Origin of the sequence: Pseudomonas sp. SWRI81, assembly GCF_014268545.1 — a bacterium.
In the GTDB taxonomy this organism is placed as follows: domain Bacteria; phylum Pseudomonadota; class Gammaproteobacteria; order Pseudomonadales; family Pseudomonadaceae; genus Aquipseudomonas; species Aquipseudomonas hamedanensis.
Genome location: NZ_JABWQS010000036.1, coordinates 1 through 57671 on the forward strand (window position 1 = coordinate 1; position 57671 = coordinate 57671).

The following is a 57671-nucleotide window of genomic DNA, read 5'->3' on the forward strand; positions in this document are numbered from 1 at the left end:
CGCGAAAGCGGTGTGTCAGTCAATGCAAGTGTGAATGGCACACCGCTTTCGCGAGCAAGCCCGCTCCCACAAGGAAATTGGGGGGATTTCGGGGATTACAGAAAGCACAAAGGGGAGCCGAAGCTCCCCTTTAATTTTGTCGTCGCGTGCTCTTTTTTTATTATTGAGGGTCGGTCTGTTGTTGTTTTTGGCAACCGTGGCCCTTTACCGCTGTTTTGGCGACCCCCATCCGGGGTCAAGAGCAAACGTATTTTTTTGAGCGCTGATCTGCTTCCTCGCCAAGCGATCCAACCGATTCGGGAGCTACCTGAAGGTAGTTTTATTGTTCTCTGCCCGGTTGCGGGTCACTCCTGAGAGCACCCTGAAAAGCACACCTTCTCCAAAAAAATCTGTTAGCTGCGTCTCTGCCGTGTTGTTTTTGTTATGTCAGAGTCGTTTCGTCTTGTTTTTATTGGTTTGCGGCTTTTTATTCTTGTTATGCGATAGAGATAGCAGGTGTCGTGCCAACTTTTTAAAGCCCTTATAAATCAAGCGCTTAGGGTTTTCAGAGTTTTTCGGGTCGGAGCAATCCAGACAATTTGTTTCCGTGTTACTCGTTTTTGCCCCACATCGTCGACGCAGCGGTAACACCTCACTGTGCGCTGCGCGCCTTGGCCACGCGCGAGCCGCTGGGCCGACCGAGCACGGCGCTGATTTGCTGGCCCGCGACAATCAAGGCGTCCAGGTCGATGCCGGTCTCGATCCCCAGGCCGTTGAGCAGGTACACCACGTCCTCGGTGGCAACGTTACCGCTCGCGCCCTTGGCGTAAGGACAGCCGCCGAGGCCGGCGATCGAACTGTCGAACACGGCGATGCCTTCGAGCAGGCTGGCGTAAATGTTGGCCATGGCCTGGCCGTAAGTGTCGTGGAAATGCCCGGCGAGCTTGTCTCGCGGCACGTGCGCCGACACCACTTCGAACAGGCGTCGAGTCGCCCCGGCGGTCCCTGTGCCGATGGTGTCGCCCAGCGACACCTCGTAGCAGCCCATCGCGTACAGCTCGCGGGCGACCAGCGCCACTTGCTCCGGCGCGACCGTGCCTTCATACGGGCAGCCCAACACACAGGAAACGTAACCACGCACGGTAACGCCGTGTTGTCTGGCCGCCTCCATGATCGGTGCGAACCGCGCCAGGCTTTCGCTGATCGAGCAATTGATGTTGCGTTGCGAAAAGGCTTCGGAGGCGGCGGCAAACACCGCGACTTCCTTGACCCCGGCGGCAACGGCATCTTCGAAGCCGCGCAGGTTCGGCGCCAGTGCGCCGTAGGTCACCCCCGGTTTACGCTGGATCTGCGCGAACACCTCGGCCGACCCGGCCATCTGCGGCACCCACTTGGGCGAGACGAAACTGCCCACTTCGATATAGCCCAGGCCAGCAGCGCTGAGGGCATCGACCAGTTGCACCTTGTCGGCCACGCTGATGGGTTGGGCTTCGTTCTGCAGGCCATCGCGTGGGCCGACTTCGATCAGGCGTACTTGAGAGGGGAGGGACATGGCTGACCTGCTCTGTTGAATTCGTGGAGATCCCTTTGTAGGAGTGAGCCTGCTCGCGATAGCGGAGTGTCAGTCATCATATTTTTTTCTGATACACCGCTATCGCGAGCAGGCTCACTCCTACAGGGGGATGTGGTGTTTGCTAGACCACCTGCTGGCTCTTGAGCGTCTGCTCCAGCGCCTGCACACAGCGCTCTTCGGCGGTATCGAGTTCCAGTTTCATCTGTTCGATATCGAGCAACTGTTGCTCAAGCTGTTCACGGCGCTCGCTGATTTTCGCCAGCATGCTGTTGAGCTGTCTGGTGTTACCGCTCGACGGATCGTAGAGCTCGATCAGCTCGCGGCATTCGGCCAGCGAGAAGCCGATGCGTTTGCCACGCAGGATCAGTTTCAGCGTGACCTTGTCGCGCGGTGAGTAAATGCGTTCCTGGCCACGACGCTCAGGACTGAGCAGGCCTTGCTCTTCATAAAAGCGGATCGCCCGGGTGGTGATGTCCAGCTCGCGGGCGAGGTCGGAAATGCTGTAAGTCTGACTGCTCATGAAAGCGCTCGGAAAGGGGGCGTGGCGCTAAGCTAATCGGTGGTTTACGTTTACGTCAAGGCTCAAGATCTTCGCTGCATTTGTTGGCCTCTTCGCGAGCAAGCCCGCTCCCACATTGAATTGCATTCCAACTGAAGGAATGCGGTCGAATGTGGGAGCGGGCTTGCTCGCGAAGAACGATAACCCGGTAAAACGCCCTACACCTTATCCAGCTTCTTCTCCTGCGCCGTCACCTGCTGGCACAACTCGATCATCTGTTCGCGCATCCAGCGGTTGGCCGGGTCCTGGTCGGTGCTTTCATGCCAATACAGATGCGTCTCCACCGACGGCACATCGTTGACCGGCAAATTGAACGCCTGCAGTTCATGCCGGCGGGCAAACCGCTCCGGTACGGTCATGACCATGTCGGTCTGCTGCATCACTTGCGAGGCCATCAGATAATGCTGCGAGCGCAGTGCGATCTTGCGCTGGATGCCCATTTTGCCCAGTGCCAGATCGACATAACCCAGACCGCTGCGGCGGCTGGAAATATGGATGTGAGTCAGCGACAGGTAGTCATCGAGGCTGAGTTTGTCCTTGCCCGCCATCGGATGGCCCTTGCGCATCGCACAGACGTAACGGTCGTCCATCAGCTTGACGTGGCGCACCTGTGGGTCAGTGTTGAGCGGCGCATCCACGGCGAAATCCAGACGCCCGGCCGCCAGTTCCTTGGTGGTTTCCCGACGTTTGGACAGAAAGCTTTCGATAATCACCGTCGGCGCCAGGCGGCGCAAGCGCTGGAACAGTGGCGGCAGGATTATCGCTTCAGTGAGGTCGGTCATGCTGATGCGGTAGGTCTTGACCGCCTGCGCCGGGTTGAAAATGCGACTTTCCTGCACCGACACGCGCAATAGCGACAGGGCGTTGCGCACCGGGCCGATGATGTTCTGCGCCATCGGCGTCGGCACCATGCCTTGAGCCGTGCGCACAAACAGCGGGTCGTTGAAGGTTTCGCGCAACCGTGCCAGCGCGTTCGACACCGCCGGCTGCGTGATGCCGACAATCTGCCCGGCGCGGGTCAGGTTGGCTTCGGTGTAGATCGCGTCGAAGACGATGAAAAGGTTGAGGTCGACCTTACTCAGATTCATAACGCGGCTTCTCTTGTTATTAAGTGCAAGTGTTTTGGGGCTGACGATCAGCGGATCATATATTGGTGATGAATGTTTATACACGCCGAGAATAGGCTAGGTAAATGATCAGCGCTGTTCTAGCATCGATTGCATGACTTGAACAACCTCTGCAAGAACTGCCTTAACCATCGGGAGCTGCTCATGGATTTCGCTTATTCGCCCAAGGTGCAAGAACTGCGTGAGCGCGTGACTGCGTTCATGGACACTTACGTTTACCCGGCCGAAGCGGTGTTCGAACGCCAGGTCGCCGAAGGTGATCGCTGGCAGCCGACGGCGATCATGGAAGAGCTCAAAGCCAAGGCCAAGGCTGAAGGTCTGTGGAATCTGTTTCTGCCTGAGTCCGAACTCGGTGCCGGCCTGAGCAACCTCGAATACGCGCCGCTGGCGGAAATCATGGGCCGTTCCCTGCTGGGGCCGGAGCCGTTCAACTGCTCGGCGCCGGACACCGGCAACATGGAAGTGCTGGTGCGCTATGCCAACGAAGAGCAGAAACAGCGCTGGCTGGAACCGCTGCTGCGCGGCGAGATCCGTTCGGCGTTCGCCATGACCGAGCCGGACGTGGCGTCTTCGGACGCGACCAACATGGCCGCCAGCGCGGTGCGCGATGGCGATCAGTGGGTGATCAACGGCAAAAAATGGTGGACTTCCGGCGCCTGCGATCCGCGCTGCAAGATTCTGATCTTCATGGGCCTGAGCAATCCCGACGCCCCGCGTCACGCCCAGCACTCGATGATCCTCGTCCCGGTCGATACCCCCGGGGTAAAAATTGTCCGTCCGCTGCCGGTGTTCGGTTACGACGATGCACCGCACGGTCATGCCGAAGTGCTGTTCGACAACGTGCGCGTGCCTTACGAAAACGTCCTGCTTGGCGAAGGGCGCGGCTTCGAAATCGCTCAGGGTCGCCTCGGGCCGGGCCGGATTCATCACTGCATGCGTTCGATCGGCATGGCTGAACGTGCCTTGGAACTGATGTGCAAGCGTTCGGTGAGCCGCACCGCGTTCGGCAAACCGCTCGCACGCCTGGGCGGCAATGTCGACAAGATCGCCGACTCGCGGATGGAGATCGACATGGCGCGTCTGCTGACATTGAAAGCGGCGTACATGATGGACACGGTCGGCAACAAAGTGGCGAAAAGCGAAATCGCCCAGATCAAAGTGGTGGCGCCAAACGTTGCGCTGCGAGTGATCGACCGCGCCATTCAGATGCATGGCGGGGCGGGGGTGTCGAACGATTTCCCGCTGGCCTATATGTATGCCATGCAGCGCACCCTGCGCCTGGCCGATGGCCCGGACGAAGTGCACCGCGCGGCGATCGGCAAGTTCGAGATCGGCAAATATGTGCCGAAGGAGATGCTGCGTAGCGAGCGCTGATCCGAGACCGCGTCATCGTTCTTCGCGAGCAAGCCCGCTCCCACATTCGACCGCATTCGTCCAGTTGAAATGCGATCAAAATGTGGGAGCGGGCTTGCTCGCGAAGGGGCCTTCGAATTCACCACCACAGGATCCGGATCAATACACCCAAACCTCAACCCGCCGATTCTTGATCCGTCCCTCATCGGCGCTATTAGCCGCCACCGGCATCAACGCGCCGAACCCGCGCACCTCGCGCAACACCACGCCATTCTTGACCAGCTCGCGGCGCACCGTCATCGCCCGCAGTCTGGACAGCAGATCGGCGCGCGCCGGATCATCCTTGAGATCGCCAAAACCCACCAGCGTCACCGCCCGATCCATCTTGCCGTGACGCTTTATATAGTCGAACACCCGCGCCAGATCCTGCCGGGCCTTGTTGTCCAGGCTCGCGCTGCCTTCTTCAAAACGAAAATTCACCGTCAGACGCTGGGCGTGACGGCTGAGCGATTGATAGCCCTCGGGCATCAGCGCATTCGGCGCGACGGTCATGGCGTGTACGTTCTGACTGATAAACCCGCTGGCGGCGACAATCGCCTGGCCCTCGGGGCTTTGCGCAAACGCCGCCAAGGCCTGCGCCCACGGATTCTGGCTGTCGGGCGGCAGGTAGAAAAACAGCCGCCGGGATAACGGATAATCTTCGGTGGCGATCAGGCTGTTGAGCGGCAACATCGCTTGCGATGCGCCATCGGCAATCGCCAGCGCTTTGGCCTGACGCACATAAGGCAGGCCGATGAAACCGATGGCTTGCGGATCGCTGCTGACCGCATCGGACAATTGCTCGCTGGCTTCAAACCTTTTCGCTGCGCTGCTCAGACTTTTCCCATGACGACTGAGGACCAGTTCCTTGAACGTGTCGTACGTGCCGGACTGATCATCCCGCGCATATAAATGGATGGCCCCGCCACGACCGCCGAGGGCTTCCCAGGTTTTCACTTCACCGGCGAAGATTCGCGCCAGTTGGGCGGTGTCCAGTTGCTGAAGGGGATTGTCGGGATGAAGGATGATCGCCAGGCCATCGATGGCGATGACTTGTTCGGCGGCAGGACTCTTCAGATCGCCGAGTGATTGCAGGCTGAGCAGTTCGCTGTCCTTGATCTCACGGGAGGCGGCGGCCAGATCGGCGCTGGCGTTTTTCAACGCGGTGAAGCCGGTGCTGGAACCGTGGGCGGCAACGTCGACGACCACGCGTTGACCTTGGGCGGTCTGGCCGACGATGCGTTGTTCGTTGGCGGTGTCCGGGGTTTCGCGGTGGACTTTCAGCAAGCCCTGTTCCTGCAGCAGGCCTTCAACCAGCGCCGGGCCGAGTTCGGCGCCGATGGTGTTGGAACCTTGAATGCGCAACGCCGGGCCGTTTTCCGGAATGGGCAGGGCGGCGGCAGCCACCGTCAGCCAGGCACTCGAGAGAAAGACGAACAGAACACGCAGGGTCATGCCGGCACCGAATCAAGCCAAGGGGATTGCCGGGGAGATTAAGTCAGAAAGATGACTTGGAGATGACAACGGTCCTTTGTAGGAGTGAGCCTGCTCGCGATAGCCATATATCAGTCAACATTTGCGTCGACTGACACTACGCTATCGCGAGCAGGCTCACTCCTACAGGGGGATCGTGGTGATGCTGGAAATCAGGCCAGTTCAAGCCAGATCGGCGCATGGTCCGACGGCTTTTCCATCCCGCGCAGTTCGTAGTCCACACCGGCATCCTTGACCCGCGGCAGCAAGCCGTTGGACGCGAGAATCACGTCAATTCGCAGCCCGCGCTTGGGCTCATCCTCAAACCCACGGCTGCGGTAGTCGAACCAGCTGAACATGTCCGTCACGTCCGGGTTGAGATGACGATAGCTGTCGGTCAGGCCCCAGTTCTTCAGGCGCGCCATCCATTCGCGCTCTTCGGGCAGGAAGCTGCATTTGCCGGTTTTAAGCCAGCGCTTCATGTTGTCCGGGCCGATGCCAATGTCGCAGTCTTCCGGGGAAATGTTCACATCGCCCATCACCACCAGCGGCTGTTCGTTATGGAACTGGCTTTCCAGCAGCGCTTGCAGGTCGCTGTAGAAACGCTGCTTGGCGGGGAATTTGGTCGGGTGGTCGCGGCTTTCACCCTGGGGGAAATAGCCGTTCATGATCGTCACCGGCACGCCATTGGCATCAGCAAAAGTGCCCCAGATGAAACGGCGCTGGGCGTCTTCGTCGTCAGTGGCGAAGCCTTTGTGGATGGCAATCGGCTCGCGGCGTGACAGCAGGGCCACACCGTAGTGGCCTTTCTGGCCATGGAAATACACGTGGTAGCCGAGCGCGCGGATGTCGTCGAGGGGGAACTGGTCGTCGTGAACCTTGGTTTCCTGCAGGCCGATCACATCCGGCTGGTGTTTTTCGATCAGCGCTGCCAGCTGATGCGGACGGGCACGCAGTCCGTTGATGTTGAAGGAAACGATCTTCATGGTCGGCAGTCCTGGCAAAAGGGCGATGCTAGCTGACATGGGGGAGATGGGCCAGTGTGGGAGAAATCAATTTCACCTGTGGGATTCATGTTGTTAGTGATGACGCTATCGCGAGCAGGCTCACTCCTACAGGGGAACGCATTCCAAAATGTAGGCCTTCGCCTGCTCGCGATAGCGTCCCCACATTCGATGAAGATCCAGGGCTGGTCTAACCTGTGAGGGAACCACGCCACCGCGAAAAGGTTCGTACCAACAAGCGCGCCATCCTCCGAGCGCGCCCCGGGGAGATCCACCGTCATGCCTGAAACCCAGACCGCCATCGCCGACATTCATATGCTCGACCGCGGCTATTCCCGCGAAGCCCGCTCGTTGCTGTATCAGGCCTATCGCCACGAACCGACCTTCGGGTATCTGTTCGAAGCCGAGCGCCCCGGTTATGAACAGCGCGTGCGCGCGACGGTGCGCGAACTGGTCAAACAGCATTTTTTGCAGGACCTGCCCGCCATCGGCCTGCTGGTCAACGACCGACTGATCGGCATTGCCTTGATTGCACCGCCACAACGTCGCCTCGGTATCACCGAAAGTTGGGCATGGCGCCTGCGCATGGTGCTCAGCACCGGGTTTCGCTGCACCCGCCGCTATCTGGAATATCACGATGCCGTCGCGGCGTGCGTGCCCGGTGACTCGGTGCACATGCTGCCGTTGCTCGGCGTACACCCGCAGTTTCAGGGCAAGCACTACGGCGAACAATTGCTGACGGCGGTGCACAACTGGTGCGCGGTGGATGAAACCTCGCAAGGCGTGGTGCTCGACACCGGCAACCCGCGCTACCTGGAATTCTATAAAAGGCAGGGTTATCAGGAGATCGGCGAGGTTGCCGTCGGGCCGGTGCGCGAACACGTCTTTTTCCACGCCAATCCGCAGGTGTTACAAACAGCAACGGGTTAATCATCGAACTTCTTCAGAAATTTCCTGTTCTATCAGGCTCCCAAGCCCGTGATAGCATCCGCGCCTATGAAGTTTCCAGGAAGATTTACCAGTGGCGTGCTGATGCTGTTATCCAGCTGCGCGGCGCTGGCGCAAAGTGAATTGGATGTGCGGATCAAACCGTCCAACGATGAACTCAAGGCCAATATAGAAGGCTATATCGGCAGCCTCGGCGACCGCGACGAAGAAGCCTTGCAGCGCTTCAGTCGCGGTGCCGAGGAGCAGGCGCGCAAGGCTGCCCAGGCGTTGGGCTATTACCAGGCGCAGATTGAAAGTGACGTCAGGGGCGGCGATAAACCGCGCCTGGTGCTGAACATCGACCCCGGCGAGCCGATTCGCCTGCGCAACGTCATCATCCGCGTCGACGGCCCGGCGGCCTCGCTCAAATCCTTTCGCGTACCGAAGAGCGATCAGCTCAAATCCGGTGCGCCACTCAACCATGGCCGCTACGAAGACGCCAAGCGAGTGATCCAGAACCAGGCCTCGCGTTTCGGTTTCTTCAGCGGTCGCTTCACCAGCCAAAAGCTTTTGGTCGACCCGCGCGCGGGTGTGGCCGACATTGAATTGATCTACGACAGCGGCCCGCGTTATGCGCTGGGCAAAGTCAGTTTCGAAGGCGACACGCCGTTCGACGAAGACCTGCTGCAACGCATGGTGCCATTCAAGGCAGGCGAACCCTACGACTCCGAACTGATCGCCGAACTCAACCGCGACCTGCAATCGAGCGGCTATTTTGAAGGCGTGCGTGTCGACGCCGCGCCGACCGCGGCGAAGAACGATGTGATCCCGGTGGACGTCAAGCTCGACACGCGCAAACCACGGACCATGGGCCTGGGTCTCGGTTACTCGACCGACGTCGGCCCGCGAGTCAGGGCTAACTGGACGCGGCACTGGGTCAATCCGCAGGGCGACAGCTATGGTTGGGAAGCCGAGCTGTCGGCGCCACGGCAAAACGTCGGGCTGTTCTACGACATTCCCCTCGACCCGCCGCTGACCGACAAACTGCGCTGGGCCGGCGGTTATCAATTCGAGGACATTGAAGGCTCCGACACGTTGAGCAAACTGCTCACCTTCGGCCCGGAATGGCACAGCAAGTTGCCCAGCGGCTGGCAACGGGTGATCTCGTTGAAATGGCAGCGCGAGGAATACGAACTCGGCGACGACTCCGGTTTGAGTACCTTGCTGATGCCCGGCATCAGTTATTCGTACCTGAAAAGTGACAACCGCATCGACCCGCGCAACGGCTATCGCCTGAGTTTCGAAAGCAAAGTGGCGAAGGAAGGCCTCGGTTCGGACAACAACCTTCTTTATGGCACGGCGTTGGTCAAAGGCCTGACCACCGTCTTCGACAAGCACCGTCTGCTCGGTCGCGTACAAGTCGGCGGCAGCGCCACCAACGGCTACAACTCGATTCCGCCGTCGCTGCGCTTTTTTGCCGGTGGCGACCAGAGCGTGCGCGGTTACGACTATCAGAGCCTGTCGCCGAAAAACTCCAAGGGCGACCGCATCGGCGGCCGTTATATGGTCGCCGGCAGCGTCGAATATCAGTATTCGGTCGCCGAGAAATGGCGGGTCGCGACCTTTGTCGACCAGGGCAACTCTTTCAACAAACTCGAACTGCCGAACCTCAAGACCGGGGTCGGTGTGGGTGTGCGCTGGGTCTCGCCGGTCGGGCCGATCCGCCTCGACCTGGCCCACGCGCTGGACGACGACGGCGGCATCCGGCTGCACTTTTCCATGGGGCCTGAGCTGTGAAGCGTGGTTTGAAAATAACGGCGCTGACGGTTTTGGCGCTGGTCTTGTTGGCGGTCTTGAGCCTTGCGGCATTGCTTGGCACGCAGGCGGGCAGCCGCTGGGCGTTGGGCTTGGTGCCGGGCTTGAACGTGGAGAATTTCAACGGTCGCCTCGGTGGTCAATGGAGCGCCGATCATCTGCTCTGGGAGCAGGACACCAGCCGCGTCGAGCTGAACAAGGCCATCTTCGCCTGGTCGCCGCTGTGCCTGACACGCATGACCTTGTGCATCGATCAGCTCAAGGCCGATCAGGTGAGTCTGCAGTTTCCACCGAGCGAAGAAACCACCGAGAACGGCCCGATCAAACTGCCTGATCTGCAATTGCCGCTGGCTATTGAACTGGGCGATGTCGAGGTGGGCAGCCTGTTGTTCAACGGCAGCGAACAGCTCAAGGGCTTGCAACTGGCGGCGCACTGGACTGCTCAGGGCTTGCAGATCGACAGCGTGAAATTGCAGCGCGACGAACTCAGCCTGAACCTGTCCGGCCTGCTGCAACCGACCGGTAACTGGCCGCTAAACATCCAAGGCGATCTGACTTTGCCGGCGCCGGGCACTGAACCGTGGACACTGGCGCTGAAGGTCGACGGCGATTTGCTCAAAACCCTCAACCTGCAAGCCGACAGCCGTGGCTACCTCGACGGCCAGTTGAGCGGTGAACTGCAAGCGCTGGCGGAAAATCTCCCGGCCAAGGTGCGCATCACCAGCGACGCGTTCAAACCCAGCGCCGATCTGCCTGACACCCTGCAATTCAATCAACTTGTACTGACGGGCGAAGGCGACCTGAAAAACGGCTATCAACTGCTTGGCAACGCAACCTTGCCCGCCGAAAAATCGCCAGTGGCGCTGTTGCTCAAAGGCAAGGTCGACGCCAACGGCGCGCAAATCGCCGGGCTCGACCTCAACGCCAACGACACGCAAAGCCTCAAGCTCACCGGCAATGTCGACTGGAGCAAAGGCCTCAGCGCCCAGGCCAACATCAACTGGCAAGACTTCCCTTGGCATCGGCTCTATCCGGAGATCGACGAGCCGCAAGTCGCATTGCGCACATTCACCGGCGAAGTCTCCTACACCGACGGACAATATCTGGGCAACTTCGCCGCCGCGCTGGATGGCCCGGCCGGTGCGTTCACCCTGAGCAGTCCGTTCAGCGGCAGCCTCGAACAGATCGCCTTGCCGCAACTTGTCATGCAGGCCGGACAGGGCAAGGCAGAAGGGCACGTCAATGTGCGCTTCGCCGACGGTATCGCCTGGGATACCGCGCTGGATCTGTCGGCGCTCAACCCGGCGTATTGGGTCGCGGAACTGCCGGGCACCCTGGCCGGGCCGCTGAAGAGCAAAGGCGAGATGAAGAACGATCGGCTGAGCCTCAGCGCCGACCTCGACCTCAAAGGCAAACTGCGCGGTCAACCGGCGATTCTGCAAGCCAAGGCTGACGGTGCCGGCGAGCAGTGGAACCTCAACGCCCTGCAAATCCGCCTCGGCGATAACCACATCAGCGGCAAGGGCAGCCTGCACGAAAAACTCAGCGGACAGATCGACATCAAATTGCCGCGACTGGCCCAGCTGTGGCCGCAGTTGCGCGGGCAGATCAACGGCCAGCTCAACGCAGCCGGCACGCTGAAAACGCCGCAAGGCAAGTTGAATCTGCAAGGTTCGCAGCTGGTGTTTGAGGACAATCGCCTGCAAAGCCTTAACCTCGACGCCACCCTCGACAGTGCGCAACGGGCGAAGATCGATTTGAAAGGCAGCGGCATTCACGCGGGCGATACCTCGCTGGGCACCCTGACGGCCAATGCTCAGGGCGATATCAAAAGCCAGAAACTCAACCTCGACCTGATCGGACCGAAGCTGAAACTGGCGCTGGGTCTGGACGGCAATCTCGACAAGGGCAACTGGCGCGGGCGGCTGGCCAGCGGCGACATTCAGGTTGGCGGTCAGGACTGGAGGCTGCAAAGTCCGGCCAGACTGGAACGCCTGGCGGACGGCCAGATCAACTTCGGCGCGCATTGCTGGCTGTCCGGCAACGCCAGCCTGTGTGGTGAAGACCAGCGCCTGATGCCCGAGCCAAAACTGCGCTATCACCTCAAGCAATTCCCGATCGAAAGCCTCGCGCAATGGCTGCCGAAAGACTTCGCCTGGCAGGGCCGGCTCAACGCCGATCTGCAACTGGACCTGCCAGCGAGCGGCCCGAACGGCGTGGTCAGTGTCGATGCCAGTGGTGGCACCCTGCGTGTGCGTGACAAAGAGCAGTGGCTGGACTTTCCGTACCAGACGCTCAAGCTCACCAGCAAACTCACGCCCAAGCGCGTCGACACCGAACTCAACTTCGTCGGCGGCAAACTGGGCGAGTTGATGGTGCAGGCGCAGCTCAATCCACTGCCGAAAAACAAACCGCTGACGGGCTCGTTCCGCCTCACCGGTCTGGACGTGTCCGTGGCGCGGCCGTTTGTGCCGATGGTGGAGAAACTGACCGGGCACCTCAACGGCAGCGGCACGCTTTCCGGCGGCCTGCTCGCGCCATTGGTCAATGGCACCGTGCAGCTCAGCGACGGCGAAGTGTCTGGCGCCGAACTGCCGATGGAGTTGCAGGATTTGCAGCTCAAAGCGGTGATCGCTGGCGAAGCGGTGCGTCTGGACGGCGGCTGGAAAAGTGGCCCGCGCGGGCAGGGCAGCCTCAACGGTGATGTGGCCTGGGGGCCGGCGCTGGTGGTCGACCTGGCACTCAAGGGCACGCAATTGCCGGTCAGCGTCGAACCCTACGCCAAGCTTGAGATGGCCCCGGATCTGAAAATTTCCATGGCCGGCGATGAGCTGAAAATTGCCGGCAAGGTGCTGGTGCCAAAGGGCGAAATCACCGTGCGCGAGCTACCGCCGTCGACGGTGAAAGTCTCCGACGACACCATCATTGTCGGGGCGCAGACCGAAGAGGGCAAACCGCCCATCGCGATGAAAATGGACATCGATGTCATCGTCGGCCAGGACAAGTTGAGTTTTGCCGGTTTTGGCCTGACTGCCAATCTGCAAGGTCAGGTGCACATCGGCGACAACATGGACACCCGTGGCGAACTCTGGCTCAACGACGGCAAATACCGCGCCTACGGGCAGCGCCTGACGGTGCGGCGTGCGCGTCTGTTGTTTGCCGGCCCCATCGACCAGCCGTATCTGGACATCGAGGCGATTCGCCAGACCGACGACGTCATCGCCGGCATCCGGCTCAGTGGCAGCGCCGAACAGCCGACGACGCAAATCTTCTCCGAACCGGCCATGAGTCAGGAGCAAGCCTTGTCCTATCTGGTGCTGGGACGCCCGCTGAGCACCAATGGCGAAGACAACAACATGCTCGCGCAAGCCGCATTGGGCCTGGGCTTGATGGGCAGTGCCGGGGTGACCAGTGGCCTGGCCAAGGACTTGGGGATTCAGGATTTCCAGCTTGACACTCAGGGCAGCGGCAACGACACCAGCGTCGTCGCCAGCGGCAACATCTCCGAGAAACTCAGCCTGCGCTACGGCGTCGGCGTGTTCGAACCGGCCAGCACCATCGCCTTGCGCTACAAGCTGAGCAAGAAGGTCTATGTCGAAGCGGCCAGCGGCGTGGCCAGTTCGCTGGATATCTTCTACAAACGCGATTTCTAGCGCACACCTGCTCATTTGAACCGAGTCGCGCCCTTCGCGAGCAGGCTCGCTCCCACAGTTGGACTGCGTTCCCCTTGTAGGAGTGAGCCTGCTCGCGATAGCTATCTCAAAGATTCGAATGAATAGCGGGTCTACGCTAATCCCTGTGGGAGCTGGCTTGCCAGCGATGGCGGCCTTATAGCCGACCAGCCTCTGGCGGATATACCCGGTTCCAATTGTGGGAGCGAGCCTGCTCGCGTAAGCGCTGGGTCAGTCAACATGGAAATGGCTGTATGAATGCCTTCGCGAGCAGGTTCGCTCCTACAGGGGCGCCGGGCGGCATATCAGTGAGGCGCGTTCGTAGTTCAACGCCTTGTCACGCTCGGGCAGTGCATAGTGCGCTTCGCAGCGCTGGCCTTGCCATTTGATGGTCAAGGTGCCGGCGTCGTCCTCGACCAGGGCCAAGGCCTTGCCGCTCGGGTCGGAGATTGCCAGTTGCTTGCCGGCCGCGTCCTCCAGTGCGGCGCCGAACGGGATCGGCTGGTGCTGCGCGTCGAACAGCGAGAACTGCACCCGGCGTCCGGTCTTGCTCGCGTAGCGTGCCAGCACCACTGCACCTCGGCGCGGTACCACTTGCTGGGTGGCGTTTTCGATTTCGAAATCACCGCCCAGGTCGCGGGTGTCGAGGCTGATCCAGTTGACCCGATAGGGTTGCGCGTTGGACACCACGGCATAACCGTTGCCAGCGGTTTTCGCCCCGGAGAAGCTAGCGATCTTCACGCCTTCGACACCCTCGACCTGCGCCAATGCGAAGGTCTCGCCGACGGTCTGCCCAAGATTGATCCCGCCAGCGTGGCCGACTATCGAACCGGCAACGTTGAGATTCTGCGAGTTATAGCCACGTCCCTGGCTGTAACCGGCACTGATGTCCATCACCGAAGTTCGCGTGCTGAGGTTGGCCGAGCCCGTGCTGCCACCGGTACGGCTGCTGCCGCCCTGCACCGAGTAATAGGTGTCGCTGTCTTCGGACAGGAAGCCGTTGATGCCGACCTGGGTGCTGCTGTCATCTTTCTGCGTGCTGGCCGAAACGAACGCTCGCGGCGCGCGGGGCTTGGAGCCCAGCGGAAACGACACTGAGAGGTTGAACAAAGAGTCGTTGTTCGCCGGGCCATAGTTGCCGACATCCTTGGTGTAGGTCGCGCTGAGGTTGTAACTGACCTCGCCCCAATAATTGCTGTAGCCGGCCGACAGGCTTTGCGAACCGCCGCGTCCCCAGTAGCGCTGATCGCTAGCGTTGAGGTAGATGCTGCCGAACTGCTGGTTGCGCCCAAGGCTCTGGTTGACGGTCAGGTCGGTGCGGGTTTTCGAGTTGCCGCTGCGTTGCTCGCCCTCGCGGCTCAGCTCTTCGACGTGTTCGCTCAAGGTGCGATAGCCCTCGGTCGAATAGCGATAAGCGGCGAGGGTGAAGTTGGTGTCGGTGCCGGTGAACGTCTTGGCGTACAGCGCGCGCAGGCTGTTGCCCTTGACGGTCCTGCCGAAGGTGCGACTGCTGGAGTGGGTCAGGTCGAGGGAAACTGCACCGATCGCCGTATTGCGCCCGGCTCCTACCGACAGGGCCTGAAAATTTTCCGTGGCCTGGGTGCCGACAATCGCCGACAGGTTACTGCTGACGCCATAAGCCACGGTGCTGCTGATAAATTCCGGCGTTTGCTGGTCATCGCTGTTGCTGTTGTAGCGGCCCGCCGAGACGCTGTATTTCAGTTGCCCTTCGCGCACCATGATCGGCAGGCTGGAAAACGCCTGCACCGTCACCCGGCGCCGGCCATCGGCTTCGATAACAGTGATTTCCAGATCGCCATTGGAGCCGCTGGGGTAGATATCGCTGATCTCGAACGGGCCGGGGGGCACGTTGGCGGTGTAGAGAATGTAATCGTTCTGGCGAATTTCCACGGTAGCGCTGGATTGCGCGATGCCACGAATCACCGGCGCATAACCGCGCTCGCTGTCGGCGCGCATGCCGTTGTCCGACGCCAGTTTCAGGCCGCGATAGCGCACGCTGTCGAACAGGTCGGCGTCGGAAAAAATGTCGCCGGCGCTGAACTGGCCTTTCAGCGCGGTGACGTCATGTTGCAGATAGCTGCGGTTGCTCTTGAATGTGCTCGGTCGGCCGGTACTGCTATTGAAGTTGGACTCGTTGCGCAAGCGCCAGCCGCCCAGATTGATGCCGTTGCGCAGGCCGACGTTATTGGCAAATGTGGTATCGGCGTCGGTGCTGTTGCGATTGCTGCTCAGCTGATAGTTGATGAACGCCGCCGGTACACCTTCGTCCCACATCGCCGGGTCGACATAACCACGGCGGCCACGCTCCATGGCGCTTTGCGGCACGCTGACCAGCAAACGCAGGCGCGGCATGTCGTAGCGAACGGTGGCGTGGTCGATCAACGCGGGCAGGTCGAGGCAGGCGACCGGGTCGACGGCGTCGAGCTTGCCGCTGGCCTGCAGCTTGCCAATATCGACGCCTAGCTGGGTGAGCATGTCTACGGTCAGGCAGGCTTCGACCTTGTTGCTGTCGGGAAGGCGGCGAAAGTCGATATCGCGGCGGCCAACCAGCATGTCATTACCATACAGATCGATCCGATAAGTGCCGGGGAGGACGCGGCTGCCGGCGAGCAGCGATTGCAAATCGACGGCGGATGTCGCGCCTTGCAGAAACGAGGTATTGAATTGTTCTTCGCCGTCGGCCAGGCAAGTTGTACTGAATACCAGAGCAACCGAAAACGGCGCCAGGCCATCGCGCTTGAGTAAAAACATGCAGGAACCCTATATCACCTCCGATACGAACTAACGGAGCGAAGAGAAATACAGTGAAAGTGCGGCTGTTAAAGCAGCGCGCGAGTTATGGCGATTCTTTATCCAGGCTGGCGCTAACGTCGGCGCCGCTGGAAAGTTGCGCGACATAACGGTCTCTGGCGCCGTAGTCGTTGATGCTGCTGAATAACAGGCGCAGGGAACTGCCCGCGTGAAGTTGCTTGAGGGCGAACTCTTTTTGTTCGCCGGGCGCGATCATTGTTGAATCAAACGGGTGCTCGCTGGTTGCGCCGGATTGCACGGTGAGATCGGCAATCGACACGTGATACAGGCCAGGGTTTTTCATCACCAGCACGCTCTTGCCAGCGCGCTCGGTCAGTCGCCAGGTCAACTCGGCCGGTGCCTGCCAAGCGTTGTTTTTCAGCCCGGCAGGGCGGAAGAACACCTTGATGCGCTGGCGCACAGCCAGTTGCAGGGTGTTTGCGGTTTTCGCCGATTGAGGGATTTCCTGCACGTTCAACCACACCACCGACTCGCGGTCGCCGGGCATGCCGGCGCCTTCATAGATGACGCGTAGAATCTGCTGTTCATCGCCGCTGACCCGCACCAGCGGCGGGGTTACAGCGAAAGGTACCGTGCCGGCTTCGTCGCTGTCGGTATCAACCCAGGACTGGATCAACACGTCGGCGCCGCTGTTGCGCACGGTGATACTGGCTTCTTTATGCTTGCCGTCGAAGATTAGCCGGGTGCTGCTCAGGGAAATGCCGGCCGTGGCTTGATTGATGGCAAACAGGCCCAGAAGGCCCACGCAGAGGGACAGGGAATGACGTAGAAACATGACGAGTTACCGCGCAGAGTGAAGGAAAGTGCAGGGCCGTTGGCGGGCCCCGCACAGTGCTCGACGAATCGCGCGGTTTATTCGTATTGCAGGGTGAACGGCAGGGTCGCGTCGCCACGACCGGCAACCGCCAGTTTTGGATCGACCGTGGTCACGTAGGCTGCCGAGAATTTCAGCGTGGTATTGCTGTCCTGCAAGGTGTTTTCAATGCGCGCGGTGGTCGGCGAAGTCAGGTCGATCACTGCGCCATTGGAGTCAAGCAAGGCGATACCGATCCCTTTCGCCGCACCCAGACCGTCGATCAGGTTGAGCACCTTGGTGCCGGGTGCGATACCCGAGCCTGCGCCTTTGGTCGGCTCGAAGATCATCGCCACTTTGGTGCCGGCGTTGCAGTTGATCTTCATGTCGAAGTTCTCGGCGCTCAGGGTGCCGTTGCCTTTCGGCGCGGTGGCGGTGCCCATGTCCTTGATCGACACTTCGCCCATGTTCACCGAGATGGTTTTATCCTTGCCGGCGCCTTCGATCGAGCAGGCATCGTTGTTGATGTTACCGGTGAAACTGATGGTGCCGCTGCCAGCCTGGGTAGGCACAACCGGATCGGCCGCGAGAACATTACCGGCAGCGAAAATCGACAGGGCGAGAAGCGTGCGAGACAGCTTTTTCATGTTGCTTTTCCATTGGTGGGGTTAAAGCAATACGATAAAAGCCGGGCCCTCGGGGAAACATCAGACGATTCCTAGAAACAGCAAAGTTGCAACAACTGGGCACGCTTGATTAGTTGAACAAGTTGCGCTCTATGCAATAAGCCAACAATTCCTGATCACTGCTGACTTCCAGTTTGCGCATCGCAGAAACTTTCTGTGTGCTGATGGTTTTGGCACTCCGGTTCAATCCCCGGGCAATCTCGTTGACACCCTGTCCTTGAACAAACAGGCGCAGGATTTCATGTTCCTTGGGCGAGAGTCGGGAGAAACGTTCGTCCAGATCGGCGCCGTCGACCAGCACCGAGGTCGGCGCAGGCCCTTGCTGGCGCACCGGGTTGCCCTTGGCGATCGCTTTGAGTGCTACCTCGATTTCATTGTGCAGCTGATTTTTCTGAATCACCGCCAGCACGCCCATTTCCTGCAGGCGGGTGAGGATCAACGGGTTGGAAATCATGGTGAGAACCAGCACCCGCACGTCGGGAAAGTGCCGGGTCACGTACTCCACCAGTTTCAGGCCGTCACCATAGGGCGAGTCACCGGGCATGTTGAAATCGGTGATCAACAGGTCCACCGGTTGTGACTTCAGCAGCTCGATCAGACCATCGGAACACACCGCTTCGCCGACCACGCGAAAGCGTGGGTCACGCTCGACCAGTTCCCGCACCCCCAGCAGTACGATGGGATGATCGTCGGCGATGACAACGTTGAAGATTTCCATGGGTGCTTTATCCAGAGTGAAGTTATTCAAGGGTGTCGAGCAGCTCAGTCAGGCGCGCCAGTTGATGGCGCACCTCCACGGCCAGCGCTTGGGTGAGCGCCATGCCGGTCAGGCGACATTCCATTTCAATAAACGCGCGGGCCAGCGCTTCGATCTGCACCGCGCCCAGTGCCCCGGCCATACTGTGCAGTTGCTGCGCCACGCCATTGGCATCGGCTGCGTCCAGCGCGTCGAGAGTGGTCTGGATGTCCTGGCGCAAGGTCGCAACAAACAGCTCGCGCATTTTTGGCGCGAGCACAGGTGGGGCGGCAGCCACCGGCGCGAGAGCGGCCTGGCAATGGTTTTGTAGCTGTCCGCGCAGGGTTTCCAGGTTCAGCGGCTTGACCATCCACGCGTTCATGCCGACGGCGGCGCAGCGTTCGCCTTCTTCGCGCAAGGCATTGGCGGTGACGCCGATAATCGGCAGGGCAGCATCGTGCTCGCGCAGTGCTGCGGCCAGTTGGTAGCCGTTCATGACCGGCATGTTGACGTCGGTCAGCAGCAGATCGAAGCGGCCCGGCGCCCATTGCGCCAGCGCTTGTTCGCCATTTGCTGCGACGAAAACCGAGCAGCCCAGCGCCTCCAGTTGCTCCTTGATGATCGCCGCGTTGATCACGTTGTCTTCGGCCACCAGCACACGCAGATTCAGGTCGCGGGTCATGGTCTGGCGCGAGGCTGGACATTGTGCCGTAGCACCGTGTTGCGCCAGATAAACCGCCCAGGCAATGGCACGCACATCATCGGCATCGACGTGCCAGTCGGCGCCGCTCGGCTGCACCGGGTTGGGCCCGCTCGCGTCGGCGATAATCCGCGGGCCGCTGAACGGCGCGGCGTGGGCGAGGGGGGCGAGATCCACAAGCAACGCCGATGGTGGCGGCAACTCATGGGTCACCAAGCGGCAGTCGAGGCCAAAGCGGTTGAGCCAGCCAATCAGATGCTGTGCCAGCTCGGCGACCGGCGCGCGAACATAAACGGCAGCGCTGCCGACGGCGAACGCCGGACAATCGGCGAGATCGCCCGGCAAGCATTCGAGGGCCAGTTGCAGGGTAAAGCTGCTGCCCAGCCCCGGCTCGCTGACCACGCTTAACTCGCCGTGCATCAGTTCGCACAGCCATTTGCAGATGGCCAGGCCCAAGCCCGCGCCGGCATGACTGTCGGCTTCGTTGACTTGATAAAAGGGATCGAACAACTGTTGTTGCTGCGCCTGGGAAATGCCTACGCCCGAGTCGCTGACTTGCCACTGCACCTGGGCGGTGCCGTCGACGTTTTGCAGCACATGCACACGCATCACCACGCGACCGTTGTCGGTGAACTTGATCGCGTTGCTCAGCAGGTTATTGAGAATCTGCCGAATGCGCTGTGCGTCACCGAGCAGCCGATCCGGCAGTGCCGCATCGATGCAGGCGTACAGTTGCAGGCCTTTGCCACGGGCAAAGGCGCCGTAGCTGCGCACGATGTCTTCGGTCAGCTCCAGCGGACAGAACGGTTGAAGCTCAAGGTTCATCTGCCCGGCCTCGATCTTCGACACATCCAGCACGTCGCTGATGAGCTTGAACAGGCTGGCCGACGAGCGCTGAATGGTGTGCAGATATTCCTGCTGACGCGGTGCGAGCGCGGTCAGACCGAGCAGTTCCAGGGTGCCAAGCACGCCATACAACGGCGTGCGGATTTCATGGCTCATGGTCGCCAGAAAACGGCTCTTGGCCTTATTGGCCGAGTCGGCGGCCTGACGCGCAACTTCCAGCGCCGCCGCGTCTTCGACATGCCGGGTCACGTCATGCAACGCACACAGCCAAGCGTCCTGGCCCTGATAACGGGTCGAGACGAAGGCGACATGCACATGCCGGCCGTCGATTTCCAGTTCGGCGTGACCGTGGCCGGTGGCGGCTTGCTGGTCGAGCAGGCCGATCAGTTCTCGGGTGCCGTGCCATTGGTGGGCGCGCTGGTTTTGCAGCAGCACCTGATGGTCGCTGCGACGGATCACGCACAGGCCGGTCGGGGCGGTGTCGATGATTGCGCGGCTGAAGGCTTCGCTTTCGGCGATACTCGCATGGGCGCTTTGTGCCGGCAGAATGACTCGTTGCGTGTACCAGCGATTGAGCGCCCGGCTGCAGCCGAGCAGGGCCAGCACCAGGATCAACAGGCACAGCAGCGGCCACAGCGCGTAATCGAGAAACCTCTGCACGCTGATCACGTAGATCGCCGTCCAATGCTGTTCGCCGGGGCTGGTGAGCTTGAACACCAGCCCGTCACCGTTGAAGTTAACCCCATCATCAAGCACCTGCCCGGGCTTCAGCGCGCCGAGCAACACCGTGCCGCTGGGAGTGATCAAGGTGAAATCGTCGTAGATCGACCACTCCATCAAACGCTCGATGTTGTTGACCTGCGAGAGTTTCAAGAGTGAGCCGAGTACCGCCCACGAATTCGAACCTTCGATTTCCAGCATCGGTTTGTTCAGATTGATGCGCACGTAGGCCAGCAGGCTCGGAGTGACATCGTCATCCTGCATGAACGGATAGGGCACCCAGTGCACTTGGGCTGTGGCCTGCGGCCTTTTTTGCAGATTCTTTTGCGTCATGATCTCGACGAACCGCCCGACCGGCGTCGGCCCCGCGCCGCGCAAACGGCCGGTGGCGGGCACGGCGATGTCGAAGTTGTCCGGACCGTTGAGCAGGATCACCTGCGGCGACTGGTAATGCGAGGCCGCCCAGAAAGCGCTGTAGTAAGCCGCCAGATAACTGCCGAGGGCAAACACCTTGGGGTATTGGCCGGGGGCGATTCGCTCCGGGTCGATCTTCACGCTGAACGGCAGCGAAAACGGCAGGCCACGCGCTTCATAAATATTCGGGCCTTCTTCGGGCAATAATTTTTGCACCACCGGCGGCGCCACTGTCGTCGGGAAATACTCTCCCTTGGCGCTGGCCCGAGAGATATCGCCGAGGAACGCCTCCTGCTCGCTAATGTTTTCCATCAGCCTGGCGAAGTGGAACTGCAGGGTGTCGCGCTGTTCTTCGACCATGCGCTGCACGCCCAGATAGCTGATGCCCAGCAACAGCAACACCAGCGCGCCGAGAATCAGCAAACCCTTGTTCAGGCGCTGTGAGCTGCTGGCGAGTTTTTCCAGAAAGGCGTTGGGATGCGGCATTAGCACGCCTGTTCAGCGAGAGTGAAGGAACGTTTGAACACGATGGCCTCGCTGGCAAATGACTTTGGTCTGTGCGGCCTGCGGCTCACCAGGCATTTGCCGGCCCATCCTGGCAGAGCAACTGCTGGAACTGCTCCGAAGACACGGCGTGGGAAATCAGGAAACCCTGAACCTGAGTGCAGTCGATCTTACGCAACAGAGCAAGTTCTTGCGCGGTTTCCACGCCTTCGGCCACCACCGTCAGGCCAAGCTGCCGACCGAGGGTGACAATGCTGGTCAATGCCTGCGCCAGTTCGGCGTTGCTGTTGCAACCCTGCACCAGCGCACGGTCGATTTTCAGTTCGGTGAACGGCGCCGACACCAGGTTCATGTAGGAGCTGTAGCCCTTGCCAAAATCATCCTGGGACAGGCCGAAACCCTTGATACGCAAGCGGCAGGCTCCTGCGTAGAAATTGCTGATGTCGTCGGGCACCGAGCACTCCATCAGTTCGAAACAGATGCGTGCCGGCAGGCCGTCGTGTTGCAGAACAAACGCGAGGATGCGATCGGGCAGGTCGTGGCTGTTTAGCAGGTGCGTGGGCAGGTTGATCGATACCGGAATGTCATAACCCTGCTGGCGCCACACCGTTTGGGCAGCCATGGCCTGTTCCAGCACCCGCCAGAGCAGACGCTCTTCAAGGTCGTAGGCGATCAGCGCCGGCAGAAAAACCCCCGGCAACAACATGCCGTGTTCTGGATGTACCCAGCGCACCAGTGCTTCGGCGGCGACGATGCGGCCATTGTCCAGAGCCTTCTTGGGTTGGAACCAGGCCTGCAGCTCACCGTTATCCAGCGCGCGCAGAATATTGGGCCGATCGATGCCTGCATGCGCTGCAACTGGCACGTCCTGACGCAGCGCCTGCAATTGCTCGATCAGGCAACGCAGGGCCGCGCTGTTGACCGGTTTGGAAATCAGCCCGATGACCTTCACCTGCAGGTTGCTCGCCACCAGGCTTGCGCCCATCAGCATGCGCCGCGAGGCAGCGCTCATGATCGCCAGTGCCGGACGCGATGTCTGCGCCGCGAGGCCTTGAATGAATTGCACGCCGTCCATGCCCGGCATCAGCAGATCGGTGAGCACGAGATCGAACTCGCGGTTTTTCAGGCGCCGCAAAGCCTCTTCACCGTCCTTGGCAAACTCCAGATCAAAGAGGCCCAGCTCGTTGAACAGATTCTGCAAATACAGATGCTGAAACGGGTGATCTTCGACAATCAGCAGGCTACAGGACTTCATGGGCGACTCGTTGGTAGGGAGCCAGGACAGTCGACAAGGCTCTTAGCGTAAAAGGTTTGATCAGACAGTGATTCATGCCGGCGGCGAGGCATAGCGCTTCTTCGCCGCGCAGGGCATTGGCAGTGGCTCCGATGATCGGCGTGGTGCAGCCCAGGCGTCGCAGGGCCTTCGCCAGTTCATAGCCGTTGACCCGGGGCATGTTGACGTCGGTGAGGACAATGTCGAAAACGTCGTCCTGCCACAGCGACAAGGCTTCTTCGCCATCGCTGGCCAGCGCCACCGCGCAGCCCAACTCTTGCAACTGGTCGCGCAGGATCAACTGATTGATCGCATTGTCTTCGGCGACGAGGATGTGCAGGTGCAACGGCGCCAGCGTCGGCGTTTCTGCCAGCTGTTGGTGCTCGATGACGGGGCCGCCCTGAGCCTGGCGCACGGCCTGACGGATTGCGCCCAGATCGTTCAGATTGACGGTCCAGCCGTTGTGATGAGTTTGCGCCTGCCAGGCGCCATCGCCTCTGGCCAATACGCGCGTTCCAGGCCAGTGCACTTCGCTGCGCTGTTCCATGGGCGCCGGGTACAGCTCCAGCAATACCCCGCCGTCGCCAGGCTCATGGTTGGCCGGCGCGCCGAGGTGCGGGCGCGCGCCCCAACGGCGCAGCCAGCCAGCGAGGCTCTCGGCCAGCTCGCGCACCGGCGACACCACGTAAACGGTTTCGCCGGCGAGCGTCGGCTTCATTTCTGGCAACGCATTGCCCGAACGCTGCTCCAGCGGCAGGGTCAGGGAAAAACTGCTACCCAGCCCCGGTTCGCTGACCATGCGCAGGGTGCCGTTCATGAGGTTGGTCAGACGCAGGCAGATCGGCAAACCCAGTCCGGTGCCGGCAACCACGTGGCTGTTGCCTTGGGTCTGGTAGAACGGCTCGAAGATAAAATCCTGATCCGCATGGGCAATGCCGCGCCCGGTGTCCGAGACTTGCCATTGCACGCAGACGCGCTCGCCTTCGCGCGACAGCACTTTGACCCGCAAGACCACACGCCCGGAATCGGTGAACTTGACTGCGTTGCTCAACAGGTTATTGAGGATCTGCCGCACGCGGCTGGCGTCACCGATCAGACTGTCGGGCAGTTGTGGATCGAAGCAGGCATACAACTGCAAACCTTTGCTCTGCGCCGCTGCGGCGTAGCCCTGCACCACTTCTTGCACCAGCGCCACAATGGAAAAATCGCTCAGTTCCAGCGCCAATTGCCCGGCCTCGATTTTCGATACATCGAGCACATCGCAGATCAATTGCAGCAGGGTCGCGGACGAACCTTCGATCGCTCGCAGGTAGCTTTGCTGCTGAGTGTCGAGCTGGGTGCGGGCGAGCAATTCGAGGGTACCGAGCACGCCGTACAGAGGCGTGCGGATTTCGTGGCTCATGGTCGCCAGAAACAGCGTCTTGGCTTCGTTGGCGGCATCGGCCGACTGCCGCGCCTGTTCCAGCGCCGCTTCGATTTGCCGCCGTGCGCTGATGTCACTGAAGGCGCAAAGCAACACGTCTTCGCCCTTGTAGCGGGTCGGCGCGCAGCTCAGGTACAGGTGTCGACCATCGGCGGTTTCGAAATAATCGGTCAGGCACGGTGGTTTCTCATCAAACGCATTGCGAATCCAGTCGGGCCCAAGCTGCTTGCTGCACTGGCCCAGCCACTGCTGGGCGAGGGTGTTTTCCAGCACGACCTGAGCGTCACTGCGGCGCAGCACGCACAGCGCCACTGGCGCGGTCTGGATCACGTCGCGGCTGAACAGCTCGCTTTCCACCAGCGCCTGAATCCGGTGCAGAGTCGGCGTGATAAAGCGATGCTCCAGGCGTCGGATCAGCAGCCACACCAGACTGATGCTCGCCAGACAGAACAGCAGCGCGCCAAGCATCTGCGGCCACAGTGTCCAAAGCACGGCGAGCAAGTTGATGGAGTAGGTCAATTGCCAGTCCGATGACTTCAGCTGTTTGCGTAACACCAACTGCTCGGGCAGCCAGCCGTCGCCGACGAAGCCGAAAAAATCCTGCTGGCGCAGCAACGGCAGATCCTGCCCGGGTGGCGGCTTGTGGCTGTTGCTGAAAAGCGGCATGCCTTGTGAGTTGAACATGGTGAACTCACCGGCGCTGTGGTCGCTCAAGGCGTTGGCGACTTCGCGATCATCCATTTCCAGACCCAGCCAGCCGGACTCCAGATCGCGATCATCCAGGCGAATGAAAATGTACAGCTGGGAGTGCCCGCGCGAGTCGTGGGTCAACCAGATTTCCTGCAGGGCGCTGGTGTTGTGACGCTTGAGGGTTTCCAGACGATTGAGCATCGCTTGCGGGAAGTCGCCGGCCATTGGCGTCGTGTTGTACAGGCGCCAGACCTGCGCATCGGCACCACTGCTGACATACAGCAGGTTCAACTTGCGCGCCTTGAGGTAGTCGCGCATGCGCTGGGTCAGCCAGATGCTCCACTGCTTGCCCGGCGTTTGCCCCAGCAGCAGGCGAATCTCTTCTTCGGACAACGGCGCGCTCAACGCAGTCTGGCGGGTCGCCGACAGACTCAGGCTTTCCAGCAACGCTTCGCGGGTGGTGAAAAAAGTGTGCGCTTCGGCGATGGCGCTGCTCATGTAGCTGCGCCGTTGAGAAATTTCATTGTTGAAGGTGAATAGCAGGAAGCTGTACACGCCGCCCAGAATACCTACCAGCAGCACCAACGCGAAAATGCGCAACAGGCGTCGCGCCGCGTGAGGCGTGGACAGCACCGGGCTGATCTGATGGAGGTAGTTCTTCAATCGCATGCCGGCACAGTAGGGCGGGCCGGGCATGACGAAAATCAGACGATTCCTAAAGAGGGCGCACGGACAATCCGCTATGCCAGCGCATCAGTAGACTCACAGGTAACTCATGACAAACGCGATGGTTGCGTTAGCTGATCCGGCGCGCATGCCCTTGTCAAACCCGCCATTTCCACCTGTTTCAGCGACGCGGAAGTACCGAGCGCTCAACGGGATTTTCAAGTTGCCTCCCGCAGAGGGATAGTCCGTGAATACATAGCTTTGATAAAAAACGAAGGGGTTTCCATCACTGTTCAGTACTTGCAATGCCACACCCTGAGCAGTCGAGTCGGCAGTCAGCTTTACGATGCCCCGCGTGGAGTCTTGTCCGGGGGAAGTTGAGGTCGGTTTGAGTGTATAAGTGACTTTGTTAATGCCTGATGGGCAGTTATTAAGACTGATGTCGAATTTGACCGGCTCAGAATATGCTCCGTTGTGGGCGAAAACACTCATGTCATGCGACCCCATGTCTACTTTGATGTCGGGCGTTTCACATGATTGAGGCACGATAGTTGTGCCGTTGGTTGCCATTGCTAGTGGTGAGACACCGTCTGCATGGAAAACCCCCAGTGTTCCGGCCGGGATTTTCTGCGCATCGATTACGTCCGCTATCTTGATTAGTCGTAGCACATGCCTTGTGGTGTCCCATCCGTATCCGCCTGCTTCTCGCCGAATACCCGGATAAATGGGTATGGTTACGCCTTCTTTGAAGGACCATTGCCATGCAAGCCCTGTGTTTGCGATGGCGTAAACCAGGTCGCCCGATTTGGATAGGCCGACCTTGTTCTGAACACCATATGAAAACTCGGCAGTGCATTTATACGAGCTGGGCGTAGGGCCAAGTGTTAATGCAGGGCTCTCATATATTACGGTGCCGTTAGGTGTGTCACGAGGAACCGAAAGTGTAGCCGGTACTTGCATAGTAATAGTTGTTTGATGATGACCCGGGTAGAACGAGCAATTAGCCGCGCCCGCGTAGCTGGACGCGAAGAGTAGCGTCAGACACAGCGTGTGAATCAATGTCGTCAGCGGGACAGGGCGCTGGAGTTGGAAACGCTTCATGAGGTGGGCTTTACGTATCGGTCAATAAGTGGCGTACGTTAAGCGTACGCAGTGGCCTTGGGCATCAGGCGATTCTTAGAGTTGTTTGCTCCCTTGGACCGCGTCGCTGCCTTCGCGAGCAGGCTCGCTCCCACATTTGGAATGCGTTCCCCTTGTAGGAGTGAGCCTGCTCGCGATGAGGCCATCAGCCGCACCATTGACGTTGAATGAAATGACGCCATCGCGAGCAGGCTCACTCCTACAGTGGAATGCATTCCAACGCCTCTCCATCGCTAAAACCCAGCCTAATTACCAAGCCCCCTAACTATTGCGTTGACATTCGCTGCCTAAGCAGTAACATCCCGACATACTTTCGCTGCCTAGGCAGTTATTAGGTGAGCACATGAAGCATTTCACCCCCGACGAATTCAAACATTGCCACCTCGGCCTGTTGCTTGGCCGTGCGGCGTTGCTCAAGGACCGGATCATCGACACCCACATGGAACCCCACGGCATCACCGCCGCGCAGTTCAAGGTGTTGATCATCATGGCCCAGTTCGGCGTGGACACCCCGGCCGAGCTGTGCCGGCATCTGTCGCTGGACAGCGGTTCGATGACGCGCATGCTTGATCGTCTGGAGCAGAAAGGTTTCCTGATCCGCCAGCGCAGCGAAGGCGATCGGCGTCAGGTGCAACTGAAACTGACTGAGCAGGGCCAGCACCTGGCCGATCGTCTGCCGTACATCGGCGCCGACGCGATGAACGAGCTGGCCGGCGCCATCTCCCGCGATGAGCTGAAAACCCTCGAATACATCCTCAAGAAAATCCTCCTGGCGGCCGGCGACCCGATCACCGTCCAGCGTTTAGGTGAACACAATGAGCGCTAAAACCTTGCGCAGCAGCCTGACGCTGTTGCTGTCGGCGATGATCCTCGCCGGTTGCGCCAACTACAGTGGCCTCGACACCGAAGGCCAGCGCCTCGATGCGGCGAAGCTTGAGACAGCGCAGTCTCTGAACGGCGTCAAGCTGTCACCGGCGGCGTGGCCGAAAAGCGATTGGTGGAGCAGCCTCGGCGATCCGCAGCTCGACGGTCTGATCCGCGAAGCCCTGCACGACAGCCCGGACATGCAAATCGCCGAAGCCCGCGCGCATCAGGCCAGTGCTGCCGCGTACGCCGCCGATGCCGAACGTTATCCGACCCTCGACGCCAGCGCCGGCATCAGCCGTTCGCGTCTGGCCCGCGACCAGGATCCGTTGGGGCAGGGCGGTGCCTATGCGACGGTGCGCAATGTCAGCGCCGGTTTCAATTACAACTTCGATTTATGGGGCGGCCAGCGCGATGCCTGGGAAGCCGCACTCGGCGAGGCTCGCGCTGCTGAAGTCGACCGTCAGGCCGCGCAGCTGACACTCGCCGCTGACGTCGCCCGCGCTTACAGCGATCTCGGCCAGGCGCACATCGTGTACGACCTCGCCAGTGAAGACCTCAAGCGCACCCGGCAAATGCTCGACCTCAGTCAGCGCCGCTTGAGTTCGGGGATCGACAGCCAGTACCAGTTCCAGCAAACCCAGAGCCTGGAAGCCAGTTCTCAGGCCAGCCTGATCGATGCGGAAAAGCGCCTGAACAGCGCGAAAATCGCTTTGGCTGTATTACTCGGCAAAGGCCCGGATCGCGGTAACGAAATCGCCCGACCGAAAGTCCTGCAAGCCAGCGCTGTGGCGGTGCCGTCGGTGTTGCCGGCGGAACTGCTCGGTCGCCGCCCGGATCTGGTCGCCGCGCGCTGGCGTGTCGAGGCGGCGAGCAAAGATATCGACGCGGCGAAAACCCGTTTCTATCCCAACCTCAACCTGTCGGCCTCGGCCGGCGCCGAGTCGTTGCTGGGTGATGCGATGTTCGGTTCGGCCAGTCGCTTCTTCAACATTGCCCCGACCGTGTCGCTGCCGATCTTCGATGGCGGACGCCTGCGCGCCAACCTCGATGCGCGCGATGCCGATTACGATCTGGCGGTGGCGCAGTACAACAAAAGTCTGGTGAAAGCCCTCGGCGATGTTGGCGACACGATCAACCAGTTGCGTGATATCGGTCGACAGATCGGCGCGCAGCAACACGCCACCGACATCGCTCAGGATTCTTACAACACCGTCGTCCAGCGTTACGGTTCCGGCATCGGCAACTACCTGGACGTGCTCAGCATCGAGCAGCAATTGCTCCAGGCCCAGCGCCAACTGGCGACCCTCAATGCCGAGCAGATCGACCTGTCGATTCAACTGATGCAAGCGCTGGGCGGCGGCTTCCAGGGTGAAAACCTGACCGCAGCCAACGCCACCCCAGCCACGCCGCACCCCTAATTCAAGGTATTTGTCATGGCCACTGCCGAAAACACCCAAGCTCAAGGCAACACCCCGGACACCGGTAACCCGCGCAAACGCAAAGTGCTGTTGCTGACCCTCGCCGTTGTGGTCGCACTCGCCTGCGCCGGCGTCTGGGCCTATCACGAGTTCATCGGGCGCTGGAACGAAAGCACCGATGATGCCTACGTCAACGGCAACGTGGTGGAAATTACGCCGCTGGTTACCGGCACCGTAGTCAGCATCGGCGCCGATGACGGTGATCTGGTCCACGAAGGCCAGGTACTGGTCAACTTCGACCCCAACGATGCCGAAGTCGGCCTGCAAAGTGCCAAGGCCAAACTGGCGCGCACCGTGCGTCAGGTGCGCGGCTTGTACAGCAACGTTGACGGCATGAAGGCCCAGGTCAACGCGCAACAGGCCGAAGTGCAGAAGGCCCAGGACAACTACAACCGGCGGAAAAATCTGGCCCAGGGCGGGGCGATTTCCCAGGAAGAGCTGTCCCACGCCCGCGATGACCTGACCTCGGCGCAGAACGCCTTGGCCAACGCCAAACAGCAACTGAAAACCACCAGCGCACTGGTCGACGACACCGTGGTCTCGTCGCATCCGGATGTGATGTCCGCCGCTGCCGATCTGCGTCAGGCCTACCTGACCAATGCCCGCAGCACTTTGATCGCGCCGGTCACCGGTTACGTCGCCAAACGCACCGTGCAGCTCGGTCAGCGCGTGCAGCCGGGCACCGCGCTGATGGCGGTGATTCCGCTGGATCAGTTGTGGATCGACGCCAACTTCAAGGAAACCCAACTGCGTGACATGCGCATCGGTCAGCCGGTCGATATCGAAGCCGACATCTATGGCAGCGACGTGAAATACAGCGGCACCGTCGACAGCCTCGGCGCCGGTACCGGCAGCGCGTTTGCCTTGCTGCCGGCGCAGAACGCCACCGGTAACTGGATCAAGATTGTGCAGCGCGTGCCGGTGCGCATTCACATCAATGCCGAAGAACTGGCCAGGCACCCATTGCGCGTGGGGCTGTCGACCAACGTTGAAGTGAATCTGCACGATCAGAGCGGCCCGGTACTGGCGCAGCAACCACCGCAAAAGGCCTCGTTCAGCACCAACGTCTACGACCGCCAACTGGCTGAAGCGGACGCGATGATTGCGCAGCTGATTCACGACAACAGCGCAGCGGCGGGCAAGACCGCGCAGCGCTGACACCACGATCTTTCAGGTGCGCTCCTTGTGGCTGAGGGGATTTATCTGTGGCTAGGGGATTTATCTGTGGCGAGGGGATTTATCCCCGCTGGGTCGCGAAGCGGCCCCTCTTTTGGCTCAGGAAAAACGGGCCTGCTGCGCAGTCCAGCGGGGATAAATCCCCTCGCCACAGATAAATCCCCTCGCCACAGGGGCCCGTTCCCACAAGGCCGGCTGTGTTCATCAGGACGCAGCGCCAACCCGGTTTCATAGGATTCACCATGAGCAATAACGCTTCTTTCACGCCGCCCAGCCTGTTGCTCAGCACCATCGGTCTGTCGCTGGCGACGTTCATGCAAGTGCTCGACACGACCATCGCCAACGTCGCACTGCCGACGATCTCCGGCAACCTCGGGGTGAGTTCGGAGCAGGGCACCTGGGTGATCACTTCGTTTGCGGTGAGCAACGCGATTGCGCTGCCGCTGACCGGTTGGCTCAGCCGCCGCTTCGGCGAGGTGAAGCTGTTTCTGTGGGCGACCATGCTGTTCGTGCTGGCGTCGTTTCTCTGCGGTATCTCGACCTCGATGCCCGAGCTGATCGGCTTTCGTGTGCTGCAAGGTCTGGTCGCCGGGCCGCTGTACCCGATGACCCAAACCCTGTTGATCGCGGTGTATCCGCCGGCGAAACGCGGGATGGCCCTGGCGTTATTGGCGATGGTCACGGTGGTCGCGCCGATTGCCGGGCCCATTCTCGGTGGCTGGATCACCGACAGTTACAGCTGGCCATGGATCTTCTTTATCAACGTGCCGATCGGCATCTTTGCGGTGATGGTGGTGCGTTCGCAACTGGCTAAACGGCCGGTCGTGACCAGCCGTCAGCCGATGGATTACGTCGGGTTGATTACGCTGATCATCGGCGTCGGTGCGTTGCAGGTGATCCTCGACAAGGGCAATGACCTGGACTGGTTCGAATCGAACTTCATCATCGTCGGCGCGGCGATTTCTGTGGTGGCGCTGGCGGTGTTCGTGATCTGGGAAATGACCGACCGCCATCCGGTGGTCAACCTGCGCCTGTTCGCCTATCGCAATTTCCGTATCGGCACGCTGGTGCTGGTGTTGGGGTACGCCGGTTTCTTCGGCATCAACCTGATCCTGCCGCAGTGGCTGCAAACGCAAATGGGCTACACCGCGACCTGGGCCGGTCTGGCCGTGGCACCGATCGGTATTTTGCCAGTGCTGCTGTCGCCATTTGTCGGCAAGTACGCGCACAAGTTCGACCTGCGTCTGCTCGCCGGCATTGCGTTTCTGGCGATTGGCCTGAGCTGCTTCATGCGCGCCGAGTTCACCAATGAGGTCGACTTCCAGCACATCGCCCTGGTGCAGTTGTTCATGGGTATCGGCGTGGCGCTGTTCTTCATGCCGACGTTGAGCATTCTGATGTCGGATCTGCCGCCGAGCCAGATTGCCGACGGTGCCGGTCTGGCGACATTTCTGCGTACGTTGGGCGGCAGCTTTGCGGCGTCGCTGACGACGTGGATCTGGATTCGCCGGGCCGATCAGCATCATGCCTACATGAGCGAGAGCATCAGCACGTTCGAGCCGGCGACGCGCGAGACGTTGAATACGCTGGGCGGGGCGAGTCAGTCGGCGTATGCGCAGATGGATCAGATTCTGACCAGTCAGGCGTACATGTTGTCGACCGTGGATTACTTCACGCTGCTCGGGTGGGGGTTCATGGGGTTGATCTTGATCGTGTGGCTGGCGAAGCCGCCGTTTGCCGCCAAGGCCGGACCTGCCGCCAGCGGTCATTGAGGCATTACGCGGTCAAAAATGTGGGAGCGGGCTTGCTCGCGAAGGCGATGTGTCATTCAGCGTTGATTTGTCTGATACACCGCTTTCGCGAGCAAGCCCGCTCCCACATTGGGTTTTGTGTTCGGCTTTAGAGAGTGGGGGCGGGCAGGGCAGGCGGCGGGGCGAAATCGAACGGCGCCAGCGCGTACCCGCTCTCATCCACCTGCAACGCCCAGCCCTGACGATCCCAATCGCCCAGAACAATCCGCTTCGCCGCCTGCTCACCGAGCTGCAACTTGTGAATCGCCGGGCGGTGGGTGTGCCCGTGAATCAGGGTTTTCACCCCGAACGCCTGCATGATCCGCGGAATTTCCTCCGGCGTGACGTCGACGATGTCATTGGCCTTCATCCGCACCTGCGCCCGGCTTTCGTTGCGCAGTTTGCGCGCCAGTTTCTGGCGGCTGCGCAACGGCAAGTGACGCAGGATAAACAGGGTGATCGGGTTACGCAGGTAGCGGCGCAGCTTCATATAGCCGACGTCGCGGGTGCACAGGCTGTCGCCGTGCATCAGCAGCACCGGCTCGCCGTAGAACTGCACGACACTCGGGTCCTTCAACAGCGTGCAGCCGGCCTCTTTGCAGAACGCCTTGCCGAGCATGAAGTCGCGATTGCCGTGCATCAGAAAGATGGCCGTGCCGCTGTCGCTCAAATCGCGCAGGGCCTGGCAGATGGAACGCTGAAAGGGCGTCATGGCGTCGTCGCCAATCCACGCCTCGAAAAAGTCGCCAAGGATGTACAACGCACTCGCCGAGCGGGCGCGTCCGGCGAGCAAATCCAGAAACGCCCGGGTAATGTCCGGGCGCTCCTCTTCCAGATGCAAGTCTGAAATCAGCAATATCACGCTGCGATGATCTCGGCTTTCTCGATGATCACGTCGTCAGCAGGTACGTCCTGGTGGCCGGCCTTGGAAGTGGTCGACACGCCTTTGATCTTGTCGACAACGTCGGTGCCTTCGGTGACTTTACCGAATACCGCGTAGCCCCAGCCCTGCACGTTCTTGCCGCTGTGGTTGAGGAAGGTGTTGTCGGCAACGTTGATGAAAAACTGCGCCGAAGCCGAATGCGGCTCCATGGTGCGGGCCATGGCGACGGTGTACTTGTCGTTGGAAAGACCGTTGTCCGCTTCGTTCTGGATGCTTGGACGCTTGTCTTTCTTTTCTTTCATGCCAGGCTCGAAACCGCCGCCCTGGATCATGAAGTTACCGATGACGCGGTGGAAAACGGTGTTTTCGTAGTGACCGGCCTTCACGTATTCGATGAAGTTGGCAACGGTGATCGGCGCCTTTTCAGCGTTCAGTTCGATGACGATGTCGCCATGGTTGGTGGTCAGTTTGACTTGAGTCATGGTCATTACTCTGTATAGGGAATTCGTGGTTTTCCGACACCTGGCCCGAAAACCGGTTCAGCCTGCTTCGGCCAAGGTGCGCAGTTTAGCGTGACAGGCGCGAATTTCGAGGCGGTTTTTCATTTCGCGGCGATTAAATGCATGCCTTTATAGGGCCTGCTCTGTCAGGCCCTTGACAGCATCGGCTATGATAGCGGCTTTGTTTTGTCTGGCCCCTCTTTGCGGCCGCGCACATGTAAGTCAAGGATCCTATGAGCAAGCCCACTGTCGACCCTACCTCGAATGCCAAGTCCGGCCCTGCCGTGCCGGTCAACTTCCTGCGGCCGATCATCCAGGCAGACCTGGACTCGGGCAAGCACACCCAGATCGTGACCCGCTTCCCGCCGGAGCCTAACGGCTACCTGCACATCGGCCACGCCAAGTCGATCTGCGTGAACTTCGGCCTGGCCCAGGAGTTCGGTGGCGTCACGCACCTGCGTTTCGACGACACCAACCCGGCCAAGGAAGATCAGGAATACATCGACGCGATCAAAAGCGACGTGCGGTGGCTGGGCTTCGAATGGGCCGGCGAAGTGCGCTACGCCTCGCAGTATTTCGACCAGTTGCACGACTGGGCGGTCGAGCTGATCAAGGCCGGCAAGGCCTACGTCGATGACCTGACCCCCGAGCAGGCCAAGGAATACCGTGGCAGCCTGACCGAGCCGGGCAAGAACAGCCCGTTCCGCGACCGTTCCGTGGAAGAGAACCTCGACTTGTTCGCGCGCATGAAGGCCGGTGAATTCCCGGACGGCGCTCGCGTGCTGCGCGCGAAGATCGACATGGCTTCGCCGAACATGAACCTGCGCGACCCGATCATGTACCGCATTCGCCACGCCCATCACCACCAGACCGGTGACAAGTGGTGCATCTACCCGAACTACGACTTCACTCACGGTCAGTCGGACGCGATCGAAGGCATCACCCACTCGATCTGCACCCTCGAGTTCGAAAGCCATCGTCCGCTGTACGAGTGGTTCCTCGACGCGCTGCCAGTGCCGGCGCACCCGCGTCAGTACGAGTTCAGCCGTCTGAACCTCAACTACACCATCACCAGCAAGCGCAAGCTCAAGCAACTGGTTGACGAAAAGCACGTCAATGGCTGGGACGATCCGCGCATGTCCACGCTGTCGGGCTTCCGCCGCCGTGGCTACACGCCGAAATCGATCCGCAACTTCTGCGAAATGATCGGCACCAACCGTTCCGACGGCGTGGTTGACTTCGGCATGCTCGAATTCAGCATCCGTGACGACCTCGACCACAGCGCACCGCGCGCCATGTGCGTGCTGCGTCCGCTGAAAGTGGTCATCACCAACTACCCGGAAGGCCAGGTCGAAAACCTCGAGCTGCCACGCCACCCGAAAGAAGACATGGGCGTGCGCGCCTTGCCGTTCGCCCGGGAAATCTACATCGACCGTGAAGACTTCATGGAAGAGCCGCCGAAGGGCTACAAGCGCCTGGAACCGGCCGGTGAAGTGCGTCTGCGCGGCAGCTACGTGATCCGTGCCGACGAAGCGATCAAGGACGCCGACGGCAACATCGTCGAACTGCGTTGCTCGTACGACCCGGACACCCTCGGCAAGAACCCGGAAGGGCGCAAGGTCAAAGGCGTGATCCACTGGGTGCCGGCCGCCGCCAGCGTCGAGTGCGAAGTGCGTCTGTACGATCGCCTGTTCCGTTCGCCAAACCCGGAAAAGGCCGAAGACAGCGCCAGTTTCCTCGACAACATCAACCCTGACTCGCTGCAAGTGCTGACCGGTTGTCGCGCTGAGCCATCGCTCGGCAACGCACAGCCGGAAGACCGTTTCCAGTTCGAGCGCGAAGGTTACTTCGTCGCTGATTTGAAGGACTCGAAACCCGGTCAGCCGGTATTCAACCGTACTGTGACCCTGCGTGATTCGTGGGGCCAGTGAGTGAGTCAAGGAACTAACGTGCTAACGATCTACAACACGCTCACCAAGAGCAAAGAAGTCTTCAAGCCGCTGGATGGCAACAAGGTGCGCATGTACGTCTGCGGGATGACCGTGTACGACTACTGCCACCTCGGCCACGGCCGCAGCATGGTCGCGTTCGACCTGGTGACGCGCTGGTTGCGCTTCAGCGGTTATGACCTGACCTACGTGCGCAACATCACCGACATCGACGACAAAATCATCAATCGTGCTCGCGAGAACGGTGAATCGTTCGAAGCGCTGACCGAGCGCATGATCGCCGCGATGCACGAAGACGAAGCGCGCCTGAATATCAAAAAGCCGGACATGGAACCGCGTGCCACCGATCATATCGCTGGCATGCACGCGATGATCCAGACCCTGATCGACAAGGGCTACGCTTACGCGCCAGGCAATGGTGACGTGTACTACCGCGTCGCCAAATTCATGGGCTACGGCAAGCTGTCGCGCAAGAAGATCGAAGACCTGCGCATCGGCGCACGCATCGAAGTCGACGAGTCGAAGGAAGACCCGCTCGACTTCGTCCTGTGGAAAGCTGCCAAGCCGGGCGAGCCGAGCTGGGAATCGCCATGGGGCGCCGGACGTCCGGGCTGGCACATCGAGTGCTCGGTCATGTCGACCTGCTGCCTCGGCGAGACCTTCGACATTCATGGCGGCGGCAGCGACCTGGAGTTCCCGCACCACGAAAACGAAATCGCCCAGAGCGAAGCGGCTACCGGCAAGACGTACGCCAACGCGTGGATGCATTGCGGGATGATTCGCATCAATGGCGAGAAGATGTCCAAGTCGTTGAACAACTTCTTCACCATCCGCGACGTGCTCGACAAGTACCACCCGGAAGTCGTGCGCTACCTGCTGGTGTCGAGCCACTACCGCAGCGCGATCAACTACTCGGAAGACAACCTCAAGGACGCCAAGGGCGCACTGGAGCGTTTCTACCACGCGCTGAAAGGTCTGCCGACCGTTGCGCCGGCGGGCGGCGAAGCGTTCGTCGAGCGTTTCACCGCGGTGATGAACGACGACTTCGGCACCCCCGAAGCGTGCGCCGTGCTGTTCGAGATGGTGCGCGAGATCAACCGTCTGCGTGAGAGTGATCTTGATGCGGCGGCCGGTCTGGCGGCACGTCTGAAAGAACTGGCGAGTGTGCTGGGTGTGTTGCAGTTGGAGGCGGATGACTTCCTACAGGCCGGCGCTGAGGGGCGGGTCGATGCGGCTGAGGTTGATGCGCTAATTGCGGCGCGTCTGGCGGCTCGGGCTGCGAAAGACTGGGCCGAGTCGGACCGGATTCGTGATCAGCTGACGGCGATGGGTGTCGTGTTGGAAGATGGCAAGGGTGGGACTACCTGGCGTCTGGCTGACTGATGAGCCCGGCTTAAAAACAAAGCCCGCCTTGTGCGTAATGCTGTTCATTTAAAAATTACGTTGTAACTGTGGCGAGAGATAAAAAACCCTCGGCACAGTTACGCTTCGGCTTTCCTGAGTTCTGTTGTTAAACTTGGGTGAATGCTGGGTAAATCATGGTTTTTATCGCGAATTCGTCTTGCGAACTGTCATTTGTTACAGGTGTTTTTTCCGGGTGATAGCTTATTTTAAAACTTCAGTAGAAGTGGCGCGAAGGTCAGGAGTTAAAACCAAGAAGCGCTCACGTTTCTTTTTGTTACCTGAATGAAAGAGGACCAGACAATGACAGATTCTGCTCGGATGATAATGAATTTTTACTCAAGGCCATATGGACACGCCTTCCAAGTACTTAAAGCCAATGAAGCGCAGGGCAGTTTTACCGGGAAATATTTAAAGGCGGACAGCAGCAGCCCTGTGGATATTTCGGGTTATTTTCATTTTCATAAAGACAAACAGCTAACTACGCTAAACTTCACTGCGCAGGGATTCAACTTTCAACTCGCAGCTCCTTACGAAAAACATGCGCCAGCGTTCAAAGTATGGAAGGGCGAGCGGATAAAGGCAGATGCTCCTGATAGCATTGAGCCGGTGGAGTTTGATCCGATAGAAGAGGTTAATCATGTTTATGGTATCCCCGCAGAACTTCATCTTTAGTCGAACAGTTCTTGCACTGCGCTTAGCCGCACCTGATAAGCGAAGGACATGATTGCTCCGAAAGGCCAATTAAAGTCAATAATACAGCCTTCGGCAGCTCCTACATGGAAACGCGATCCCTGTAGGAGCTGCCGAAGGCTGGGATCTTTTGATCTGGCTTTTAATTGCCAATCTGCCGCAACCGCTTATACAGCGTATTCCGGCTCACCCCCAACCGCCGCGCCAGATGCGAAATATTCCCCCCAGCCGCCTTCAACTCCCGATTCAACGCTTCAACATCATTCAAATCCAGCCCCAGCGGCGGCGCCGTCTCCACCGGCTCCATCTCCAGATCGACAAAAAAATCATCCGGCAAATGCTCCGGTCGCACCGGTTGCTCTTCAGCCATCGCCAACGCCACCTGCATCACGCTGCTGACCTGTCGCAAATTCCCCGGCCACGGATGCTTTTCAAACAATTCCAGTACCTCTGGGCTCAGCCCCGCCCATTGCGTCGGCTCGCGATGCTGCTCCCACAGTCGCTTGAACAACGCCTGTTTATCACTGCGCTCACGCAGCGGCGGCAGTTCCAGGGTCAGGCCGCCGATGCGGTAATACAGATCTTCACGGAAGCGGCCCAACTGCACTTGCTCGCGCAACGAGCGATTGGTCGCCGAGATAATTCGCAGATCCACCGGGAACAATTCGCTGCTGCCCACCGGTTGCACGCAACGTTCCTGCAACACTCGCAACAGGCGCGCCTGGGTTGGCAGCGGCATATCGCCGATCTCATCGAGGAACAGCGTGCCTTTGTCGGCCTTGCGGATCAGGCCGATGCTGCCTTTCTGGTTGGCGCCGGTAAACGCGCCTTTCTCGTAGCCAAACAATTCAGATTCGACCAGTTCGGCGGGGATCGCTGCGCAGTTCACCGCTATGAATGCCTGTTTGCTTCGCGAGCTGGCCTGATGCAGGGCTTTGACGAAGACTTCCTTGCCGACCCCGGTTTCACCGTGGATCAACAGCGGAATGTCTTTCTCCAATAACCGTTCGGCCTGGCGCACGGCTTTTTCTACGCGGCTGTCGCCGAAATGCAGGCTGTTGAGGCTGATCGCTGCGGGCGCGGCGGGTTTCGCTTCTGGGCTAAACACCCGCGCCTGAACCGGCGCCTGTTTCGGTCGTTTCAACAAGCATTGAAAACGGTTGCGCCCGGAAGTCTGCAAGGCAAACGGCAACCCCTCGGGCTGATTGATCAGCTCCAGCAGCGAGACCTTGAACAGGCTTTCGACGCTGACCCGTGACAGGCGCACACCGAGCAAGTTGTCGGCGCGGCGATTGGCCGAGAGCACCTGACCGCTTTCATCGAAAATCAACAACCCCGCCCACTGGCTGTCGAGGTTGTTCAACCCGGTGTTGAAGGTCAGTTGAAAATGCTGGCCATGAAACAGGTTGAGGATCAGCCGGTTCTCCACGGTCTGGCTCATCATTTTGACCATGCCCAAGGTGTGCGAGGGCGGCAGGTAGCTGTCGCTGGACACATCCAGCACGGCGATGACCTTGCGCTCGGCATCGAAAATCGGCGCGGCGGAGCCGGTCATGAAGCGGTTGACCTTGAGAAAATGCTCGTCGTGTTCGATGTGCACTGCCTGTTCGCAGGCCAGCGCGGTGCCGATCGCATTGGTGCCGCTGCTGCGTTCCATCCAGCTCGCCCCGGCCTGAAAGCCCCGCGCCAGGTTCGGCTCGATAAACCGCTGCGTGCCCCACGAAGTCAGCACCTGACCCTGATTGTCGGCGAGCATGATCAGGCAATTGGAGTTGCTGAGGATGTTTTCGTAATAGGGCAGGACCTCTTGGTGGGTGGTCTGCACCAGCGAATGATGACTGTCGAGCAGGCGCGCAATGCCGGCCGCAGGCAATTGATCGAAGGCCGGTGTGCTCTGATGGTCGAGACCGAACGCGCGGCAACGTTGCCAGGAAGTCTGGACGATCGCGTCGTGGGACAGCGGCGAAGCAGGTGCGGCCATGGGGGGCGAGCCTCTGAGTGCAGCGATTTTATTATTGTTATGAACCCGATCTTCAAAACTACACAAATCCCCCTGTGGGAGCGAGCCTGCTCGCGAAAGCGTCGGTTCAGTCAATGGATTCATTCAATGACACACCGCTTTCGCGAGCAGGCTCGCTCCCACAGGGATCCCGTTGCATTCAGGATTGGGGAAAAGCGTCCATAGAGTGTTGTTCACTATTGTTCATTGTCAATCACCCCACTGTTCAAAAGTGTTCAGCTGTGAACGCCTCGTTTCCACGTAATCAGCGATTCTCAAACCAAATCAACCACTTGCCATTTCTGGCACGAATGTCGCTCTGTTGCTTCGGTCGCTTGACTCCAAAAAATAAAAAAGGCCGAGCCATGTCACTCACCCTGGAGCACGTCAGCCGTACCGTCGAGGGCCAGATCTGGATCGACGATGCGTGCCTGAAATTCGAACCCGGATCTTTCAACGTTCTGCTCGGGCGCACTCTGTCCGGCAAGACCAGTCTCATGCGCCTGATGGCCGGCCTCGACAAGCCCGACAGCGGTCGCGTGCTGATGAACGGCGTCGATGTCACCCAGCGCCCGGTGCGGCTGCGCAATGTGTCGATGGTCTATCAGCAGTTCATTAATTACCCGACCATGACGGTGTTCGAGAACATCGCCTCGCCGCTGCGCCAGGCCGGTATCGCCAAAGAGATCATCCACAGCAAGGTGCAGGAAACCGCACGCATGCTGCGCATCGAGAAGTTCTTGCAGCGCTATCCGCTGGAACTCTCCGGCGGTCAGCAGCAGCGCACGGCCATGGCCCGCGCGCTGGTCAAGGACGCCGAACTGATCCTCTTCGACGAGCCGTTGGTCAACCTCGACTACAAGCTGCGCGAAGAGCTGCGTCAGGAAATGCGGGAGCTGTTCAAGGCGCGCCACACCATCGCCATCTACGCCACCACCGAACCCAACGAAGCGCTGGCCCTCGGCGGCACCACGACCATCCTGCACGAAGGCCGGGTGATCCAGAGTGGGCCGTCGACCGAGGTTTACCATCAGCCGCAAACGGTACTGGCGGCGGAGTTGTTCTCCGAGCCGCCGATCAACCTGATGCCCGGGCGCATCGCCGGCAACGAAGTCAGCTTTGCCAACTTCGTACACTTTCCGTTGAACGTCGATCTGCGCCCGGTGGGCGAGGGCGAGTTCCGTTTCGGCGTACGCCCCAGCCATATCTCGCTGGTGCCGAGCAACGACGACGATCTGGAATTGGCCGTGACCGTCGAAGTCGCCGAGATCAGCGGTTCGGAAACCTTCCTGCACGTGCGCAACGAGCATTTCCTGCTGGTGCTGCACCTGCCCGGGGTTCACGAATACGACGTCGATGCGCCGATCCGCATTTATATCCCGACCCATAAACTGTTCGTTTTCGATGCGCAGGGCCGTCTGGTGCAAGCACCTGGCCGGCGTATCGCGAGGGTTGCCTGATGGCCGAAATCCGATTGCAGCACCTCGCCCACAGTTACAGCAAAACCCCGAGCGGCGCGGAAGATTATGCGATCCGCGAAATGGACCACATCTGGGAGCAGGGCGGGGCGTACGCCTTGCTCGGTCCGTCCGGATGCGGCAAGTCGACCTTGCTCAACATCATTTCCGGCCTGCTCAGCCCTTCACAGGGCCACGTGCTGTTCGATGGTAAAGCGGTCAACGACCTGACCCCGGAGAAGCGCAACATCGCTCAGGTTTTCCAGTTTCCGGTGGTCTACGACACCATGACCGTGTTCGATAACCTCGCCTTTCCCCTGCGAAATCAGGGCATGGCCGAGGCGAAAGTGCACAGCAAGGTGCAGGAAATTGCCGAAGTGCTCGACCTGCAGAATCTGTTGAGCAAAAAGGCGCGCAACCTCACCGCCGACGAAAAACAGAAAGTCTCGATGGGCCGTGGTCTGGTGCGCGACGACGTTTCGGCGATTCTCTTCGACGAGCCGCTGACGGTGATCGACCCGCACCTGAAATGGAAGCTGCGGCGCAAGCTCAAGCAGATCCACGAGCAGTTCAACATCACCATGGTCTACGTCACCCACGATCAGCTGGAGGCCTCGACCTTTGCCGACAAGATCGCGGTGATGTACGGCGGCCAGATCGTCCAGTTCGGTACGCCACGGGAATTGTTCGAGCGGCCGAGCCACACCTTTGTCGGCTATTTCATCGGCAGCCCGGGGATGAATCTGATTGAGGTGCAGGCGCAACCCGGTGGCGTCGGTTTCGCCTCGACCCACCTGCCCCTGTCCGACGCCATGCAGCGTCATATCGAGCACGGTCAGTGGAAAAATCTGAAGGTCGGCATCCGTCCCGAGTTTATTCATGTCTGGGACGAGCCGTTTGACGATGCGATGCAGGCAAAAGTCGTACACGTCGAAGACCTCGGCACCTACAAGATCATGACCCTCAACCTCGATGGTGCGCCGTTGAAGGTGCGTCTGGCCGAAGACAAACCGGTGCCGCAGGGCACGGCGTACATCAGTTTCCCGGCGCAGTGGCTGATGGTCTATGCCGATGAATTTTTGCTGGAAGTCAGCGACGAGGAGGCGCAGCCATGAACAAGGTGCAGAACAACAAGGCCTGGTGGCTGGTGTTGCCGGTGTTCCTGCTGGTGGCGTTCAGCGCGGTGATCCCGATGATGACCGTGGTCAACTATTCGGTGCAGGACATCTTCGACCAGTCCAGCCGCTACTTCGTCGGTGCCGACTGGTACAAGCAGGTACTGCTCGACCCGCGTTTGCACGATTCGCTGCTGCGCCAGTTCATCTATTCGGCCTGCGTTCTGCTGATCGAAATCCCGCTGGGCATCGCCGTCGCGCTGACCATGCCGACCAAGGGCCGCTGGTCCTCGGTGGTGCTGATCATCCTGGCGATTCCGCTGCTGATCCCGTGGAACGTGGTCGGCACCATCTGGCAAATCTTCGGCCGCGCCGACATCGGCCTGCTCGGCTCCAGCCTCAACGCGATGGGCATCAGCTACAACTACGCGGCCAACACCATGGACGCCTGGGTGACCGTGTTGGTGATGGACGTCTGGCACTGGACCTCGCTGGTCGCGCTGCTGTGTTTCTCCGGTTTGCGCGCGATTCCCGATGTGTATTACCAGGCCGCACGGATTGATCGGGCCTCGGCCTGGGCGGTGTTCCGCCACATTCAACTGCCCAAGCTGAAGAGCGTGCTGCTGATCGCCGTGATGCTGCGCTTCATGGACAGCTTCATGATCTACACCGAGCCGTTCGTGCTCACCGGCGGCGGGCCGGGTAATGCCACGACCTTCTTGAGTCAGACGTTGACGCAGATGGCGGTAGGGCAATTCGACCTCGGTCCGGCAGCGGCGTTTTCGCTGGTGTACTTCCTGATCATTCTGTTGGTGTCCTGGCTGTTCTATACCGCCATGACGCACTCCGACGCCAACCGCTGAGGCCCGGCCATGAGCAAGAGAAAGCTGATTCCGTTGCTGATCTACATCCTGTTCCTGCTGGTGCCGATCTACTGGCTGCTGAACATGTCGTTCAAGAGCAACACCGAAATCCTCGGCGGCCTGACGCTTTTCCCACAGGACTTCACGCTGGCGAACTACAAGGTGATCTTCACTGATCCTAGCTGGTACACCGGCTATCTGAACTCGCTGTATTACGTCAGCCTCAACACCGTGATTTCTTTGAGTGTGGCGCTTCCGGCGGCCTATGCGTTTTCACGCTATCGTTTCCTCGGCGACAAGCACCTGTTCTTCTGGCTGCTGACCAATCGCATGGCGCCGCCGGCGGTGTTTTTGCTGCCGTTTTTCCAGTTGTATTCGTCAATCGGACTGTTTGACACGCACATCGCCGTGGCCTTGGCGCACTGCCTGTTCAACGTACCGCTGGCGGTGTGGATTCTTGAAGGTTTCATGTCCGGCGTGCCCAAGGAGATTGACGAAACGGCTTACATCGACGGCTACAGTTTCCCCAAGTTTTTCGTGAAGATTTTCATCCCGTTGATTGGCTCCGGCATTGGTGTCACGGCGTTTTTCTGCTTCATGTTTTCCTGGGTCGAACTGCTGCTGGCGCGCACCCTGACCTCGGTCAACGCCAAGCCGATTGCGGCGGTGATGACGCGAACGGTGTCGGCATCGGGGATCGATTGGGGCGTGCTGGCAGCGGCGGGGGTGTTGACGATCCTGCCGGGCATGCTGGTGATCTGGTTTGTGCGCAACCACGTGGCCAAGGGCTTTGCCCTCGGTCGAGTCTGAGGAACTGATGATGGAATGGATGAGCTGGACGACACCGACCGCCGCGTTCTTCATCGGCATCGGTCTGATTCTGGTCGGCATGACCACTTGGGAACTGCGTTCGCCGAGCATCTTGCGGCGAGGGTTTTTGCCGATTGCCACCACCCGTGGCGATCGCTTGTTTATCGGTCTTCTCGGCAGCGCCTACCTGCATCTGCTGGTAATCGGCGTCACCGACTGGAGCATCTGGGTCGCGTCCGCGTTATCCCTGGTGTGGCTGTTGGCTGTGATGCGTTGGGGCTAGTCGAATCGTTCGGCAACGCGGCTCCACAACTTAAACAGGAGGTCTCTATGTTCGATAAAAACAATAAGCTGCGACATAGCATTTCATTGGCAGCCATGCTGGCACTCAGCGGTTTGAGCGCATCTGCCTGGGCCGACGCCTATGAAGATGCTGCGAAAAAATGGATCGGCAGCGAGTTCAAGCCCTCGACCCTGACGGCCGAACAGCAGCTCGAAGAACTGAAGTGGTTCATCAAGGCCGCCGAGCCGTTTCGCGGCATGGACATCAAGGTCGTTTCCGAGACCCTGACCACCCACGAATACGAGTCCAAAGTGCTGGCCAAGGCCTTCAGCGAAATCACCGGAATCAAGCTCACCCACGACTTGCTGCAGGAAGGCGACGTGGTCGAGAAAATGCAGACAGTGATGCAGTCGGACAAGAACATCTATGACGGCTGGGTCAATGACTCCGACCTGATCGGTACGCACTTTCGCTACGGCAAGACCGAATCGATCACCGACCTGATGGCCAACGAAGGCAAGAACTTCACTTCGCCGACTCTCGACCTCAAGGACTTCATCGGTATCTCCTTCACCACCGCGCCGGACGGCAAAATCTATCAATTGCCCGACCAGCAATTCGCCAACCTGTACTGGTTCCGCGCCGACTGGTTCGAGCGCGCCGATCTGAAAGCCAAGTTCAAGGAGAAGTACGGTTACGAGCTGGGCGTGCCGGTGAACTGGTCGGCCTATGAAGACATCGCCAAATTTTTCAGCGAAGACGTCAAGGAAATCGACGGCAAGCGCGTCTATGGTCACATGGACTACGGCAAGAAAGACCCGTCGCTGGGCTGGCGCTTCACCGATGCCTGGTTCTCCATGGCCGGCGGCGGCGATAAGGGCATTCCCAACGGTTTGCCGGTGGACGAGTGGGGCATTCGCGTCGAAGACTGCCACCCGGTCGGCTCCAGCGTGACCCGTGGCGGCGACACCAACGGCCCGGCGGCAGTGTTCGCGACCACCAAATACGTTGACTGGCTGAAAAAATACGCGCCACCGGAAGCGGCCGGCATGACCTTCTCCGAGTCCGGCCCGGTGCCGTCGCAAGGCAACATCGCCCAGCAGATTTTCTGGTACACCGCGTTCACCGCCGACATGACCAAACCGGGCCTGCCGGTGGTCAATGCCGACGGCACGCCGAAATGGCGCATGGCGCCGTCGCCGCGCGGGCCGTATTGGGAAGAGGGCATGAAGCTCGGTTATCAGGACGTGGGGTCGTGGACGTTCATGAAGTCCACGCCTGAGAAGCAGAAACTGGCGGCGTGGCTGTACGCGCAGTTCGTCACGTCGAAAACCGTCTCGCTGAAGAAAACCATCGTCGGCCTGACGCCGATCCGTGAGTCGGACATCAACTCCCAGGCGATGACCGATCTGGCACCGAAGCTCGGCGGCCTGGTGGAGTTCTACCGCAGCCCGGCCCGCGTGCAATGGACCCCGACCGGGACCAACGTGCCGGACTATCCGCGTCTGGCCCAGCTGTGGTGGAGCCACATCGCCGAAGCGGCCAGTGGCGAGAAGACTCCGCAACAGGCGCTTGATGGCCTGGCGAAGGATCAGGACCGCATCATGGAACGCCTCGAACGCTCCAAGGCTCAGGCGGTTTGTGCTCCGAAGATGAACCCGGAGCGCGATGCTCAGTATTGGTTCGATCAGCCGGGCGCACCGAAGCCGAAACTGGCGAACGAGAAGCCGAAGGGTGAAACCGTGAGTTACAACGAACTGCTGAAATCGTGGGCGGATGCGCGTAAGTGATGTTGCAAATGTGAGAAGCGAACGGCACTGGGAGGTGCCGTTTTTTTTGGTGCTTGATCTGCCGCTTTCGTGAGCAGGCTCGCCTTACAGGTTTTTATGGTAATAAATCGTGGTGAGGTGGGCGGGCGCCGCTGCATCGTTTATCAGGCGCGCATCTTTCATTGAGACGACCCGACCTGCAGGACCATGCGTCGTTTGATTGACTCGCGCGTCGGCAGGTCCAGCGGGAGCGCTGCGCCAATAGCTGATCGAGCGTATCGCCAGATGGCGTGAGTCGATTACCGTCAGTGCAGGGGTGTGGTCGTGCAGGCTGGAAATCCTGGCTGGCATGGTTGATCAGTCTCACTGAGGTCTTTTTGAAAATGCAATGAAGTTACCTGTCGCTCGCTGCCTGTTGCCGGGCGCGCCCGCATCCATCAAAACCACATCGGATTGATCAATCACACCCAGCGCACTGGAGTCTCCGCCGTCCAGATTGACCGACCAGCCTGGCACCGCGTTCAACCGATCGATTCTGGCCATGACCTGTGCCCACTCCGGCATTGTAAATCCGGAGGAGTCGTCACTGCGGCGATTGTCCCCGATGCCAACCACCAACCGTGTGCGGGCTGACGTATCACTCTGTGCAGAGGCCAGACTGATCGCCGAACGGTTGTTGGGGCGGTTGGCATGCCCGAGTTCGCCCGGAATATTGCTCGAGGGGTCGAACTGAAATCTGCTTTCTTCAAGATGTTGGCTGGTAAAGACAGCCTTGCCGTCGCGGGCAAGCATTGGACCTGTCTGTATGAACGAGCCATTGCTCATTTGCAGATCGACATAGGTATCAGCGTAGCCAGCAGGAACCTGCACTGAAGGTTTGTATTGCCCATCGATGAAACTGCTACCGATCGACGCCCATGGAGGCGCCAGCGTGGAAGCTCGTTGGCCGTGATTATAAAACCCGCCGTTGAGGAACGCGGTCCATTTTGAGTCCGGTCCACTGATGGCCGCGTTCAAACCCGCCGCTGAAGCCGTTTTCAGACGCAAAGGTTGATCGCCGCCAACTATGCGGCCTTCGTAACTTGAATCAATCGAAAGATAAAAAAGTGCCCGCTCACGCCTGAACCTTCGTGAAAGATCAAAACCCGCCTGGTCGAAAACCTCGGTACTTCCCTGGAGAGCAACAGCGATGATGCCAGGCGCTATCGTAACGATGTCCCGGTTCTCCCTTTGCTGCAAGACGCTGTCGATGGCAAACCTCCATAACCCCCGCGCTCTTTTCGAGTCGAGGCCATCAGGGTCAATGTTGGCGATAGGATTGCCATCGACAAACCGAAAATAGTTCAGTCCGGCGAGGTCTGCGGCGGGATCCGGATTCAACCATCGCTGCCACTGCGCCGCGTAATACCTGAACCCATAATAATAAAGCCCCGTCGCATCGCGCTCTTTGCCTGAATAGCGCAACGTTTTATAGCTCGCCTCGATTTCCCCACGCCCGGCAAACCACGCGGTGGTGCCGAAAGGGTGATAGCGCTCATGGCTGATCACCTGGCCTTCGGCGTCGAGTTCCAAAGTGCAAGAGCCCAAGTGGTCGTTGAGGCTGTAGCGCTGTTGATCGTTGTCCATTTCTTTCGGCGGTTCAGACTCCCAGTGCAAAACCCGCACACTGCTGCGTCCCGCCTGAGCGCTGATGACGTGCAACCGTTCACCCGTACCGCTGTGGGTGCGGATTTCCAGGTTCGGCAGGTAACGAACTTCAGCGGTCAAGGTGCGGACATTGGTCTGCGTCTGCCGTATTTTGCGCACGCGCATGCCATCAGCGCCGTAAATGTATTGCTCGCCATCGTCTGCATCAACTGCACGCACAACCGTTCGGACTTCGCGCAATTGGTTACATATATCCCAACTCAGCCATTGCCCGGGTTGCAGGCTGAGCAAGTTGCCGTTGGCATCGAAGCCGTTGCGAAAGTCTTCCTCGCCCGGTTCCGCGCCATCGCGCACTGGCAAACAGCGGTTGCTGTGCGCGGCAGCGATCAGGCGATGGCCGTGACTTTGCGGGCCTTCGTGGGTCAGTTCGAGCAGGTTGCCGGCGCGGTCATAGCGGTAGGTCTGGGTGTAGTTGGCGCAGGCAGCAGGGTCAGCGAACGGTGAGAATGTGGAGGTCTGGCCAGCCTCGCATCCTGTTGCCTTGATTAACTGATAGAGGCTGTCGTAATCGAAGTGGCTGACCGGTTCGATCCGCTGGTTGGCGAAGTAGCGGATTGGCAAAGCGGCGTCTTCAATGCTCAGTACGTTGCCCACCGGGTCATAGGCATAGCGCAAGTCTTGCAGAAGATCGTTGCCGCCCCTCGCTTGCAGCCGGGTCAAGCGGCCGTCATCCGGGGCGTATTGCAGTGTGGTAATCACGCCGTTGCCGGCCATTTCCTGAGCTGTCCGGCCATCCGCGTTGTACTGGATGGCGCTGACCAGGGTTTTCGCCTGCGCCTGATGGCTGAGTTGCAAGCGAACTTCGCGCAATTGGCCGTCGAGGGTCAGGCCGAAGAACTGCTGGTTGCCCTTGGCATCGGTCTGTCTGATCGTTTCGCCGAGTGGGTTGAGCACCGTTCGGCTGATCGCCCCTTCACCAGGCTCGAGCAACGCGTCGCGCTCGGCCAGCGACTCGGGCCAGTCGGGTGCTTCCAGTGTGCGCAGAAAATGCCGAGTCTGCTGCAAAACCCCACCGGTCAATCCGAACTGTTCGAACAACTGCGTGCCCGCCGGATCATCGTGGCGAATCAATTGCCCACACTGGTTGCGCGCGGCGAAGGCCGGATCGTCGCCACCATATTCGTAGCGCTCCACGCATAAAGGCTCACCACCCAGAGCTTGTTCGGATATCGCCACCACGCGTATCTGCTCGTCATATTCGAGGACGCGCTGGCTGCCCCGACCATCCCAACTGTGCAGGGTCTGATTTGCTTCGCCCGGCAGCATGACGCGCCACCCGGCATCGACACTGACGGTACTCAGCACCTGGCCTGTCAGCGAGTGACTCGTGGTGAGGTTGGCGGGTGCCGACGGGTCGCTCATCAACCGCGGATCGCGCTGCGCCACCAACCGCGCGGCGGCATCGTGCTGCTGCGTGGTGTTGCGTGTTTCGGGAGCACGGGCATCCTCGCGCCAGTAGGCAACCTGGCGCACCGGTAAACCGCGGCTGTCAGTGGCGAACAGGTGCGGCGTATGCGCGTGGATGTGCATTCAGGACCACCAATTGCGTCGGCCCTGTTCGGGAGGGGGTTCGAACAAATCGTTTTCGTCGAACGCCACGTTGCACCAGATCCAGTACCAGGTCTCTCGGCGCAACGGTTTTAAAGCTGGCGGATCGCCTTGCAGCATTTGTTTGGCCAGCACGGTTTCGGTCGGACGGCCTGCGGCGTCGTAGAACTGTTGGTCGTGGAAGAGGTGTCGACGCATCGACTCAACTTTCATGTAGCACGGTTTATTGATGAAACTCGGGCGGTAGATGCGGACGGTTTTGCCCTTGTTGTTATATTCCACCGGTTCGCTACAGCGCCAGCGCCTGGGGGCTTCGGCCTCCAAAGGTGTGCCATCTTCGTTGAGAATCAGTTCACACTGTTCGTCGAGCTGCCACGATTTGCCAGGTTCGACTTCCTGCAGGGTTTGCAGCGTGCGGCCGAAGCCGTCCAGGCAGGTGATGCTGAGCCGCACCTGCATGTCGGGGTCTTCGGGGTTTATGGGGGCTTCGGGGTCTTTGGGGTAGCTGTCGGAGAGCAGCATGGCCGCATACACCGGCTGACGCATTGCCGCGTCCATCTGCTGCTTCAGGATCACCTCGTTGGCATCGGGATTCACCAGACCGGCAACATGCTGCCGAGCCCTGTCGCAGAAATGCCCACTGGGCAAGACAAAACCTTCCCCCCTGGCCCAGGCAAGCCATGCCGGGGAGGGTGGCGCGGTGCGTGACAGACGTCCCATCCAGCTGAACAGGTCGGCGAATCCGGCGCTGGCGAAGTTGCCGATGGCCAGCTTGGGATCGGCAATGGCAATGGCAGGATCGCGATCCAGCGGTGGGATGTAGCTCTTCAGCTCGTGAAAACCTACGGGCTGTCCCGATTCAGTGCCGCGGAAACTGGTCACCAATGGTTCGCCAAAGGCGTTGTACCGCGCCTCCTGGATATTGCAATTGGCGTCCTCGATCATCGCCGGCAGGAACGTCCGGTAATCAATATCGAGGCTGCGCGTGGTGCACTTGTCCGGCAGGGTCACTGCGGTAGTCAGGCAGGCGTAATTATCCCAGGTCACCTCGGTCTCGCCGTGGCTACGGGTTTCCCGGTACTTGCAGATGTTATAAAAACCGGCCAACCCCAAATAGCTTGGGAAGCCTCGGTGGACCGACCACAAGTAATTTTTTGCATCGCCCGGATCCTGTAGCGCTGGCCGAGGCGCATCAGGCAGAAACAGGTCCATGATGTGGTAACCCACTTCGGGGGATTCCAGCTTTTCTTTCAGGTTGAAGGGCATGTTGCCGTTTTGCAGGAGAACGTCGTAGGCGCTCAGGGCGGGGGCGTCCAGCTCTGCCGTTTCCGTATGGCCCGGCAAACCTTCCAGAGTCGCCACGCCCGGCGCCAGGGGCTGACCGTTTGCGGGATTGATGTAGTGCTGCAGGGACAATCCCGCCAGCACCGACTGTTTTGCCCACTCGCCGTCGTCCTTGCTCTGGGCAAGAAAATAGTCGTGGTTGATCTTCGTGGGATCCAGTGCGATTTTTTCCAGGACCAGGGCATTGTTGCGGGCTTGGTAAGGCAGGCCCAGGCGCCATGCCTCTGGATCCGCCAGGTGAATGAGCTTCGAGCGAGCTTGGATCAGGTACCACTTTTGCTGCGCGGGATCATGGGCATCCTTCCACCAGGTCTGCTGATATGTGTCAGCGAAGGGCGGCGAATCGTCGACGGTTTTGCGACGTGCATAGTTCACGCTGAAAGAGTGAACGCAGGTGCCGTATTCGTCCCACTTCAGGTTGATCTGGTGCAGGCACAACGGGTCGTCGGCAATGGTCGGTTCGTACTGGTAACTGAGGGATTCCAGGTTTAACGCTTGCAGTACTGAGTAGGGCTGGTGTTCACCTTTGGGGCGTAATATTCGCACCAGAGCGCGGTTTTCCTGAACGGTATAGGGCACCGCGGTGGCCGGGTCATCGTCAGCCGCGAAGGTCTCCGAGCGCAGCACTCTGCCACTCAACGCCCGGGCGACTTCTCGGGCGGTGTCTTCGTCAGGGTCATTGAGGGGCTGCGCCGCCCGATCATTGAAGTGGTAGTTCTGCAACAGCGTGGGCTGCAAGGGCTGCGCCAGTGTGTCGCGATCATAATAGCCAGTTCTTGCAGGATCAATGGCCGCACCGGTGTGGAACCAGGTCTTGCTCAGGATCGGTGCGCTGAACCCGGCTGTCGCCCGTTCCGCCGCCGAGGCTTCAGTGTCGGTCTGCATCAATAGCCGAAAGCCGCGGAACTCGCGTTCGAAGCGATCGTAATAGCCACCGCGATAGCTGAAACCTTGTGTCAGCCGGTTACCGGTGATGTCGTCGAGCTGCGTTTGCCGGCTGACCAGGTGCATGGCAAACGGCAATTGGGAAATCGGGTTTTCGACCCCGGCGGCGTGTTGTTCCTGTTTTTCATCCAGCCATTCCTGGGCCGAACTGCGATAGGTGACGCTGCTGCTGGCGCCCATGTTGTTGCAGGAACGGTTGATCAGATAGGGTTTGGCTTTGACGAAGTCGTAGCGCCAGTGCCGTGGTGCCATGTGCGGCACGGTCAGGATAATGCTGGAGCAACCCAGACCTTGCAGGTCCGCGGTGCTGACCTGGCAGAGCCGGTCGTATTGCACGTTTTCCGGCCATGACAGGTCGCTGGACGTTTGCTCGTAACGCTCGCCGCAACGATTCATGAACACCCGCAGGCGATTGGTTTCCAGGTAAATCAGGTCGACCGCTCCCGAGCCGTCGAGGTCGGCCAGCAGCACCTGGGCGGCATTGAACTCGCTTTCGGCAAACGGCAGGGCGCACAAGACAAAGCCTTTGCCAAAACGCCCACGGCCCAGGTTGGGCCAGCATTTGACTTCGTTGTGGCGGATCCGCACCAGATGCTGCTGGCCGCTACCGAGCACATCAGCGAAGGCGATCAGTTCGAGCGCTGTTCTGCTCAGCGACGGCAGTTCGTCGTCGTCGCCCTCGGCGGTCTTCGCCAAATGGGGCACGTCGATGCCGTCAGCAAAACCTTGCTCACGCAGGTTGGCATACAACCGTACGCTACGGGTGCCAATCAGTGCGAGGTCGCTCAAGCCGTCACCCATCAGATCGGCCATTTGCGCCATGGGGTGGAGGAACTCGCCGGGAAATGCCTCGAAGGGCACAAAACCGGCCCAGTTGCGCTGCGGATCAAGGGTAAAGAAACCGTTCATTCCGGGCATGGCCAGCACCCAGTCGAGCTTGCCATCACCGGTCAGGTCGGTGAGCGACTGGTGAACGGATTTGCTGCTATCGGCCAGCGGAATCTGCTCCAGACGTTTCCATTCGCTATAGCAGACGTTATCGCCGCCGGATTCGCAGCGCAGCGGTTCGCGGTAATACCAGGCCTGATCGTAACGACACAGCACCCCCGGCATACCCTCGCCGTACAGGTCGACCAGTTGATAATGCTGGCCGTCGTTGAGCCCGGGCATGTCCGGAAACTGCGCCCAGCCTTGGGGTTGCGGGGCGAGGTCAAAGGCGTTGTAGCTGAACTCCGTCGGTGGCCGGCTTTCAATCTGGCGCAGCTTGTCGTAGGCCTGCACGTGCGCCGCGGTCAGGTGGTTATAGCCCAACGAATCGGCCCGATGCTCAAACAGCAGACGCTGGACCAGGGCCGGTTCCGGGCCCAGTTCTTCGGGGAAATGATGAAACATCAATACCTGCCGGCAAAGGCGCCGGGTGCCCAGTTCGAAGCCGTAGGCGTAATTCCAGAACGGATCACTGCGTTCAAGCCAGGGCTGCGGTTCCTCGAAGGTCGGTAATTCTTCCAGATCAGTGCTGCGCTCGCCATAATCGAATATCAGGTGAAAATGCCATTGCTGGTCCTTCCAGCTATCTGTCTTCCAGGCATACAGATGCGGATGGGCCACGGCATTGCCGTAGTACACGTGTTTGAGGAAGCGCTGGGCACGGTAGTCGTGCCATTGCGGCTCTGCGGGCAAATCGGTTTCGGCCTGGTATTCGTAGACTATGTGTTCGCCGCGGGTGTTAAGGCTTTCATCGATCAACCAGACGCCGACGCGTTGTGAATTATTCGGGTCGGCACGGCGCGAGCTTTCGGTGCGGCCGTACACATGCAGGGTGCCGTCGGCCCCGTGAATCAGCCAGAATCCCGCCGTGTCGGTGGGGGTGGACCAATGCTCGATCAGGGCGAACTCACCCTCGACCCGAGGCCAGTGACGCACCACCGTGCAGGTTTCTGCCAGCGGCTCACCGTTGTAGGCATTGGCGGTGCGGGCAATCAACGAGCCGTCACTTTCATTGCGTTCGGGCATCCACAGATCACCGCCAGGGCCTTGCGCCAGGTCCGTGCCGTCGTATCCGGGTACTCCGCCGGTGGTGCGCAAGGTGATGGCATTGACTGTGTTCGTCCAGCCGATGCCGAATGCGCTGTTGCCCACATTGCTTTGGTAACTCAAACCCAGCGCCGGGGCGAAGCCGCGCCCGGGCGAAATCGGCAGCGGCAATTCCAGCGAGGCGGCACCACTGGTGCCGACGGCGCCCCAACCCTTGCCGATACTTTGGATGGCGCCGCCCATTTTTGGCAGCGTGGGGGTGTTGATCTGCAGCGTCGACTGTTGCTGTGGCTGTTGTTCGTTCATAGCGATCCCCCCTCGCGTCTGGCCGTGTAGCTGACGTGCACGATGATGTCGGTGAGGGATTTGAGCAGCGCTGCCTGGGCCACGAGGTTGGGGAAGGTCAGGTTCCAGCGCGACACCGCTCCGGTGTATTCGAACGGCAGATAGCGTTCATCCTGGAAGTTGAGCTGGAACATGCCGTTATCGTCGATACCGTGGGACAGGGCGATCTGTTGGCTGGCGCGCAGGTTTTCCTTGACGGTGCCGATGGTGGCGGCCATCTCGACCTTGCTGTAGCTCTGCGTCAGTACGGCGCAGATGTCTTTGTACGGTCCGATGCTGACCGGCAAAGTGATGCTGATGGTCTTGATCCGGCGCAGGTAGTGATTCTGATCCTTGTAGTCATCGTCGAACATTTTTTGCGTCAGTTCGAATTCACAACTGCCGGTGGTAATCAGGTCTTGTTTGATCTCCTCCCAGGTCTTGTTTACCGCTTGATCCAGAGCCTTGAGGTGTTTGAGCGAGACGGTTTTACGGATTTCCAGGTCGCGCCTGTTGTTCTTCAGGTAATCGGCGTGCATTTGCTGCAGGCTCATTTTCAACTCTTCGCCCGCACCGAGGCCACGGTAGGTCGCGTTCCACGCACCTGGGCGGATGAAGCTCCGGGCGAAATCGCCCATTTCGTATTGCCAGCAAGCTTCGGCCGCCTGACACAGGGACTGGGCCGTGGTGTAGGCGCTGCTATAGAACCCGGAGAATTTGCTGTTGAGCCAGTCGTAGGTCTGCGAGCGGCTGAAACGGTTACTGCCCAGCAGAAAATCGTGGGTCGCCTTGGCCTGCTCCAGTGCGGTTCGCGCCTGGCGCAGTTGCAGTTGGGTGGCCTTGTGCTGTTCTTCGTAGACGGCGAGTTGCGCCTCGACTTGTTTCTCTTCGAGTTTTGCCTGGTCGCGGGCCTGGGTCCACTCTTGGGCGCGGCGACGGTATTGTTCGAGGCGATCGATGAGCTGACCAGCGGAGGAAAGGCCTGCAGAAACTCCGAATAGAGTGGTCGCGGCTTTATTGGGCACGCCTTCCGGGCGCGCGCCACCGATGGCAAAGCCGAATATGTTTGGTAGGACTTTGCTCAGTTCCGCGTTTGCCTGAATCTCATAGGACACGACTTGGGCTGCACCAGCCAGATAGTGATAATCCGCTGCGGCTATTTCCAGGATGCTTACACCGTCGTTTAACAGGTTCTCGTAATAGTTGAGTCTCGCCGCGATGATCGCCTGACTGGCCACCAACGCCTCCTTGTTCTTTTCATCAACTTTTATCGCTTGAGTCTGTATCTCCACCGCGATCTTCGCCAGATTCCACGCCTGTTGCTGTTGCAGCTCAAGGTACTGCGCCGATTCCTTGCGTTCGATCAAGGACAGCAACGTCGCGCCGAACTGGATCACACTGTCCACCGCGTTCTGCGCCAGGGCGAACATGAAGGTGAAGCGGTAATGGGGAATCTGCGGATTCAACAGGCGGCTCAGGGCGGCGCCCGACAAACCCTGGCCCCAGGCGGCGAGCAGCGCGCGCGGGTCCAGCGGCGCGGCAAACAGGCGCAGGTTCAATGGATTGCCTGCCATGTCGAGGTTATGCCGCAGGTTGTACAGCCGACTCTCGGCGCGTTCCCAGCTCTGGATCAGTTCGCGGTTGAAGGGGCGACGCAGATAGGGGTTGTCAACGCCGGCCAGCGACGAGTCCTCGTTATAAGGCCGCAGGCAAAGTAACGGCACGGCCTCCGCGGCCGGAGCCTTGCCGATGCGCAAGGGGGGCTGTGCTCGCCCTTGTTGATGCGCGCTGTTCAGTTGCAGTTCGAATTCACGCAACTGCTCATTCTTCGCAGTGCTCAACTCGTCGAGCCGTACAGGTCGCCAATGGTCGACCTGTCGCACATCCGGCCGCCGCCCCAGCAAATCCAGGACACGCACATAGCGCAATTTCGCTTCGGCCAGGCCGTCCGGGGTCAGTTCCCGAAAGGCCTGGTCAGCCTGATTGAGCTCGATATCAATATAGAGTCGGTACAGCGCCTTTCGAAAGTGCACCGGAAAACTCAAGGCGATCTGAAACGGGTCGTCCGGGTACAAAACAGCCTGGCTGGGGTCTGGCGGGGTTGGCCATACCGGCTCTTCCAGTGGCACTGATTGCCAGTAACCGGGTGACCGGCGTCACCGCTCTGGCGGGAAGGGTCAAAGAGAAACGACAGGCAGCGTCTAGCCTCGTCGTACTGTTGTTCCTGGTTCAGGCGATGCGCCACCAACCAAAAGGTGTACAGGAACAGTTCGCAGAACTGCGTCGAGTACGCGCCGGAAAAATCCATAGGCTGCGGACCGAGTCCGTCAGAGATCGGCGGTTCCATTCGCGCTGTCTGGGTTGCATAACTTAACAGCGCCTCCATTCCGCTCTCGGCGAGATTGATCAAGGCCCTGGCGAAGACTGTATTCATTCGAATGGGGGCTCGCCATCCAACCGAGGCGTCCGCGTCAGTGTAGCGAATACTTGAACCCGCGAAATCAATGAACTGAGCTGTACCCAGCGATTGGCTTTCGTAATTGTTAATGGTCGGGGCAATTTGCTGTGTTGGAACCAGTGTTTCGCCCCACGTCAATTTCAACGCTTTGAGAGCGCCACCTTGATTAATCCAGCCGAAGATGCGGTGCGAGTGGTGAACCCGCACGCCATAAATCAATGGGATTTTGATATCTTCTTTGTCTGGCCATTCGACGTCCCAACCGTCGGGCTGTAAGGTCGTCTGGTCAATTGAGAAGACGTGGGCGAACGTCGAATCCCTAGGCAAGCTATTAACGATGGATGAACGGTACAACGGCACGGTATCAAAATACGTTGCAGGCAAGTCAGGCGATATGACATCCGACGGACGCATTATCACCTGTTCGTAACCCACTCTGCCTTGAAAGTAGGTATATCCATCAAACTGTTGAGCGGCAGCGTTGGGTGTCAATCTCTTGAGCTTAAATGGATACTTTCTCTCGTAAAAATACTCAAGAAGAAGATTATAAATTAGCTTTCCCGTGAGCGACGTAGTTTCGGTGATGGCAGTACGGGGCACGGAGAAGGTTAGACCGTCACCCGGATCGGTGATCAGGCTTTCTTTGATGCGCGATATCAACAAAATAGAAAACTTTCCGCCCTCTATATCCATCAAATCAGTGCTGCTTGCCTTGATTTCGGACCCCTCAAGTAGCGTCGCATATTTTAAACCAGCCTCTTTTTCTGGATAAATCAACGTCAGCTCAATGATAGGGACATTTTTAATCAAAAAAGCAATGGTTGTACGCAACGTTGCCGGAAATTCGCTCTCCTGCTTGACTATCAATCGCACATTGGCATTGTCCCGATCATAGAAAAACTCTTGGTCTTTTCTGCTGTCCTTGATATTTTGTTGTAATTGTTCAAAGTTCCAGAAAGCGGTGGCGGGATACTTTTCAGGCCGCTCAATATTGCCAAAATGCGGAGTGCCGGTAGGCAGCCAGTACTGGAAGCGACCAGCATTAATGTTCGCGAATAACCGGCCCACCGATTGCACATGTGCTGCGGCAGGATCTTCAGCTACGGTGTTCAGGGCTTCTTGCTGTTTAGGTGCGTGATGAACAAATCCCATTAGCGGATACAGCTCAGCCACGTTGAAGTTTTTGTCGATTCGCCGGGTCCTCAGAAAATCGTAGCTGTCTTTATCTCCGGTCTGGCTGTCTCCGGCGTGATAGTTAGAATACAAGGCGATAAACATCGATTCAGGCGAAGTCGAGTGATCGTAGACGGCGATCGTCTGGGTTTCCTGCATGAA

At 59.6% G+C, this 57671-nt stretch carries 38 protein-coding genes (1 of these 38 running past the window's edge); 18 read left to right on the top strand and 20 right to left on the bottom strand.

Annotation, left to right across the window (positions count from 1 at the left end; all coding sequences use genetic code 11):
• On the top strand, positions 1-354 hold a 354-nt coding region (locus HU765_RS26890), incomplete at its 5' end, for a hypothetical protein (RefSeq protein ID WP_238344734.1).
• Positions 355-631: 277 nt separating this feature from the next.
• Here HU765_RS26890 and HU765_RS19835 read toward each other — a convergent pair.
• The 3 genes from HU765_RS19835 to HU765_RS19845 all read right to left on the bottom strand — a co-directional run bounded on the left by HU765_RS19835 (position 632) and on the right by HU765_RS19845 (position 3199).
• Complete coding sequence (locus HU765_RS19835) at positions 632-1531, bottom strand: hydroxymethylglutaryl-CoA lyase (protein ID WP_186622456.1); 900 nt, start codon at positions 1529-1531, stop codon at positions 632-634.
• A gap of 142 nt (positions 1532-1673) precedes the next feature.
• Complete coding sequence (locus tag HU765_RS19840; RefSeq protein ID WP_186549906.1) at positions 1674-2072, bottom strand: MerR family DNA-binding transcriptional regulator; 399 nt, start codon at positions 2070-2072, stop codon at positions 1674-1676.
• Between the two features lie 197 nt (positions 2073-2269).
• Entirely contained in the window at positions 2270-3199 is a 930-nt protein-coding gene (locus HU765_RS19845; RefSeq protein WP_186549908.1) for a LysR family transcriptional regulator, read from the bottom strand.
• A gap of 183 nt (positions 3200-3382) precedes the next feature.
• Here HU765_RS19845 and HU765_RS19850 point away from each other — a divergent pair, with 183 nt between their 5' ends.
• On the top strand, positions 3383-4612 hold the full coding sequence (locus HU765_RS19850) for an acyl-CoA dehydrogenase (protein ID WP_186622458.1): 1230 nt from the start codon (positions 3383-3385) through the stop codon (positions 4610-4612).
• Between the two features lie 138 nt (positions 4613-4750).
• On the opposite strand, the gene HU765_RS19855 is transcribed toward HU765_RS19850, so the two are convergent.
• Both HU765_RS19855 and xthA read right to left on the bottom strand, forming a co-directional pair.
• On the bottom strand, positions 4751-6085 hold the full coding sequence (locus tag HU765_RS19855; RefSeq protein WP_186622459.1) for a phosphate ABC transporter substrate-binding/OmpA family protein: 1335 nt from the start codon (positions 6083-6085) through the stop codon (positions 4751-4753).
• A 191-nt stretch (positions 6086-6276) separates the two neighbouring features.
• Positions 6277-7089, bottom strand: coding sequence for an exodeoxyribonuclease III (gene xthA / locus HU765_RS19860; RefSeq protein ID WP_186622460.1), 813 nt, complete (start codon positions 7087-7089; stop codon positions 6277-6279).
• A gap of 297 nt (positions 7090-7386) precedes the next feature.
• Between xthA and HU765_RS19865 the strand changes: the two genes are divergently transcribed.
• The 3 genes from HU765_RS19865 to HU765_RS19875 all read left to right on the top strand — a co-directional run bounded on the left by HU765_RS19865 (position 7387) and on the right by HU765_RS19875 (position 13502).
• A complete protein-coding gene (locus tag HU765_RS19865; RefSeq protein ID WP_186534212.1) occupies positions 7387-8037 on the top strand; it encodes a GNAT family N-acetyltransferase in 651 nt (216 codons plus the stop codon).
• A gap of 66 nt (positions 8038-8103) precedes the next feature.
• The gene (locus HU765_RS19870) at positions 8104-9831 is read left to right on the top strand and encodes an autotransporter assembly complex family protein (protein WP_186549918.1); all 1728 of its coding nucleotides are present in this window, start codon (positions 8104-8106) and stop codon (positions 9829-9831) included.
• Positions 9828-13502, top strand: coding sequence for a translocation/assembly module TamB domain-containing protein (locus HU765_RS19875; RefSeq protein ID WP_186622461.1), 3675 nt, complete (start codon positions 9828-9830; stop codon positions 13500-13502). Before HU765_RS19870 ends, HU765_RS19875 begins: the two co-directional genes overlap by 4 nt.
• Positions 13503-13802: 300 nt before the next feature.
• Here the strand turns inward: HU765_RS19875 and HU765_RS19880 are convergent, their stop codons facing one another.
• From HU765_RS19880 to HU765_RS19915, 8 genes are all read right to left on the bottom strand, one after another.
• Positions 13803-16292, bottom strand: coding sequence for a fimbria/pilus outer membrane usher protein (locus HU765_RS19880; protein ID WP_186622462.1), 2490 nt, complete (start codon positions 16290-16292; stop codon positions 13803-13805).
• An 85-nt stretch (positions 16293-16377) separates the two neighbouring features.
• The gene (locus tag HU765_RS19885; protein ID WP_186622463.1) at positions 16378-17127 is read right to left on the bottom strand and encodes a molecular chaperone; all 750 of its coding nucleotides are present in this window, start codon (positions 17125-17127) and stop codon (positions 16378-16380) included.
• 77 nt (positions 17128-17204) lie between these two features.
• Complete coding sequence (locus HU765_RS19890; protein WP_186622465.1) at positions 17205-17792, bottom strand: fimbrial protein; 588 nt, start codon at positions 17790-17792, stop codon at positions 17205-17207.
• A gap of 109 nt (positions 17793-17901) precedes the next feature.
• Positions 17902-18549: a response regulator gene (locus tag HU765_RS19895; protein WP_186622467.1), complete on the bottom strand. Its 648-nt coding sequence runs from the start codon at positions 18547-18549 to the stop codon at positions 17902-17904.
• A gap of 22 nt (positions 18550-18571) precedes the next feature.
• A complete protein-coding gene (locus HU765_RS19900) occupies positions 18572-21733 on the bottom strand; it encodes a hybrid sensor histidine kinase/response regulator (RefSeq protein WP_186622469.1) in 3162 nt (1053 codons plus the stop codon).
• 85 nt (positions 21734-21818) lie between these two features.
• Positions 21819-23006: an EAL domain-containing response regulator gene (locus tag HU765_RS19905; protein WP_186622471.1), complete on the bottom strand. Its 1188-nt coding sequence runs from the start codon at positions 23004-23006 to the stop codon at positions 21819-21821.
• The gene (locus tag HU765_RS19910; protein WP_186622491.1) at positions 22993-25806 is read right to left on the bottom strand and encodes an ATP-binding protein; all 2814 of its coding nucleotides are present in this window, start codon (positions 25804-25806) and stop codon (positions 22993-22995) included. Before HU765_RS19910 ends, HU765_RS19905 begins: the two co-directional genes overlap by 14 nt.
• Before the next feature lie 93 nt (positions 25807-25899).
• A complete protein-coding gene (locus HU765_RS19915; RefSeq protein ID WP_186622473.1) occupies positions 25900-26904 on the bottom strand; it encodes a fimbrial protein in 1005 nt (334 codons plus the stop codon).
• A gap of 382 nt (positions 26905-27286) precedes the next feature.
• Here HU765_RS19915 and HU765_RS19920 point away from each other — a divergent pair, with 382 nt between their 5' ends.
• From HU765_RS19920 to HU765_RS19935, 4 genes are all read left to right on the top strand, one after another.
• On the top strand, positions 27287-27769 hold the full coding sequence (locus HU765_RS19920) for a MarR family transcriptional regulator (RefSeq protein ID WP_186549923.1): 483 nt from the start codon (positions 27287-27289) through the stop codon (positions 27767-27769).
• Entirely contained in the window at positions 27759-29228 is a 1470-nt protein-coding gene (locus tag HU765_RS19925; RefSeq protein ID WP_186622475.1) for an efflux transporter outer membrane subunit, read from the top strand. Before HU765_RS19920 ends, HU765_RS19925 begins: the two co-directional genes overlap by 11 nt.
• Positions 29229-29243: 15 nt before the next feature.
• Positions 29244-30446 (top strand): HlyD family efflux transporter periplasmic adaptor subunit, encoded by a 1203-nt coding sequence (locus HU765_RS19930; protein WP_186622476.1) that lies wholly within the window; start codon positions 29244-29246, stop codon positions 30444-30446.
• A gap of 260 nt (positions 30447-30706) precedes the next feature.
• Positions 30707-32236: a DHA2 family efflux MFS transporter permease subunit gene (locus HU765_RS19935; protein WP_110645493.1), complete on the top strand. Its 1530-nt coding sequence runs from the start codon at positions 30707-30709 to the stop codon at positions 32234-32236.
• A 127-nt stretch (positions 32237-32363) separates the two neighbouring features.
• Here HU765_RS19935 and lpxH read toward each other — a convergent pair whose 3' ends face one another.
• Positions 32364-33116, bottom strand: coding sequence for a UDP-2,3-diacylglucosamine diphosphatase (lpxH, locus tag HU765_RS19940; protein ID WP_186622478.1), 753 nt, complete (start codon positions 33114-33116; stop codon positions 32364-32366).
• Positions 33113-33619, bottom strand: coding sequence for a peptidylprolyl isomerase (locus tag HU765_RS19945; RefSeq protein ID WP_186549931.1), 507 nt, complete (start codon positions 33617-33619; stop codon positions 33113-33115). Before HU765_RS19945 ends, lpxH begins: the two co-directional genes overlap by 4 nt.
• A gap of 251 nt (positions 33620-33870) precedes the next feature.
• Between HU765_RS19945 and HU765_RS19950 the strand changes: the two genes are divergently transcribed.
• The 3 genes from HU765_RS19950 (at position 33871) to HU765_RS19960 (ending at position 37662) form a co-directional block, all read left to right on the top strand.
• The gene (locus HU765_RS19950) at positions 33871-35568 is read left to right on the top strand and encodes a glutamine--tRNA ligase/YqeY domain fusion protein (protein WP_186622480.1); all 1698 of its coding nucleotides are present in this window, start codon (positions 33871-33873) and stop codon (positions 35566-35568) included.
• Positions 35569-35586: 18 nt separating this feature from the next.
• The gene (gene cysS, locus HU765_RS19955) at positions 35587-36969 is read left to right on the top strand and encodes a cysteine--tRNA ligase (RefSeq protein WP_186622482.1); all 1383 of its coding nucleotides are present in this window, start codon (positions 35587-35589) and stop codon (positions 36967-36969) included.
• A 321-nt stretch (positions 36970-37290) separates the two neighbouring features.
• Entirely contained in the window at positions 37291-37662 is a 372-nt protein-coding gene (locus tag HU765_RS19960; protein WP_186622484.1) for a hypothetical protein, read from the top strand.
• 160 nt (positions 37663-37822) lie between these two features.
• Here HU765_RS19960 and HU765_RS19965 read toward each other — a convergent pair whose 3' ends face one another.
• Positions 37823-39661: a sigma-54-dependent Fis family transcriptional regulator gene (locus HU765_RS19965; protein ID WP_186622485.1), complete on the bottom strand. Its 1839-nt coding sequence runs from the start codon at positions 39659-39661 to the stop codon at positions 37823-37825.
• Between the two features lie 383 nt (positions 39662-40044).
• On the opposite strand from HU765_RS19965, the gene HU765_RS19970 reads away from it, so the two are divergent.
• The 6 genes from HU765_RS19970 to HU765_RS19995 are packed head-to-tail and all read left to right on the top strand — an operon-like array spanning position 40045 to position 45997.
• A complete protein-coding gene (locus HU765_RS19970; protein WP_186622486.1) occupies positions 40045-41139 on the top strand; it encodes an ABC transporter ATP-binding protein in 1095 nt (364 codons plus the stop codon).
• A complete protein-coding gene (locus tag HU765_RS19975) occupies positions 41139-42251 on the top strand; it encodes an ABC transporter ATP-binding protein (protein WP_186549943.1) in 1113 nt (370 codons plus the stop codon). Before HU765_RS19970 ends, HU765_RS19975 begins: the two co-directional genes overlap by 1 nt.
• Positions 42248-43114 carry a sugar ABC transporter permease gene (locus HU765_RS19980; protein WP_007912484.1) on the top strand — a complete coding sequence of 289 codons (867 nt, stop codon included), beginning with the start codon at positions 42248-42250 and terminating at the stop codon, positions 43112-43114. The genes HU765_RS19975 and HU765_RS19980 overlap by 4 nt, the downstream gene beginning before the upstream one ends.
• A 9-nt stretch (positions 43115-43123) precedes the next feature.
• On the top strand, positions 43124-43924 hold the full coding sequence (locus tag HU765_RS19985) for a carbohydrate ABC transporter permease (protein ID WP_003232361.1): 801 nt from the start codon (positions 43124-43126) through the stop codon (positions 43922-43924).
• Positions 43925-43934: 10 nt separating this feature from the next.
• Positions 43935-44207, top strand: a complete 273-nt coding sequence (locus HU765_RS19990) for a DUF2160 domain-containing protein (RefSeq protein ID WP_038861868.1) — start codon at positions 43935-43937, stop codon at positions 44205-44207.
• 47 nt (positions 44208-44254) lie between these two features.
• Positions 44255-45997, top strand: coding sequence for an ABC transporter substrate-binding protein (locus tag HU765_RS19995; protein WP_186622487.1), 1743 nt, complete (start codon positions 44255-44257; stop codon positions 45995-45997).
• A 342-nt stretch (positions 45998-46339) separates the two neighbouring features.
• Here HU765_RS19995 and HU765_RS20000 read toward each other — a convergent pair whose 3' ends face one another.
• The 4 genes in view from HU765_RS20000 to HU765_RS26900 are tightly spaced (at most 8 nt apart) and all read right to left on the bottom strand, a layout consistent with a single transcriptional unit that may run on beyond the window.
• Positions 46340-49213 (bottom strand): RHS repeat-associated core domain-containing protein, encoded by a 2874-nt coding sequence (locus HU765_RS20000; RefSeq protein WP_186622488.1) that lies wholly within the window; start codon positions 49211-49213, stop codon positions 46340-46342.
• Positions 49214-53860: a SpvB/TcaC N-terminal domain-containing protein gene (locus HU765_RS20005; protein ID WP_186622489.1), complete on the bottom strand. Its 4647-nt coding sequence runs from the start codon at positions 53858-53860 to the stop codon at positions 49214-49216. It lies immediately after the preceding gene.
• Positions 53857-55911 (bottom strand): hypothetical protein, encoded by a 2055-nt coding sequence (locus HU765_RS26895; protein ID WP_346727550.1) that lies wholly within the window; start codon positions 55909-55911, stop codon positions 53857-53859. Before HU765_RS26895 ends, HU765_RS20005 begins: the two co-directional genes overlap by 4 nt.
• Positions 55912-55919: 8 nt before the next feature.
• Positions 55920-57671, bottom strand: partial view of a neuraminidase-like domain-containing protein gene (locus tag HU765_RS26900; protein WP_238344729.1) — the 3' portion only. 984 nt of this gene lie beyond the right edge of the window; 1752 of the gene's 2736 nt are visible here — the last part of the coding sequence; its start codon lies beyond the right edge, outside the window — the gene reads right to left on this strand; it ends in the stop codon at positions 55920-55922.

What these genes read in the sequence shown, in the direction of transcription:
- HU765_RS19835 (WP_186622456.1), bottom strand. Translation starts at nt 1,531, where the DNA reads ATGTCCCTCCCCTCTCAAGTACGCCTGATCGAAGTCGGCCCACGCGAT.
- HU765_RS19840 (WP_186549906.1), bottom strand. Translation starts at nt 2,072, where the DNA reads ATGAGCAGTCAGACTTACAGCATTTCCGACCTCGCCCGCGAGCTGGAC.
- HU765_RS19845 (WP_186549908.1), bottom strand. Translation starts at nt 3,199, where the DNA reads ATGAATCTGAGTAAGGTCGACCTCAACCTTTTCATCGTCTTCGACGCG.
- HU765_RS19850 (WP_186622458.1), top strand. Translation starts at nt 3,383, where the DNA reads ATGGATTTCGCTTATTCGCCCAAGGTGCAAGAACTGCGTGAGCGCGTG.
- HU765_RS19855 (WP_186622459.1), bottom strand. Translation starts at nt 6,085, where the DNA reads ATGACCCTGCGTGTTCTGTTCGTCTTTCTCTCGAGTGCCTGGCTGACG.
- xthA (WP_186622460.1), bottom strand. Translation starts at nt 7,089, where the DNA reads ATGAAGATCGTTTCCTTCAACATCAACGGACTGCGTGCCCGTCCGCAT.
- HU765_RS19865 (WP_186534212.1), top strand. Translation starts at nt 7,387, where the DNA reads ATGCCTGAAACCCAGACCGCCATCGCCGACATTCATATGCTCGACCGC.
- HU765_RS19870 (WP_186549918.1), top strand. Translation starts at nt 8,104, where the DNA reads ATGAAGTTTCCAGGAAGATTTACCAGTGGCGTGCTGATGCTGTTATCC.
- HU765_RS19880 (WP_186622462.1), bottom strand. Translation starts at nt 16,292, where the DNA reads ATGTTTTTACTCAAGCGCGATGGCCTGGCGCCGTTTTCGGTTGCTCTG.
- HU765_RS19885 (WP_186622463.1), bottom strand. Translation starts at nt 17,127, where the DNA reads ATGTTTCTACGTCATTCCCTGTCCCTCTGCGTGGGCCTTCTGGGCCTG.
- HU765_RS19890 (WP_186622465.1), bottom strand. Translation starts at nt 17,792, where the DNA reads ATGAAAAAGCTGTCTCGCACGCTTCTCGCCCTGTCGATTTTCGCTGCC.
- HU765_RS19895 (WP_186622467.1), bottom strand. Translation starts at nt 18,549, where the DNA reads ATGGAAATCTTCAACGTTGTCATCGCCGACGATCATCCCATCGTACTG.
- HU765_RS19900 (WP_186622469.1), bottom strand. Translation starts at nt 21,733, where the DNA reads ATGCCGCATCCCAACGCCTTTCTGGAAAAACTCGCCAGCAGCTCACAG.
- HU765_RS19905 (WP_186622471.1), bottom strand. Translation starts at nt 23,006, where the DNA reads ATGAAGTCCTGTAGCCTGCTGATTGTCGAAGATCACCCGTTTCAGCAT.
- HU765_RS19910 (WP_186622491.1), bottom strand. Translation starts at nt 25,806, where the DNA reads ATGCGATTGAAGAACTACCTCCATCAGATCAGCCCGGTGCTGTCCACG.
- HU765_RS19915 (WP_186622473.1), bottom strand. Translation starts at nt 26,904, where the DNA reads ATGAAGCGTTTCCAACTCCAGCGCCCTGTCCCGCTGACGACATTGATT.
- HU765_RS19920 (WP_186549923.1), top strand. Translation starts at nt 27,287, where the DNA reads ATGAAGCATTTCACCCCCGACGAATTCAAACATTGCCACCTCGGCCTG.
- HU765_RS19925 (WP_186622475.1), top strand. Translation starts at nt 27,759, where the DNA reads ATGAGCGCTAAAACCTTGCGCAGCAGCCTGACGCTGTTGCTGTCGGCG.
- HU765_RS19930 (WP_186622476.1), top strand. Translation starts at nt 29,244, where the DNA reads ATGGCCACTGCCGAAAACACCCAAGCTCAAGGCAACACCCCGGACACC.
- HU765_RS19935 (WP_110645493.1), top strand. Translation starts at nt 30,707, where the DNA reads ATGAGCAATAACGCTTCTTTCACGCCGCCCAGCCTGTTGCTCAGCACC.
- HU765_RS19945 (WP_186549931.1), bottom strand. Translation starts at nt 33,619, where the DNA reads ATGACTCAAGTCAAACTGACCACCAACCATGGCGACATCGTCATCGAA.
- HU765_RS19950 (WP_186622480.1), top strand. Translation starts at nt 33,871, where the DNA reads ATGAGCAAGCCCACTGTCGACCCTACCTCGAATGCCAAGTCCGGCCCT.
- HU765_RS19960 (WP_186622484.1), top strand. Translation starts at nt 37,291, where the DNA reads ATGACAGATTCTGCTCGGATGATAATGAATTTTTACTCAAGGCCATAT.
- HU765_RS19965 (WP_186622485.1), bottom strand. Translation starts at nt 39,661, where the DNA reads ATGGCCGCACCTGCTTCGCCGCTGTCCCACGACGCGATCGTCCAGACT.
- HU765_RS19970 (WP_186622486.1), top strand. Translation starts at nt 40,045, where the DNA reads ATGTCACTCACCCTGGAGCACGTCAGCCGTACCGTCGAGGGCCAGATC.
- HU765_RS19975 (WP_186549943.1), top strand. Translation starts at nt 41,139, where the DNA reads ATGGCCGAAATCCGATTGCAGCACCTCGCCCACAGTTACAGCAAAACC.
- HU765_RS19980 (WP_007912484.1), top strand. Translation starts at nt 42,248, where the DNA reads ATGAACAAGGTGCAGAACAACAAGGCCTGGTGGCTGGTGTTGCCGGTG.
- HU765_RS19985 (WP_003232361.1), top strand. Translation starts at nt 43,124, where the DNA reads ATGAGCAAGAGAAAGCTGATTCCGTTGCTGATCTACATCCTGTTCCTG.
- HU765_RS19990 (WP_038861868.1), top strand. Translation starts at nt 43,935, where the DNA reads ATGGAATGGATGAGCTGGACGACACCGACCGCCGCGTTCTTCATCGGC.
- HU765_RS19995 (WP_186622487.1), top strand. Translation starts at nt 44,255, where the DNA reads ATGTTCGATAAAAACAATAAGCTGCGACATAGCATTTCATTGGCAGCC.
- HU765_RS20000 (WP_186622488.1), bottom strand. Translation starts at nt 49,213, where the DNA reads ATGCACATCCACGCGCATACGCCGCACCTGTTCGCCACTGACAGCCGC.
- HU765_RS20005 (WP_186622489.1), bottom strand. Translation starts at nt 53,860, where the DNA reads ATGAACGAACAACAGCCACAGCAACAGTCGACGCTGCAGATCAACACC.